This window comes from Streptomyces sp. NPDC006551, assembly GCF_040611675.1.
Taxonomy (GTDB): Bacteria; Actinomycetota; Actinomycetes; order Streptomycetales; family Streptomycetaceae; genus Streptomyces.
This window is the reverse complement of record NZ_JBEXOT010000006.1, coordinates 215,716-258,368: the sequence shown is the minus strand read 5'-3', so window position 1 is coordinate 258,368 and position 42,653 is coordinate 215,716. Positions and strand designations below refer to the sequence as shown.

Sequence of the window (42,653 nt, the reverse complement as noted above, 5' to 3'; positions counted from 1 at the left end):
CCTTTCCCTATCCCTGTTCTTTTACCCCGGTCCGGTGTTTGGGCCCCGCGGGGGGTGGGTGGCCTCCCGGGGTAACTTGGGGGGGGCGCGCGGGGGGCCCCCCCCCCCACGGGTCGGATCGATCGGTTGTCGGTGTCAGGCGGCCAGGTCGGCGGCCATGCGCTCCTGCGTCCACTGCTGAACGGCGACGGGGTCGTACCGCACGTGCTTGCCGACCCGGAAGCCGGGCGGACCGGTGCGCTTCCGGCGCCACTGGTAGACGGTTTCGAGCGGCACGCTGAACATCGCGGCGATGTCTTCGGGGGTGAGGTAGCGGTCCGGGAGTCCGGCCCGGAGCGTGGCCCAGGGGTCGGCGTGGGGCTTCATCGAGTGCCCTCCGAAAAGTTGGAGTGACATTGCTCTGAGTCGCGACTCACTGCGACTCAGAGCCGGGTTTTGGGGTCTTGAGTCGCAGTGAGTCGCGACTCTCAGAGATGTGGATCCACGTTGAGCGTGATGCCGGTGTAGGTGGCGACCTGTCGGCCGTAGGCGTCCCGGGGGCGGGTGCGGCGGAGCTGGGGGACGACGGAGAGCAGGTTGCGGCCGAAGACCTGCTTGGTGCCGATGGACTTCATGCCGTTGTCCTCGGCCCACTCCCGCCACGCGGCCCACAGGACGTCCACGGGGACCTCGCGCATGGGCCCCGTGATGCAGCGCTCCCGGACGAACGCGCTGGTGGGGCTCGCGGTGTCCTGCATGATCGTGACCGCGTCCCGGGAGGATGCCGGCGCGGTGATCCGGCCTGTGCGTTCCAGGCGGGCGAGACCGTCGAGGGCCCAGTTGATGATGCCGGGCATCTCGGCGATCAGCCGGTCGAGCAGGGTGGGGTCTTCCTTGCCGAGCCACGAGCGGGTCGTGTTGAGCACGATGAACCGGTTGGCGATGACCCCGGAGGAGTCGCCGAAGTTCGGCAGCTCGTTGGTCAGGATCATCAGCCGGGTGGGCAGCTTGCCGGTCCAGGGCTCGCGGTACTTCCGGTCGATGTCGATGGTGTCCTCGCCAGAGATGGTCAGCAGCCGCTCGACCACGGCCACGTTGTTCTCGTTGGCGAGCCGGGCGTCGGAGATGATCGCGAGCGGCTTGCCGATGAGGGTCGAGAGCCCGAAGTTCGTGCCGAGACCGGCGAGGGTGGGCCCGGCCAGGTTCTCCTTGCTGACCAGCTCCTTCAGCACCCGAGCGATCGTGCCCTTCCCGGAGCGGGATGGGCCCTTCATGAGCAGGATCTTCTGCTGGTCGGTCCGGCCGGACAGCACGTAGCCGAACCACTCCTGCAGGGCGGCGACCGACTCCGGGTCGTCCGGCCAGATGTCCCGCAGGAACGCCTCCCACTCCGGTGCGGCGGCGGTCGGGTCGTAGTCGAACGGGACGGCGGCGAGGTTGAAGAAGCTGGGGTTGTGCGGCAGCAGCTCACGGTCCCGGATCCGCAGCAGCCCGTTGCGGCACGCGACGATCGGACTGGCGTCGTGCCGGCCACGCTCGCCGTCGATCCAGGCCGGGGCGTCGATGTCGCTGGACAGCAGAGTGATGCCGTAGAGCGCGTCCAGCAGATTGCTGATCTTCGTCTTCGTCGGGGCCCACTCCCGCACCTCGGGAAAGCCGTTCTTGTCCTCCCCCGCGACGAAGGTGGCGTGTTCCAGGCGCCGGTACAGCCCGGCGCGCAGCTCGGCTTCGTCGTACTCGCGCCAGCAGGTCCCGGTCCACCGCATCCACATCCCGTGCCAGCGGCGCAGCCGCAGACGGCCGTCCTGCGTACGCCAGTCGGGCACCAGTCGCCGGGCCACCGCCATCGGGTTCGACGGGGAAGGAAGCTCCTCCGAGCCGGGCATCTGGTGTTCCTCCTTCCGGCCCAAGGCAGCGTTCTGTCCGGTGAGCGAGTGCGGGTCGGAGCTAGAAGGGACGCCTTCGGCGACGACCTTCGGGTCGCCCACCACCGGCGCCACGGCAGTCTGTTCGGCGTCCTCGGCCCGCTCCTCGGTCGGGGTGGGGCTTTTCAGGAGGGGGGATTCGGGGCGGCTCATGCGGCGGCCTGCCGCGGTCGGGCGGTGCGGATGGACCAGTCGAGCGCGCTGCGGATCGTGGCGCGGCACTCGGCCGTCGGCAGTCCTGCCGTCTCCCCCGCCGCCTGAAAAGCCTCCTCGGCCGCGTGCCGGGGGATGTCTCCCCACGCGACGAACCGTCCCACGGCCCGTACGGAGGTGAGCAACTGGGCGTTGCGGCCGCCCTTCTGGGTGTTCCGGACGGCGGCGGTCTCGCGCTCCAGGGCGACATCGGCGACGCGACGGCCACCGGCGAGCGCGGGCGCCGGGGCGGCGGCTCGTACGGGCTTGGGCTGCTCGGTGAGCGCGTCGGAGAGCCAGTCGGGCAGCGGGGCGGGGGCGATGCTGTCCAGGACGGTGTAGGCGCCGTCCGGTGTGTGGCTGCCGGGGGCGACGACGTACCCGCCCCAGCCCCGGGTGTCGACGTGCTTCCCAAGCCGCCCGGCCGTGTTGCCGAGCCGGGCCCCGGGCGGCTGGGTGAAGTACAGGTGCATCCCGCCGCGCGCGGTCCGCACCCGGTAGGTGGCGGGGACGGCCTGCCCGGCGCGCTCGCAGAGCGCCTCGAAGGAAGTCACGCCGTCAGGCGTTCCTTCTGGCTCTCCCTCTTTGACCGTGTCGAGGTCGACGACGAGCAGCCCGGACGGGCCGGTCGCGATCCCGATGTTGTACGGGGCGTGCGTCCACGCTGCGGCGAGCAGATCCGGGTCGGTGGTGGCGCGCTGCTCGGGGGTGCGGTGCCCGGCGGAGCAGCGGCCGGTGCCGGGGCAGGTGCGCTCCGGGTGGCCGGAGGGCCGCTTGTCGCGGGGGCGGAGCGGGAAGACGTGCCAACCGCGCTCGGCCGCCGCGACGGCGTGCGCGAGCAGGTCGAGGCCGGGCAGGTCGATACTCGGCAACCCGTCCGGGTCTCGCCGGAAGGGGTCGGGTTGGGTCATGCTGGGTGTCTCCAGTTCTGTGAGAAGCACTGGCAGGTGAGGGCGGTCCCGGTCATTGGCGTGAGGGGGCCGCCCTTGGCGTTGCTAGGCGTTAGTGAAGGTGACGGTCATGGCGCAACCGCTCATGCGCTTGCCGGCGATGGCGTGGGCGTCCTCGTGGGCGGTGTCCTTGACCTGGTCGCAGACCAGGACGCCGTCGAGGGTGAGGGTCCAGCCGCTGCGGTCGTCGAAACCGCTGTCGACGGCGTACGCAACGGCCTCGTCGGGGGTGTCGAGGTGCGGGGTGAAGCCCTCGTCGTGGGCGCTGTTGCCGCACAGGTCACAGACGGCGATGTAGCAGGTGACGGTTCGGGTGGCCATGTACGTGCTCCTCAGTGGTGGTTGATGGTGCCGTTGGCGCGGCCGAAGAGGCCGGTGGCGGTGATGTTCTGGGTGATGTGCGTGGTCGACCTGCCCGACCCGCTCCCGCTGCTGCCGACGGCACGGCGGGCGGTGCGGATGAGGACGGGGACGGCGATGACGGCGGCGACGACGAGGGCGGCGGCGGACCACAGGGCGTGGCTCATGGCGATGAGTCCCGGGGCGGCGTAGGAGAGTCCGATACCGGCGGCGCCGATGCCGATGCCGACGGTGGGGGCGAGCAGGGCGGTGGTCTTGGCCCACGCAGGGATGGGCTGCGCGGTCTGAACCGGCGCGGGCGGCGGGGCCGGGGCCTGGGTGTAGGCGAGGGTCCGCACGCCGTTGGGGAGGGTGACCCAGTCGACCCCGGGCGGGATCTCCGCTGGGAGGATCACGGGCTGCTCGGCAAGGGGCCTCGGCCCGGCGTACGGGGCGGAGTAGCGGGCGGGGGTGGTGCTCTCGTACGGGGGCTCGTAGTGCACAACGGGGTCCCTTCAACGACGGCGGCCGACGCCCCGTGGTGGGGTGCCGGCCGGTGCTCTGCTTGTCGTGTCGCTTGTCGTCTGGCTTGTCGTGCGGCTTGTCGCTTGTCTTGTCTTGTCGCTTGTCGCCTTGCAGGTCAAAGCCCGTTACTACCCTTCACAGTGGCGCCAATGGGCCTTCTCGCGGCCAGGACGACAAGCGACAGACGACTAGGCCGTTTCCTTCGGATTGAAGGGTCTTCCTTCGCTGACGGGCCGCAACACCGACGCAGTAGACTCCGCTCTCTTGGTTCAGCGCGCTGGGGGGCGACATGGCACGTGGCGGTAACAGCTCGGCGAGAATGCGGCGTATCGACTTCGGCGTAACGACGCTGTTTGGCGCGGTGTATGCCAGCGCGTTGTTCCTCATCGTGACGGGCTTCACCGTGGAACCGAGTGGTTGCGGAGGTCGCTTTCAGGCTGCGTGCTCGGCCGAGATCTACTGGCGCCTTGGCGTCGGCTTCGGTCTCATCGCGGTGGTGGGGCCTGCGCTGTACAAGGTTGTACCGAATATCCCGTTCGATCAGGGTGTCGGCCAAAAGGCGGCTATCACCGCTCTGTTGTTGGGTGCGACGGCCGGTATCGCCCTGACCTTGGCGGTTGTTCGAGTGGTGGCCTAGTCCCCGCCGCTACTGCCCGGGGCATGCCGGTGGTGGATATAGCGAGTCTTGGTTCCCTCGCCGATCCGCACTGCGACGCCTTCGTTGCTCCATGTCTTGAGCCAGCCGACGACGGTCTGCCGGTTGGTGCCGTGCTCGTCGGCGAGCGCGCGGGCGATCGCGGACGCCCCTGTGCCCTCCGGTCCGGCGGCTAGCAGTACCGCGAGCGCGGCTTCCTTGGCGGCGTTGTCCTCGTTGCGCAGCGCAGACAGGTTCAGCCCCGCCGTGGGCGGCTGCTCGGCCACCGGCTCTGTGCCGGTGGGTTCGGGGGTGGTGGCGAACTGGGCGTCGATCTGCTCGCGGAACTGCCGTGCCAGCCGGTCCGCTTCGGACTCGGCCGCGGGCGGCTGTTCGGCGCGGAGCGCGGACAGGTTCAGCCCACCCGAGGTGCCGGCCGACTCAGCCGGGACACTCATGCTCGGTGTGTGGTCGTGGATCCAGGCGATGCGTGCGTGGTCCCAGCGGCGGGCGTAGTCCGGTCCGGCCGCCTTCGCGGAGATGGCGTCCAGGGCCGGGTGGCGGTCGGAGGTGGCGGCGACGATGTCGCGGATCTGGTTGGGCAGGATCCGCCAGGACCTGAACAGGGCGGCCGGGGATTCGGGGGTGCCCATGAACCCGGAGCCCTTGTAGGGGGCCTGGTCCACGCGCAGGCCACGGGAGCCGGGGAACTGCTTGCTCAGGTCCATGCCCTCTGTCTCACCGCCCGTGAGGGCAACGCGGACCTTGGCCTCACGGCGGATCATCAGGTTGCCGAGCACGGAGCCGGTGGCGCCGAGCGCGGTCAGGACCGTGCGGATGCCCATGGCGCGGGCGATCCGGATGACTTCCAGGATCTTGTCCGCGAGGAACCGCAGCTTCCGGTCGGTGCTGACCAGGATCTCCGCGCCCTCGTCGATGACGATCTCGATCTGCGGGATCTGCGCGGAGACCGGGAGCAGGTCGGTGTTCGCCTTGGACATGAGGTCCTGGTAGGCCATCTTGCGGTGCTTGGCGATCCGCACGGCCGCATCGAGCATGAGGGTGGCTTCCTCGTGGGTGGAGGCGAGCCAGTCCACCCCCGGCCGCATCCCGGCGCCGTCTCCGGTGAGGCCGGGGCGGACCCAGGGCAGGCCGGCGGATCCTGCGTTGAGGTCGATGACCCAGGTCAGGACGTCGGTGGCGCGGGCGAATCCGGCGAGGATTGTGTGGACCATGTTCGTCTTGCCCGACCCGGTCGGCCCGACCACCAGCGCGCACTGCTCGCGCAGGTAGACGCGGATCTCGTCCGCGTTCGTGCGCAGCCCCCACGGGATCCCGGTGAGCAGGGAGAGGGGGCCGTAGTCGGTGGGGTAGGTGACCTCCTCGGCGAGGACGTTCACGGTGGTGACGTCGATCAGGACGCGGCCCTGGTCGATGCCCTGCGAAGCGCTCGCGGTGCAGCCGTGCGGCAACCGGGCATCCGCAGACAGGCGGGCCGACTCCCGTGCGATGCGGTCGTAAGTGGTCCCGCCGGCCGGGAGTTCGGCGTCGATCGTGAAGCCGGTGCCGGTCGGCCACTGCTCGACCGCGAGGACGCGGACCGTGATGCCGCAGACGCGCTGGATCCGGTCGACCCACTCGGCGGCGATCGCCCGCCGCTCGGCGGACAGTTCGCGGGCGACCTGCCGTTCCGCGGCGGCGAGGGCTTCCAGCTCGCGGGCTTCCTCGTGGAGGAGGGTGGCGCGGGCGGCGGCTCCGAGGCCGACGCCGAGGGTGGCCAGGGAGCCGAGGGCGGCCCAGGTCAGCGGGCCGGTGGCCATGGCCCAGGTGGTCCATCCGGCCCCGACCAGCCAGGAAGCGGCGCGCATGGAGACGGTGCGGGCGAACAGGCGGTCGCGCAGGCTGGTGATGGTGTGGCCGATGGCTCCGGCGGTGCCGACGGTGAGGGCCCAGCCGGGGGGCATGCCGGTTGCGGCGCCGGTGGTGGCGATGGCGAGGGCTCCGGTGGTGGCGGACAGGGCGCCGGTCACGGGTCCGTGACCGGCAGCCCAGTCCCACACCGGCCCCGTGGTGGTGGCGGTGTTGGGTGCCATGGTCAGACGTTCCATCCCTTCTCGGCCTGGGTCCCGTTGCGGGGGTCCTCGTGGCGGGCGATGTCCTGCTCGTGTGCGGTGCGGAACAGCGGGCCCATGTCCTCCGCGACCGCGACCGCGGCCATGAGGGCGCCGAAGATGTCGTTGAAGCCGTCCGCGACTTCCTTCTCCAGCGGGAACTCCGAGTCGGACCGTTCGGCGAGGATCTTCATCACGTTCGCCACGCTCGTGAGCGCGGCCGGAAGCCCTTCGACCATGGACAGGATCTCCATGGCGTTTTCGGGGTCGTAGCTGTTGGCGGCGGATTCCATCTCCGCCGCGTACTCCTCGAACCGGAAACCCGACACGATCTCTCCTTCGGTGGTGTCGCTGCTGGTGGGTGCTGCGGGAATCAGGCCGGCGGGCCGCTCGGCGGTGTCGCCGACCTGCTCGGCGGTGTCGTCGGCCGCCTGGGCGTCCATGGCGGCTTCGTCGTCCTTGAGGGCGGCCCGGATCTCCTCGTCCTGGCCCTCGCGCTGCTCGGTGGCGGTGCGCATGAGGCGGGCGTAGAGGCGCCGGCCGGGGTGGATCAGCCACGGCAGACGGAGCTTCCGCCCGATCGGTGACGTCACGAATCCGACGATGCCGAGTGCTCCGGCGAGCAGGGCGGCGAGCAGCCGCCGCCGCTGGAACCGGGCGGCCGACCGACGCAGAGCCTTGCGGGCTGCCTTGCGGGCCGGAGCCTTACGGGCCTGGTCACGCCGCTGGTCGACCTGCCCGGCGGTGCGCTGATCCCGCGCCGTGCGGGCCCGCTCTACCGCCGCCCCGCGGGTCTTGCCGATGCGCCCGGCGGCCTTGCCCACAGCCCTGCTGACCGGGCCCTTCTTCGCCAGGGACGCGGACCGCTGATCGGCCTTGGCCTGCCGGCGGGCGTCCGCCACGTGGCGCCGGGCGCCGGTGGTGTCGTGGCGGCGAGCCGCGCGGGACGGTGAGCCCTGCCGGGCCGCCTCCCGCAGAGCCTTGACCTGCCCGACCCGGCCCGCCGCCTTGCCCATTCCGCCGGACGGGCCAGCGGCGGCCGACTTACGCATGCTGCGGAGCTTCCCGCCGCCCTTGGCTCCAGCAGAGGACGGGGCCGTGGTGGCGTTCTTGCCGCGTCCGCGACCAGCGGCCTTAACGGTGCCGGCGCTCCCGTTTCGGGCTTGGGTCGGCACCCGACCCGCACCGCGGCGGCCGGACGCTGCCGAACTGGCCGTGCCGCCCGGGCGGGCCGTCCGGCCGTGCGCGGCCTTGCTGTTGGGCTTGCCGTCCCGCTTGCGGTGGCGGGTGGCCGCGGCGGCGGTGCCGAGCACGACCGCGCCGGTCGCAGCGACCGCGAGCGCCACGGGGCCGCCCACGAGCGCAGCCCCGGCCAGCAGGGTCGCGGTGGTGTTCGTGCCGGTCAGGGCGAGGGGCACGACCGGCCAGCCACCGGGCGTGTGGTCCACGGCGGTGGTGGGCGTGGGGTTGGTTTCGGGGGTGGGGGGCGGTGTGGTGTCCGGAGGGGCTTCGGTGCCTGCTACCGGAGCGAGGGTGGTGTCCGTCATGCTGGTGTGCACTCCTTCGCGGAGAACAGCAGGGCCCACACGACGTGCCGTCCAAGCTTGCGTGTGGGCCCTTGCTGGGCGAGGTGTTGCAGGTCAGGCGGCGAGTTGAGTGGGGGCGTCCGCGCACGGGACGCACATGCCGAGCGAGACTGGGATGCGGTAGCCCACGTCCCGGCCGCACTGCGGGCACACCCGTCGGGCGGCGTTCGCCCGCTCCAGCGCGGCCTGCTTGGCCGGGGTCATCGGCCGGACCGGCACGGCCAGGTCGACCCGGTAGAGGTAGGCGACCAGCGGCCCGCGCCGCCGGCGCCGCGGTCGCTCCAGCTGGGCGGCGACGTCCTGACCACCCGGGCGCAGACCCTGCGCCCGCAGCTGCCGGAACGTCGCCAGCCCGTCCGGGGCGCACCGCCACGGGTAGGTGGGGATCACCGGGCGGCCCCTTCAAGAGCAGGTGCCGGGGTGTTGTCGCGGAGTTCCTGGTAGCGGGTGGCGACCCAGCCGGTCGACCAGCCGCACAGCTCGGCAGCCTGCCGCACCGACAGGCCCGCGTGGAACGCAGCGGCTACGGTCTGGCGCGCGCGGTCCTCGGGGTGCTTCTCGGTCGCGGGGCCGGCGGCGAGGAGAGCGGCGCGTTCACGCTCGGCCCGTGCCTCACGCTCGCGCTGTTCACGCAGGGCGGCTGCCGCGCTCTCACGGCGCTGCCGCTCCCGCTCCTGCGCGGCCTGCTGTTCACGGGCCAGCCGCTGCCGTTCACGCTCCTGCTCGGCCGCGCGCTGCTGTTCACGCTGCCGTTCAAGGCGTTCACGCTCGGCCTGCCGCTCACGCTCGGCGGCGGCTTCACACTCGCGCTCCTCACGCCGTGCCCGCTCCTCGCGTTCAGCCTGTTCACGAAGCAGAGCGGCTTCGTGCTCACGCTGTTCACGAGCCATCCGAGCGTCGAACTCACGCTGCTCCCGCACGCGCTTCTCGGCGGCCTCGGCCCGCTCGGCGGCGACCCGCTCCCTCTCCTGCCGCTCGGCTCGTTCACGGGCCTTCAGCATGTCCAGGGCGCCGGAGATGGCCCGGCGGTAGGCGAGACCGGTCTCGGCCGTGACGATGAGCAGAAGGGGCGCCACCGCGTGCACAGCCACGCCGACCAGGTCTTTCCGCAGCGCGGAGTCCGCCACGTTCAACGCCAGGGTCATGCCGCCGGTCATCCACCGCAGGGCGACGGGCCACCGGCCGCCGTGACCGCCGAGCCGGGCCAGGACCGAGTCCAGGCGGACCACGATCACGACCGCCGCGTCCACCACCAGGGGCAGGATCGGCGCGGTCCAGTCCCACTCGTCCGCCGTGTGCGCCGCCATGAGCGGCGTCACGGTGAGGATCGAGTAGAGCATCGCTCCGCCCACGATCAGCCACGTGCCGACCGACAGGGCCCGCTCCGCTGAACGGATCTGTTCGTCGTTCACGCGGGCACCTCCACCCGTGAACGCGCCCCCTCGACAAGCGGGACGGTGCCGAACCCGATCAGGTGCAACTCGGCGCCGGCGTAGTCGACGTGAACACCCAGGACGCACGTGCGGCCGTCGCGGTGAACGCGGTGGACGACGTTCAGCGGGTCGATGCCCAGAGCCTCCCGCCACGCCTCGAACGCGCCGAAGTCGTCGTGGAACGACAGCTCCAGCCGCTCCGGATACACCGTCGAGAGGGAGATGCAGGGCGCCGGCAGCAGCGGGTAGTCGACGCTCAGTACCCGCAGTGCGATCAGTGGGGCGCCGAGGTCGGCGAGGATCGTGGCGTTCACGCGGCACCGCCCAGCGTGGCGGCGCGGTTGGTCAGCTTCCGGCGCTCGACCAGGACCCGGTTGCGGGCCCGGCGCAGGCTCCGGCCGTCCAGCTCCGTGGCCGGCCGGTCGAGCATCGCGATCCGCACGTCGAGCAGGTCGACCTCCGCGAGGATCAGCGGCATCTCCCGCTCGACCGCGTCCAGCTCCGCCGCCGACGGCTCATCGTCGAACGCCAGCGCCTCAGACGTGACCGGGAGTGTGATGATGGACTTCATGGGTCAGCTCCTTCCAGACAGGAACGGCCCGAACGAGGTCCCGGAGTAGCCCCTCCGGGACCTCTCGCCGTTTGGAACCATCCGGCTCCCCTCGACCCCGCCCGTACGACCCCGCGAAGGGACCGGACGGGCGGAGGAGGCAACCGGCCGCAACCAGAGGGCTGCGGAGTTGGGTAGATCAGTGATCTCTTTCGGGGCCGCGCCTGCCGGTTCAAGGAACAGCCGCTAGGGCCCCGCTTCAGGCAGAGATCTGCCGTCCGGACTGACAAGGGACCGCCTAACTGCTGCGGCTGTCCGGCACCCTCCCCCCGACCAACGCGGGGCTCCTGTGTCGTGCAGTTGCACCCCTGACCTGCGCCTTAAGGGCGCAGCTCACCCGTCCAGCCTGACTCACTTGGCTAGCCTGGTGGGCACGGGAAGAACATAGCCAGCTTGGCTAGTCACGTCAATATGTGACTAGCCAAGCTGCTCAAATAGTCAGGTTGGCCGTAGCATCAAGCCATGACCTTTGAGCTTGAGCCGCTGGATCCCGACGACGACCGACCGCCGTACGAGCAGGTGGCCCGCAGCCTGGGCGCCGCCATCCGCACCCGGCGGCTCGGCCCTGGAGAGAAGCTGCCGTCGCACGCGAAGCTGACGGAGCACTACGGCTTCGCGCGCGCCACGATCCAGCGGGCACTCCGAGACCTTGAAGATGAAGGGCTCGTCGTCTCCCGTAAGGGCAGCGGTGTGTTCGTCCGACACCGCACCGAGCGGCCGGCGGGCCTTCGGCCGTACGTCGAGCAGGCATTCGCCGGCAGAAACGTGACGATCGACTTCGCCGGGTTCTCGAGCGAGACGCTCCACGGGGCTCTACAGGAGCCGCTCGACAAGATCCGTACCGGACGACTGACGCCCGCCAGTATTCGAATCCGGATCCTGGTCCCGGACATGGCCGTACCCCAGGCGGCACCAGTACGCCGCGAGGACTGCGCCGACGACCCCCGACTGCGGGCGCGCATGCACGACATCATGGTCGGCTACACCCGGAGCATCACGGACTCGATCAGCGAGTTGGAGCACCTGGGGCTCGTCCAGGAGGGCAGGGTGAGCGTGCGCGTCCACAGCGGCACGCAGTTCTTCAAGCTCTACATCGTCAACAAGGAAGACGCGTTCTTCGGCTACTACCCGATCCGCCCAAACAAGGTGGTAGCACAGGGGGAAGCCATCGAGATCTACGACCTGGTAGGCAAGGACACCATCCTGTTCCACCACTCCCTCAACGACGGCGACTCGTCCAGCGGCGCTCAGCAGGTGGAGCAGGCGCAAATGTGGTTCGACAGCGTGTGGGAGACGATCGGACGGGAGACGACCGCAGATGTTCTCTGACGAACTGGCCAGCACGCTCGCCGACTACGACGCGATCCTCTTCGACTTCGACGGCCCGATCTGCGACGTCTTCCAGGGGGTGCCTGCCCCAGGGGTCGCCAAGGATCTTTCAACATTGCTCGCCACGCTCGCCCCGGAACTCGCCGACGTGGCCCGCTCGACGGACGATCCGATGGTGGTTCACCAGCTCGCACGCAAGGGCGGGCAGGATATCCTGGCTGCCGTCGAGGCGGCGCTCACGGACGCGGAGGTTCGGGCTGTCGGTGTCGCTGGGGCCCCGACGGATGGCGCTGCCGAGGCCATGACTGCCGCACGCGCTTCGGGGCGGCGCGTCGCCGTCGTCAGCAACAACTCCGCCGACTGCGTGCGCGCCTACCTTTCCGCGCAGGGACTTTCTGGAACTGTCGAGGCTGTGGTCGGCCGACCGGTCCTGCGACCGGATCTCATGAAGCCGTCACCGCATCCTCTGCTCGAAGCGGCGGCGACCCTCGGTGTACCCCCGGAACGTTCGGCGCTGGTGGGCGACTCCGTCACCGACATCGAGGCGGCGCGAGCGGCAGGCGCGGGCAGTATCGGCTTCGCCAACAAGCTTGGTAAGGAGGAGGCTCTCGCCGCCGCCGGCGCGGGTGCAGTGGTCACCGACATGCGGTCCATCGCCCGCGCCTTCACGGCACCCTAGCTGCCTGTGTGAAGCGAGTCAGGGCGGTAAGAACTTCCCTACCTCATCAAGGCACCTGCCGCGCGAGAGTCGACGCGCACGGCCCGTTGCCTGGTCTCATTCCTTAAAGCGATGCCATGAAGGCTTGAACCTCGGCTATGTCAACCTTGTCCAAGTTCTCGGGGTGTATCACGATAGTTAGCTCACTCGCGATTACAGAGCGCCGAGATCGCGCCACAAAGGAAAGGATGATCAACTTTATCAGCGTCTCATGGTCGACATTGTCTATTCGTGCAAGGTCCCCTCCTATTACTGGCATGGCCAGACCCTGTCGGCGCCCATTCACGGCAACAGATTCCCATAGGCTATTCAAGCTTCGCCAGAGCAGATCTACGCTGGACTGCGCGACCAAGGAATTACTCATCCTAGAGTAGGCCAGACCGTAAACATTCTGACCACCTTCTCGCATGAAGGCTACCGTGCCAAGCGGGTATCTGATGCGCTTCCCCTTGGGTTTATCTTGAATGCCTTCTTCTGAATTTGGAGCTACTGCAGCGAGACTTTCCGATAGTTTCACATCCAGGATTGAGGGATCGCCGTCAAATAGCTTGTATGCGAGCTGAGCCTGAACACTGTGCGAAGAGATGACGTCCCCGATATGCGTGGACGTATCGAAAACATCAGTAAATCCGACCACCCAACCGCCCGACTCCGAGAAGAGATCTCCCCTCTTAATCGTCACGACGAAGTCGGGATTAGCGAAGTCTCGACTCGCTTTCGCCCGCGAGAGCGACGACAGCACCCCCCAAGTGAAGGAAAGGAGCAAAAGGCCTGCCAGTACGCGGAAACCAGGAATCGCGAGATCAGGGAAAACGGCAGTCGCCAGCTGGACGATTCCCGAGAGCGCCGCAAAGGCGATCGATGCGTTTCGCAGAATTCGCTCGATTCCTCTGCGGGAACGCATAACGCCCCGGCTCCTACGAATCCGCGTCACGACATGCTCTCTTCAGGCGTCCAGCGAAATCGAGTGCTGTCTTTCGTCGACTCGACAGTGATTATTACACTGTATCGATTGGCGAGAGCGCCGATACCACCCGAATTAGCGCGCGCCTGCGCTACCCCTTCCACCGTGCAGAGAACTTCCACCTCGGGCGACTTTCTATGGAGAGCATGCCATCTGACAATATTGTCAGATCCAATTAGCTCACTAAGCTCACTTTTCGTAAATTCGATGCGATCGCTCAAGCGCGGACGGGTGGATGATTCGGCCTCGATCACCACTTCACGGGGCTCATTTATGGTGTAATTAGAGGTGAAATTGCCAGCCTTCTTTTCAATGGCACCTTCCAGTCTCTGAATTCTCCCACTCTGCTCCCTGATCAATGCCACGAGTTCGTTCAGAATGTCAGGAGTTTCTCGAGACGGGGTCTCGCTTTCAGGCGCAGCCTCCCTGATCGCGGAGAGTTTTTCGTCGAGGTCTCCCCAGAATCGGTCAAAGGTTACGAGCAGCCTCGCGGCGTCAACGCTGGTATCGCTTTTTTCGTTAATGCTTTTTACGAGTTGCCAAACCTCGTCCCTATGGCGGCTATCGGTTGCCTGAAATTGAGTGAGAGGCCCCTCTAGGTCCTTTACGTCGAGATCCAGCAAGAAGGGCGCGAGCATCGATTCCCCCAGCTCTCGCGACAATGCCCCAGATTCAAAGTTGATCCATGGAGCCGCTTGATTGTCACGAGTCACGCAAACTATCCCGAAGGCGCAGTCCCTGAGCTCACTGGCGATCTTCGGCAATCCCCTCTCGCCTTTCGAAATATCTCGGGAGGAGACGAAAGGCGAGAGTGTCGGATTTATGTATGGGAGCCAATCGCGAAGCTCCTCAGCGCACTTCGCTCCTGCAGCTCCAGACCAGCTGATGAAGATTTTCATTGTCTCGCACCCCGCCCCGAACACCTGATGACGACAACATTCTGCCGATCAAGTGGACTGCTGTCTGGCGATCCCGCAAAGAGTGGCCTGGTGAGGAGGGCTGGATGGGGGCTCGAGGAGGGCACGGATGGCATAGGGAGGGCGGGTCATCACGCGCCTCCACGAGAAGCGCGGGCCACCCGCAGATACCTCGGCATGCCGATGAGCTGCGGCACGGTGGCCGTGCGAGACACCTGGAGGCATCGGGACATGCGGTGCAAGCTTCGCAGCACACTGGGGCCTCGGAGTCGAAGGCGGCTGCTGGCAGCCTAGGTTGGGGGATCCCGTGGGGTTCTGGCACTGCAGCGCAGCACTGCACACTGCACACTGCCCAGGCTTGGGCAGTCTGCGCGCGGCCGGCGCTGGCAGGTCACTCTTGGCCATCGGCGGAGCCTGAACGTCGGTTAGGTCCCGGGGCTTGCCCCGGGCCACCCCCGGACAGAGTCAGGGATGCAGCTGCACAACAGAGCTGGACACTTCGGAAGCCGACCGCACGCAAGCGGACTCTAACCAGCAGCACTGACAACGACTCCCGGGCGCCCGGGCCCGGTTCGGCTGGGCCGTCTGTGGGCCGTGCGAGGAAGCTCAGCAACGGCCGACAACGACCAACCATGACAGCCCGATCGCAGGCCAGCCGAGCCTCGAAGTCGGTGTGGGACAAGCCATCCTGACTGTGCGTCAGTTCTAGTTATAGTGGGCAATGGTCGAGCAGGCGCCGTGCCGTCGGAGAGATGAGGGCCCATGACCCAGGTGACCGAGCACGGCGGAGGGGTCTGGTCCCTCCGCGTCCCCATCCCGGACAACCCGCTCGGCCACACCCTGGTCCACGTCCTGGACACCGACCGCGGGCCCGTCCTGATCGACACCGGCTGGGACGATCCCGACTCCTGGACCGAACTGACCGACGGGCTCGCCGCGCTGGGCATCTCCGTACGGGACGTCCACGGCGTCGTCATCACCCACCACCACCCCGACCACCACGGCCTCTCCGGCCGGGTCCGGGAGGAGTCCGGCGCGTGGATCGCGATGCACGCCGCCGACACCGCCGTCGTACGCCGCACGCGGGAGTCGGAGCCGGAGGCGTGGCTCGACTACCTCGCCCGCAAACTGGCCGCCGTCGGCGCCCCCGAGGAGCACACCGCCCCGCTCCTGGCCGCCCGCGCGAGCGGCCGGGCGCGGACCCTGCCGGGGCTGCGCTCGGCCCTTCCGGACCGCGAGATCCTCCCCGGGGAGCTGCTCGACCTCGCGGGCCGGCGGCTGCGCGCGGTGTGGACGCCGGGCCACACGCCTGGCCATGTCTGCCTGCACCTGGAGGAGGACCACCCGGCGAACCTGCCGGGGCACGGCCGGCTGTTCTCCGGCGACCATCTGCTGCCCGGGATCTCCCCGCACATCGGCCTCTACGAGGACCCGGACGACGACACCGTCACCGACCCCCTCGGCGACTACCTGGACTCACTGGAACGGATCGGCCGCCTCGGCGTCGCCGAGGTGCTCCCCGCCCACCAGTACGCCTTCCCCGACGCGGCCGGCCGGGTCCGGGAACTCCTCGACCACCACGAGGAAAGGCTGACGGGTCTCCTCGGCCTGCTGGTCACTCCCCTCACCCCGTGGCAGCTCGCCGAGCGGATGGAGTGGAACCGCCCGTGGGAGCGGATCCCGTACGGTTCGCGGAACATCGCGGTCAGCGAGGCCGAGGCGCATGTGCGCCGACTGGTGAAGCTGGGCCGCGCGGAGGCCGTGCCGGGCACGGACCCGGTGACGTACACGGCGGTCCGTTGAACGACCCCAAGGGGTCGAAGCCCCTCGCCGGGCACGGAGCCGGTGGCGTACGCGGCGGTCCGTCGACCGTCCCCAAGGGGCCGAAGCCCCTCGCCGAGCGCGGTGTGAGGCGCCTCGCACCCACCGGCCGTCCGGGGTACGGCCCGGTAGAGTGTGCGAGTCGTCATCATGCCCGTACGGGGGGAAGCCGGTGCGAATCCGGCACTGTCCCGCAACCGTGAGCCGCCTCCGCGCGGTGAGTCGGAATGCCCCGCCCGGGACGTGACCGCCGGCACCGTCGAGGAATACGGAGCCGAGCCTGGTGCCCCGAGCGTGCCTGTGCCCGGCCCGCAGGAGAGGCCCAGCACGCATGACCACCGTCCGCCGCGGCGCCGCCGCGTTCGCAGCCGCCGCGCTGCTCTGCACCGGAACGGCTTCCGTCGCATCCGCCGCGCCCTCCCCGTCGCCCACCCCCGCACCCGTGATCCCCTCAGGGCTCTACGGCACGAAGGACCCGACGTACGACGGTGTCTGGCGCCAGTCGCTCGCCTTCATCGCCCAGCGGACCAACGGCGTCCAGCCCGCCGAGAAGTCCGTGACCTGGCTGCTGCGGCAGCAGTGCGACAGCGGCGCCTTCCCCTCGTACCGCCCGGATCCCGCCAAGCCCTGTGACCCGGCCACGATGCTGGACACCAACGCCACCGCCGTCGCCGTGCAGGCCCTCACCGGCGTCAAGCGCGAGAGCGCCGACCCCGAGCGTCTTGCCAAGGCGGCCGAGGCGGGCGCCGGCTGGCTGAAGGGCGTCCAGAACAAGGACGGCGGCTGGGGATACAACCCCGGCAGCCCCAGCGACGCCAACTCCACCTCCATCGTGATCGGCGCGCTGGCCGCCCTCGGCGAGAAGCCGGGCGAGGTGAAGTCCGCCGACGGCAAGACTCCGTACGACGCGCTGCTCGGCTTCGCCGCTCCCTGTACGGCGAAGGACGGCGCGGGCGCGTTCGCCTACCAGCCGGACAAGTCGGGCAAGCTGCTCGCGAACGCCGACGCCACCGCGGCCGCCACGCTCGCCGGGCTCGGCAAGGGCCTCACCGCGCGCGGTGTGAAGCCCGCGCAGACCCCCACCTGCACCGACCTGCCCGAGCCCACGATCGCGCGGGCCGCCCTCAACGGCGCCTCGTACCTGGCCGGGGCGCTCGCCAAGACCGGTCACCTGAACACGCCGCCGATGCCCGGCGCCACCGACCCGTCCGAACTGCCCGACTTCGGCAACACGGCCGACGCCGTCGTCGCGCTCGCCGCGAGCGGCGCGACCAAGGAGGCCGCCGGGGCGCTGGCCTGGCTGCAGAAGAACTCCGCCGCCTGGGCGAAGGAGAACGGCCCGGCCGCCTACGCCCAGCTGATCTTCGCCTCCAACGCGATGGGCGTCGACCCCCGCGCCTTCGGCTCGGCCGACCTCCTCAAGCAGCTGGGCGCCACCGGCCCCGCGCCGCAGTCCACGCCCTCCGCCGCCGCGGTGGCGAGCGACAAGGACGAGGAGAGCGCGGACTCCGGCTCCTTCGACCTCTGGTGGATCATCGGCATCGGCATGGTCGTCGGTGTCGGCATCGGCTTCCTGTTGAGCGGCCGCAAGAAGTGAGGACGCGGCTGCACTCGGCCGCGGCTTCCGTCACGACCGCGGTCGCGGCCGCCGTCGCGGCCGTCGTCCTGACGCCGGCCGTCGCCGCCCCCGCCCAGGCCGCCGGATACCGTTACTGGTCGTTCTGGGAGAGCCAGGGCGGCGGCCGGTGGGCGTACGCCACGCAGGGCCCGGCGACCGCGGTCCCCGCCGACGGCGACGCGATCGGCTTCCGCTTCGCGGTCAGCGAGGACGCGAACGACGCCGCCCGGCCGTCCGGCGCCCCCGACTTCGCGGGGATCTGCGCCGGTACGGAGAGGAGGGCCGGCACCAAGCGGGTGGCGGTCGTCGTGGACTTCGGCGGTCCGCGGGACGCCCCACCGGGCGAGACGCCGCCGGACCCACCGGTCGAGACCGGCTGCGCGCAGGTGCGGAAGGACGCGACGAGCGCGGAGGCGCTGGCGGCGGTGGCGAAGCCGCTGCGCTACGACAGCGCGGCGCTGCTCTGCGGGATCGCGGGCTACCCGGCGAAGGGCTGCGGCGAGCAGGTGGCGGGCACACAGCCGTCCGCCGGGCAGGCGCGGCCGTCCGGCTCCACCTCCGCGACCGCCCCCACCGCCGCGAGTGACGGCGAGGGCGGCGGCCCGTCCGTCGGGATCGTCGCGGGCGGAGCGGCCGTGCTCGTGCTCGGTGGCGCGGCGATCTGGAAGGCCCGCCGCCGCACATGATCCGTGCCCCCGAGGCGAACCGTTCCAACGCCCTGCACGCGGGCGCCTGGTGGCTCTGGGCGCTCGGTCTGGCCGTGGCCGCCTCCCGTACCGCCAACCCGCTGCTCCTCGGTCTGATCGTCGGCGTCGCGGGCTATGTCGTCGCGGCGCGCCGCACCGACGCCCCCTGGGCACGCTCGTACGCGGCGTTCGTGAAGCTGGGCCTGTTCGTGGTGTTCCTGCGGGTGGTCTTCTCCGTCGTGCTCGGCTCTCCGATCCCCGGTACGCACGAGCTGTTCACGCTGCCCCGGCTGCCGCTGCCGGAATGGGCCCAAGGGGTACGGATCGGGGGCCGGGTCACCGCCGAGCAGCTGGTCCACGCGGTGTACGACGGGGCGAAGCTGGCGACCCTGCTGATCTGTGTGGGCGCGGCGAACGCGCTCGCCAACCCGGCCCGTCTCCTCAAGTCGCTGCCCGGCGCGCTGTACGAGGCCGGGGTCGCCGTCGTGGTGGCGATGACGTTCGCGCCGAACATGGTCGCGGACGTGGCCCGGCTGCGCACGGCGCGGCGGCTGCGGGGCCGCCCGACGGGCGGGGTGAAGGCGGTGCTCCAGATCGGACTCCCGGTTCTGGAGGGGGCGTTGGAGCGGTCGGTCGCGGTGGCGGCGTCGATGGACGCGCGCGGGTACGGGCGTACGGCGCGGGTCCCGGCGGCCGTGCGGCGGACGACGAACGTGCTGACGCTGGGCGGGCTGCTGGGGGTGTGCGCCGGTTCGTACGGGCTGCTGGCGGCGGAGGGCGCGGGGTACGGGCTGCCGCTCGTCGGCGCCGGTCTCGTCGCCGCCGTGGCCGGGCTGTGGCTCGGCGGGCGGCGGACGGTCCGGACCCGGTACCGGCCCGACCGATGGGGGGTCCGGGCCTGGTTGGTCGCCGGCTCGGGTGTGGCGGTGGCGGCCCTCATGATCGCGGCGAACGCGTACGCGCCCGAGGCGCTGCACCCCGGGGTCGTCCCGCTGGTGGCCCCGCAGCTGCCGGTGTGGCCCGCCGTGTCTCTCCTGCTGGGCCTCGTGCCCGCGTTCGTAGCCCCTGCGCCCAAGGAGTCCTGAGATCCCGTGATCCGCTTCGAGAACGTCTCGGTGACGTACGCGGACGCCGACGCGCCCACCCTTCGGGACATGAACCTGACCGTCCCGGAGGGCGAACTGGTCCTCCTCGTCGGCCCCTCCGGGGTCGGCAAGTCGACGCTGCTCGGCGCGGTGTCCGGGCTGGTCCCGCACTTCACGGGCGGGACGCTGACGGGCCGGGTCACGGTCGCGGGCCGCGACACACGGACGCACAAGCCGCGTGAACTGGCCGACGTCGTGGGCACGGTGGGCCAGGATCCGCTCGCGCACTTCGTCACGGACACGGTCGAGGACGAGCTGGCGTACGGGATGGAGTCCCTGGGTCTGGCGCCCGGGGTGATGCGGCGCCGGGTGGAGGAGACGCTGGACCTGCTGGGCCTGGCGGAGCTGCGCGACCGTCCCATCGCCACGCTCTCGGGCGGCCAGCGGCAGCGGGTGGCCATCGGCTCGGTGCTGACCCCGCACCCGAAGGTCCTGGTCCTGGACGAGCCGACGTCCGCCCTGGACCCGGCGGCGGCGGAGGACGTCCTGGCGGTGCTGCAGCGTCTGGTCCACGACCTGGGTACGACGGTCCTGATGGCCGAGCACCGCCTGGAGCGGGTGGTGCAGTACGCGGACCAGGTGCTTCTGCTGCCGGAGGGGTCCATGGGCCCGCCGACGGACATCATGGCCGTCTCGCCGGTCTGCCCACCGGTGGTGCAGCTGGGCCGCCTGGCGGGGTGGTCTCCGCTGCCGCTGACGGTACGCGACGCGCGGCGCCGTGCGAGTGGTTTGCGGGAGGCTCTGGCGGAGACCCCACCAGGGCTCCTCCCCGGGCCCCGCGCCTTCCCCGCTCATCCGGCCCGTCCGGCGATCGAGGACCGGCGGCCCGGGAGCGGAGCCCCCAGTCCCGGGAAGGGGCGGGGTGGGGGAATGTCCCTGTTCCGGCGGCGGCCCCCGCGCACCGCGACCGCCCCCGCCGTCCACCTCGTCGCCGTCGACGCGCTCGGCGTCCGACGCGGCCGCGTCGAAGCACTGCGGCACGTCGACCTCCAGGTCGACCCCGGAGAGACCGTCGCCCTCATGGGCCGCAACGGCGCCGGGAAGTCCACCCTGCTCGCCTCCCTCGTCGGCATGGTCACACCGACCTCCGGGGCCGTACTCGTCGGCGGGCGCGTCCCGCACCGGACCGACCCGCGCGACCTGGTCCGCCAGGTCGGTCTCGTACCGCAGGAGCCGCGTGACCTGCTGTACGCCGACACGGTCGCCGCCGAGTGCGCCGCGGCCGACACGGACGCGGGCGCCCGGCCGGGGACCTGCCGGGACCTGGTGTCCGAGCTCCTTCCGGGGGTCGCGGACGACACGCACCCGCGTGACCTGTCCGAAGGGCAGCGTCTCGCGCTCGCGCTCGCCGTCGTCCTCACCGGGCGCCCCCCGCTCCTCCTTCTCGACGAACCGACCCGGGGGCTCGACTACGCCGCCAAGGCCCGTCTCGTCACCCACCTGCGGACACTCGCCGCCGAGGGGCACGCCATCGTCCTCGCCACGCACGACGTGGAGCTGGCCGCCGAGCTGGCGCACCGGGTGGTGATCCTGGCGGGCGGCGAGGTCGTCGCGGACGGTCCGACCGCCGAGGTCGTCGTCTCCTCTCCCGCCTTCTCCCCGCAGGTCGCGAAGATCCTCGCCCCGCAGCCCTGGCTCACGGTCGAGCAGGTCGCCCCGCACCTGACGGAGGGCCTGTGAGCACGTCCGCGCGCCCGATCCGCCTCGGTCCCCGCTCGATCGCCGCCCTCGTCCTGATCTCCGTCGTCGGCGTCATCGCCTTCGGCTGGCCGCTGCTGGCCGACTCCGGTTCGGCCGTCGGCTCCCACTCCGCCGACGCGCCCTGGCTCTTCGCCGCCCTGCTCCCGCTTCTCGTCGCCGTGGTCGTGGCGACCATCGCCGACGGCGGCATGGACGCGAAGGCGGTCGCGATGCTGGGGGTGCTGGCCGCCGTCGGGGCGGCCCTGCGCCCCCTGGGCGCCGGTACGGCCGGTCTGGAGCCGATGTTCTTCCTGATGGTGCTCAGCGGCCGGGTCCTCGGCCCGGGCTTCGGCTTCGTCCTCGGCTCGGTGACGATGTTCGCGTCCGCCCTGCTCACGGGCGGTGTGGGCCCCTGGATGCCGTTCCAGATGCTGTCGATGGGGTGGTTCACGATGGGCGCCGGGCTGCTGCCGGGCGCGGACCGCCTCCGCGGCCGCGGCGAGCTGCTGTTGCTGTCCCTGTACGGGTTCCTGGCGGCGTTCGCGTACGGCACGGTCATGAATCTGTACGGCTGGGTGCTCGTGCCCGGCCTGGCCTCGGGCATCTCGTACCAGGCGGGCGATCCGGTGGGGGAGAACCTGCTGCGGTTCGCCGCGTACGTCCTGGCGACCTCGCTCGGCTGGGACCTGGGCCGGGCGGCGCTGACCGTCGTCCTCACGCTGACCGTCGGCGGGGCTCTCCTCAAGGCGCTGCGGCGGGCAACACGAAGGGCGAACTTCGAGGCCCAGGTCACATTCGAGGCCGCTCGGAGGCCCCCGGACGGTGAGGCGCCCCACAGGACCTACGTCACGTACGGCCCGGAATAGCAGACGGGCACATAGCCCCAAATCACCCCACACAGTCCCAGTGCCTGCCAAAAAACCCGCCCCCGGTCCTGGGCCGTTCGCCGGGAGTGCGATCGGGGGTAGTACACGGCGTCGTTGCCACGGCCTGCCCAGCCTGCTTGTCTGGTGGACGTCGCCAGGCAGCCGGCGCTCAGCGCAGCTCCTCGGACAGGCCGATTCCCCACGGTTCCCGGATCCCCGGGCTCTGGTTCCGGCTTGCCTGAAACGCCCGGCGAAGATCATGTCCCCGACGTTAGGTGTCCACGTTGTTCCGCTCCATCGCCACTCGTGTCTCGGCCCGCAAGAAGACCGTCGCCGCCTCCGCAGCCGTGCTGCTGAGCGCCTCGGGTGCGGTGCTGGGCACGACGGCCTCGGCCTCGGCCGCGACCCCGCAGGAGATTGCCAAGCAGATCGTCCCTGCTTCGCAGTACCAGGCGTTCAGCAAGATCGTGTCGCACGAGTCCGGTTGGAACCACACCGCGACCAACTCCTCCAGCGGCGCCTACGGCCTGGTCCAGGCCCTGCCGGCCTCGAAGATGTCCTCGGCCGGCTCCGACTGGAAGACCAACCCGGCCACGCAGATCAAGTGGGGCCTGAACTACATGAACGAGCGCTACGGCAGCCCGAACGCCGCCTGGGCGTTCTGGCAGGCCAACGGCTGGTACTGAGAGACCGCCGACAGCCGCTTCCGCACGGCCCCGCCCTCCTTCCGGAGGTGCGGGGCCGGCCGCGTTCTCCGGCGTCCCCGATCGGGGCCTGCCGCGCTCTCCGGCGTCCCCGACCGAGGGCCTACAGCCGCTGGATGATGGTGCCGGTGGCCAGCGCCCCGCCCGCGCACATGGTGATCAGCGCGAACTCCTTGTCCCTGCGCTCCAGTTCGTGCAGGGCGGTGGTGATGAGCCGGGCCCCGGTGGCGCCGACGGGGTGGCCCAGGGCGATCGCGCCGCCGTTGACATTGACCTTCGTCAGCCCGTCCAGGTCCCGCTCGAAGACCTGCGCCCAGCTGAGCACGACCGACGCGAAGGCTTCGTTGATCTCGACGAGGTCGATGTCCTTGAGCGACATCCCGGCCTTCCCGAGGACGGCGCGGGTGGCGTCGATGGGCCCGTCGAGGTGGAAGTGCGGGTCGGAGCCGACGAGGGCCTGGGCGACGATCCGGGCGCGGGGCCGCAGTTTGAGCGCGCGAGCCATGCGCTTGGATGCCCACATCAGGGCGCAGGCGCCGTCGGAGATCTGGGAGGAGTTCCCCGCGGTGTGGACGGCGGTCGGCATGACCGGCTTGAGCCGGCCCAGGGCCTCCATGCTGGTGTCCCGCAGCCCCTCGTCGCGGTCGACGAGCCGCCACATGCCCTGACCGGCGGCCTGCTCCTCCTCGGTGGTGGGGACCTGGACGGCGAAGGTCTCGCGCTTGAAGCGCTCCTCGGACCAGGCGACGGCGGCGCGTTCCTGGGAGAGCAGGCCGAGCGAGTCGACCCGCTCACGGGTGAGCCCGCGACGCCGGGCGATGCGCTCGGCGGCCTCGAACTGGTTGGGCAGGTCGACGTTCCACTCGTCGGGCCAGGGCTTTCCCGGGCCGTGCTTGGAACCGGAGCCGAGGGGGACGCGGGACATCGCCTCCACACCGCAGCTGATGCCGATGTCGATGACCCCGGAGGCGATCATGTTGGCGACCATGTGGCTCGCCTGCTGCGAGGAGCCGCACTGGCAGTCGACGGTGGTGGCGGCGGTCTCGTAGGGCAGCCCCATGGTGAGCCAGGCGTTGCGGGCGGGGTTCATGGACTGTTCGCCGGCGTGGGTGACCGTACCGCCGACGATCTGCTCGACACAGTCGGCGTGGATGCCGGTGCGTCCGAGGAGTTCGCGGTAGGTCTCCCCCAGGAGGTAGGCGGGGTGCAGATTGGCGAGCGCGCCTCCGCGCTTGCCGATGGGAGTGCGTACGGCTTCGACGATGACGGGTTCCGCGGCCATGAGCTCGTCCTCTCCTCGCCCTGGCGGGGTGTCCCGGCACTCCGCCACAGGGAACTAGTACGCGTTCTAGTTCTCTGTGCAGTCTTATGACTGCTACCGCCGGTACGCAAGGGTCGTGCACTCACCCTCACGCGCCTCTCCCCGGCAACAGATCCCGCCGGGGCCCTTGTCACTTGTAGAACTCGTTACTACCTTTCCGGCACCTTCCACCCTTCTGATGGACCGTCAGACATGCGCGTCTCAGACATGGAGTGTGCTGCCGATGACCTGCCCTCACCTCCCCGAAGGTTTCGACGCAACCGACCCCGATCTGCTCCAGAGCCGCATCCCCCACCCGGAGTTCGCGCGGCTGCGGCAGACCGCCCCGGTCTGGTGGTGCCCCCAGCCGCGCGGTGTCACGGGCTTCGACGACGAGGGCTACTGGGCCGTCACCCGGCACGCGGACGTCAAGTACGTCTCCACCCGTCCCGAGTTGTTCTCCTCCACCGAGAACACGGCCGTCATCCGCTTCAACGAGCACATCACCCGGGACCAGATCGAGGTCCAGAAGCTGATCATGCTCAACATGGACCCGCCCGAGCACACCCGCGTCCGCCAGATCGTCCAGCGCGGCTTCACCCCCCGCGCGATACGGAACCTGGAGGCGGCGCTGCGCGAGCGCGCCCGGAAGATCGTCGAGGAGGCGAAGCGGAACGCCGGGGCGGACGGCACCTTCGACTTCGTCACCCGGGTCGCCGTCGAACTCCCGCTCCAGGCGATCGCCGAACTCATCGGCGTACCCCAGGAGGACCGCTCCCGGATCTTCGACTGGTCGAACAAGATGGTCGCGTACGACGATCCCGAGTACGCCATCACCGAGGAGATCGGCGCCGAGGCCGCCATGGAGCTCATCGGGTACTCGATGAACCTGGCCGCCGCCCGCAAGGAGTGCCCGGCCAAGGACATCGTGACCCAGCTGGTCGCCGCCGAGGGTCAGGGCAACCTCTCCTCCGACGAGTTCGGCTTCTTCGTCCTGCTGCTGGCGGTGGCCGGCAACGAGACCACCCGTAACGCCATCAGCCATGGCATGCACGCCTTCCTCACCCACCCCGACCAGTGGGAACTCTTCAAGCGCGAGCGGCCCGCCACCGCCGCCGAGGAGATCGTGCGATGGGCGACCCCGGTGGTCTCCTTCCAGCGGACGGCGACCCAGGACACCGAGCTCGGCGGGCAGAAGATCCGCAAGGGCGACCGGCTGGGGCTCTTCTACTCCTCCGCCAACAACGATCCCGAGGTCTTCGAACGCCCGGAGACCTTCGACATCACCCGCGACCCCAACCCCCACCTCGGCTTCGGCGGCGGAGGCCCGCACTTCTGCCTCGGCAAGTCCCTGGCCGTCAACGAGATCGAGCTGATCTTCAACGCCCTCGCGGACGAGCTGCCCGATCTGGCCCTGGCGGGCGAACCCCGCCGCCTGCGGGCGGCCTGGCTCAACGGCATCAAGGAGCTCCAGGTCCGGGTGACCACCTGACGACGAAGGCGGAGGCCTCCCCTACGCCGGGCCCCCGCCTCTCCCACCGGAACCACCCCGGCCCCCGAAGCCCCAGGAACCGGATCTCCGCGCCCCGCGTCTGACCCCGCATGCGGGGGAAACACAGAATTCTGGCCATGATCGTCGCGCTGCTCGCGCTCCAGCTCGGCTCGCTCGTGGCCCCGGCGTACGCCTGCGGCTGCGGAGCCATGGTCGCCGACCGCGCCCAGCGGATCGGCGTGGACCGGGAGACCTCGGCCGTGCGCTGGGACGGCCGTACCGAAGAGATCGTCATGCGCTTCACCGTGCGCGGGAACGCCGAGCGGGCCGCCTGGATCATGCCCGTACCGAGTCGGGCCGACGTCGCACTCGGCGACGGCGCGCTCTTCGACGAGCTCGACCGGCTCACCCGGCCCGAGCACAGGGACCGGCACTACTTCTGGCCACGCGGGGACGACTGGCCGTTCGCCGACCGCGACATGGACGGCGCGGGCGCCGCCCCGCCCGGCGCGAGCGCCGCGGACGTCGGCGTCGTCGGACGCGAGCGGCTCGGCCCCTTCGACGTGGCCCGGCTGACCGCGACGGACCCGAAGGCGCTCAGCGGCTGGCTGGAACAGAACGGCTTCGAGCTGTCCGGCCGGCTGGCGACCGAGCTGAAGCCGTACGTCGAGCAGGAGTGGGAGTACGTCGCCGTGCGCCTCGCGCCCGACGACGAGGGCACGGTGCTGCGGGGCGAGCTCGACCCGTTGAAGATCCGTTTCGCCAGCGACCGGCTGGTCTACCCGATGCGGCTCTCGCGGCTGGCGCAGACCCCTCAGTCGCTCGGTCTCTACGTGCTCGCGGACCATCGCATGGAGCCGCGCGACACCATCGGCGGGGCGCGGCCCGAGGTGCGGTTCGCGGGCCCGATCCAACCGGAGGGCGCGGTCGCCGGACTGACCGGCGGCCGAGGCCGGGTCTATCTCACCGCCCTCGACCAGGAGTTCCCCGAGCCCTCGCGGATCGACGGCGACCACGAGCTGCGGGCGGTCTCCGACACCCCCTACCGGGAGATCGTCTACACGGACCGGCTGCTCACGGTCGGCGGCGGCATCCCGGTCTGGCTCCTGACGGTGTCCGGCGTCCTGATGGTGGGCGTCGCGACAGCCGTGGCGGTACGGGTAAGGCGGCAGCGCGCCGGGGTACGTTCGGCCGTATGACCAACGATCAATGGACCAGCGTCGACCGCTACTTCACCGATCTGCTCGCCCCGGCCGACGAGGCGCTCGCCGCCGCCCTCGCGGACTCCAAGGCCGCGGGGCTGCCCGAGATCGCCGTCGCCCCCAACCAGGGCAAGCTGCTGAACCTGCTCGCCACGATGCTGGGCGCGCGCACGATCCTGGAGATCGGCACGCTCGGCGGCTACAGCACGATCTGGCTGGCCCGCGCCCTGCCCGCCGACGGCCGGCTGATCACCCTGGAGTACAACCCGGCCCACGCCGACGTGGCCCGCGCCAACATCGCCCGCGCCGGCCTCGACAAGATCGTCGAGGTCCGCACGGGCGCGGCCCTGGACACCCTCCCGCAACTGGAGGCGGAGGGCGCGGGCCCGTTCGACCTCGTCTTCATCGACGCCGACAAGGCGAACAACGCCCACTACGTCTCCTGGGCGCTGAAGCTCTCCCGTCCGGGCACGCTGATCATCGTCGACAACGTGGTGCGGGGCGGGAAGGTCGCCGTCGCGCACCCGGACGACCCGGCGATCACCGGCACCCGCGAGATGATCGAACTCGTCTCGCGCGAGCCCCGTCTGGACGCGACCGCCGTCCAGACGGTGGGCACCAAGGGCTACGACGGCCTGCTCGTCGCCCGCGTGGTGGGGTAGGTCGTCCCCCGTCGTTCAGCCGGCACCCGGCGCGACTTCACGGCCTCGTCGCGGCGGGCGCGCTCGATCGCCAGCCGGCGAAGAGCGGCACCTCGCCCGAGGCGTCCAGCACCACGACGCCGAAGGGCCGGTCGAAGGCGATCACCTCGATCACCTCCCGCCGGGGCGAGGCGGCGCCGCGGGTCATGGCGACGACCGTGGCCGCGGCGGCCTCCACGCCCTGCTCGGCGACCTCGACGAGGGCCTCCTGGACGACCTTGGCGACACACAGCCCGTGCGACGACGGGCACAGGCCGGAGAAGTCGGCGTCCGGGCGGACGGCCCGGGTGATGCCGAGCGCGGGCAGCTGCTCGTACACATCGGTCCTCGTACGCAACGAGAAGCGGGGCAGGGCGAGTTCGACGCCGTCGGCCCTCAGCCGCTCGCGCGTCCCGTGCCCCGCCCAGGCGGCCGCCAGCGCCTCGGCGGGGCCGTCGCCGTCCGCGCCGAGGACGAACCGCACGCGCGCGGCGCTGCCTTCCTCCCCCGCGCACGGCAGCTCGACGACGGTCGCCCCGCCGACCCGCCACGCCCACGACGCCGGGATCCGCCGGTGCATGGTCGGTACGGAGGTGGTGGCGCCGCGCCCGTCCGTGAACGGCTCGTCCCGCGTCCCCGCGACCGGGAAGGCCGTGAGCCAGGACGCTTGGAGCGCGAGGGCGTTGACCAGCACCAGGTCCTCGGAACCGTCCAGGTCGATCGGCAGCCGGTCGATCCGGCCGCCGGTGGCCCGCGCCACCCAGGAGTCGAGTTCGCTCTGCGCGGTCCCGTCGGCCAGCGTGCCGAAGCCGATGCTGGGCAGGCCCCGCCGAAAGGCGGGCAGCACCGGCACCCTGCTCCACACACCGGTCGCCACCGCGAGCCCATCGGTCCGCCCGAGCCGCCGCCCCGCGGCGGTCACCGCCTCGGCGGCCGCCCCGCCCTCGACGCCGAGCAGCTCCCGCAGCTCCTCTGCCGTCCGCGTACGGGCTCCGGAGGCGACGGCCGCGAGGCCCAGCCACAGCCCGGCCGGCGAGCAGACGAAGTCGTCGTCACCGAGCCGGGGCAGCCACCGCGCGGCGAGCGCCCGAATGGCACCCGTATGCGTCGCCAGGTCCGTACCGGTCATATCCTGCCCCCCATGAGCATCGTGAAGATCAACGTCCTGACCGTGCCGGCCGAGCAGCGTGAGGTGCTCGAGCAGCGCTTCGCCTCGCGGGCCGGGGCCGTGGAGGGCTCCGACGGCTTCGAGTGGTTCGAGCTGCTGCGCCCGGTGGAGGGTACCGACCAGTACCTGGTGTACACCCGCTGGCGCAGCGAAGAGGACTTCCAGAACTGGATGAACGGTTCCATGAAGGCCGCCCACCAGGGCACCTCCGGCGCCGGCGAGGGCGGCGGCCCGGGCGGGGCCGCCGGGGAGCGTCCGAAGCCCGCGGCGACCGGCTCCACGCTGTGGTCGTTCGAGGTCGTCCAGCAGGCGTCTCCGAAGTAGCCCGCGCAGGCGGTCGGCGGCGGCCGTAAAGGGGAGGCGCGGACGGCCGCGCACCACCCACAATGACGCCATGACCTGGACCTTCTCCCCCGAGCGCGTCGACACCCCGGCCGCCACCGCCCTTCGCCGCGACTACTACGACGAGGTCGCGAGCCGCTATTGGAAGCGGCCCGCGACCGCGGCGGAGATCGACGAGGGCCTGACCAACGACGGTGTGGAGCTGCTGACTCCGCCGACCGGCCGGTTCCTCGTCGGCACCTTCGCGGACGCGCCGGCGGCCTGCGGCGGGGTCCTGATGCTGGACGCGGGGCGCGCCGAGCTGACGCGCGTGTACATCCGGCCCCCGTTCCGCGGCAAGGGCGGTGCGGGGCTTCTCCTCGACAGTCTGGAGGCGGCCGCCCGCGAGCTGGGGGCGCGCCGTATGGTTCTCAACACCCGTCTCGATCTCATCGAGGCGCGCACGCTGTACACCCGCCATGGGTACGCGGAGATACCCGCGTACTGCGAGGGCCCGTACATGGAGATCTGGTACGGCAAGGAGCTGTAGAGACGACGGCAGGCCCGGCGGCCCGGGGCCCGGCCGTCGGGCGTGGCGGCTCGGGCGCGGCGGCCCGGCGCGGCCGTCAGGCGTGGCGGCTCAGGCACGGCGTGGCCGCCGGCGCGGCCGTCAGGCGTGGCGGCTCGGGCGCGGCGGCCCGGCGCGGCCGTCAGGCGTGGCGGCTCGGGCGCGGCGGCCCGGCGCGACCGTCAGGCGTGGCGGCTCAGGCACGGCGGGGCCCGGCGCGACCGTCAGGCGTGGCTGCGGCGTCAGGCGTGGTGGTCGCGGGGCGGCTCGGGCGAGCGCGGCCGTTCCGCGTCCGAGCCGCTCAGTTCGGCCGTCAGCTCCTCCACCAGTTTCACCAGATCCGTGGGCCGCTCCGGCCCCCACCAGTCCCCGAGCAGCTCCGCCAGCGACTCCTCGCGCGCCTTGGCCAGCCTTGCCGCCGTCTCGACCCCCTCGTCCGTGAGCATCAGCTGCAGTCCCTCCCGGCGGGCCAGCCGTCGCCCCTCCACCTCACGGGCCGCCTCGGTGATGGCCCGCAGCGGTACGGGCGTCGTCTCGGCGAGCCGGGCGGGCTCGACGGTGCCGTGGCGGCGGATCCGCAGCAGCAGCCAGCTCGACGCGGGCAGCAGGTCGAGCCCCGCCCTCGCGGTGATCTTCTCGTAGACCGCCTTGCGTCCCTCACGTGAACCGAGCACCGACAGGGCGCGGGCGCACTCGTCGTACGAGGAGCGCTCCACCGGATTGGAGGCCAGCGTCTGGCTGGGGTCGGGGGCGGTCACCGAACCGCGCAGCTTGTCCTCCTTCAGGAACCAGGCGACCACGAAGGCGATGAGGACGACCGGCGCCGCGTACAGGAACACGTCGGTGATCGAGGTGGCGTACGCGTGCAGGACCGAGGGGCGCAGCCCGGGTGGCAGGGCGGCGATGGCGCGCGGGTCGGCGGCCAGTTGGTCGGGGCCGGTTCCGGGCGGCAGGTTCTGTCCGGCGAGGGCGTCGTCGAGCTTGTGGGTGAGCCGGTTGGCGAAGATCGTGCCGAAGACGGCGACGCCGAAGGAGGCTCCGATGGAGCGGAAGAACGTGGCGCCGGAGGTGGCGACGCCGAGATCCTGGTAGGAGACGGCGTTCTGCACGACGAGGACGAGGACCTGCATGACCAGGCCGAGGCCGGCGCCGAAGACGAAGAAGTAGACGCTCATCGCCCAGGTGGAGCTGGTCTCGGTCAGCTCGTTGAGGAGGAGCAGTCCGAGGCCGGTGACGGCCGTTCCGGCGATGGGGAAGACCTTCCAGCGGCCGGTGCGGGAGACGATCTGGCCGGACGCCGTCGAGGTGATGAGCATGCCGAGGACCATCGGCAGCATGTGGACACCGGACATCGTCGGGGTGACGCCCTGGACGACCTGGAGGAAGGTCGGCAGATAGGTCATGGCGCCGAACATCGCGAAGCCGATGACGAAGCTGATGACCGAGACGAGCGTGAAGGTCCTGATCCGGAACAGCTTCAGGGGCAGGACGGGCTCGACGGCGCGCTTCTCGACGTACACGAACCAGACCAGGAGTACGGCTCCGAGGACGGCGAGCCCGATGATCTGCGCGGAGCCCCACGCCCAGGTGGTGCCGCCGAGGGAGGCCACCAGGACCAGGCAGGTGGCCACGGAGGCGATGAGGAAGGTGCCGAGGTAGTCGATGGTGTGGCGGGTTCCACGGGCCGGGATGTGCAGCACGGCGGCGATCACGAAGAGGGCCACCACGCCGATGGGCAGGTTGATGTAGAAGACCCAGCGCCAGGAGAGGTGCTCGGTGAACAGCCCTCCGAGGAGGGGGCCGAGGACGCTCGTGGCACCGAAGACGGCGCCGAAGAGACCTTGGTACTTTCCGCGTTCCCGTGGGGAGACGAGGTCGCCGACGATCGCCATCGAGAGAACCATGAGACCGCCGCCGCCGAGGCCCTGGACGCCGCGGAAGGCGATGAGCTGCGGCATGTTCTGGGCGATCCCGCAGAGGGCGGAGCCGAGGAGGAAGATGCCGATGGCGGCCTGGAAGAGCTTCTTGCGGCCGTACTGGTCGCCGAGCTTGCCCCACAGCGGGGTGGCGGCGGTCGCCGCCAGCATGTAGGCGGTGACGACCCACGACAGGTGCTCCATGCCGCCGAGTTCGCTGACGATGGTCGGCAGGGCGGTGGAGACGATGGTCTGGTCGAGCGCGGCGAGCAGCATGCCGAGCAGCAGCGCACCGATGGCGACGACGACGGCGCGGTGACTCTGCCCCTCCCCCGGCACGGGGCCGCCGCCGACGTCCGGCGTGCGTACTTCCTGGGCCATGGGCACTTACCTCCGAGGGTCCTCAGTACCCCCCATCCTGATCGCTATGTCCGGTTATGGCCTGCCGAAGAGAACGGCTGTTCAGGTGGAGGCGGGGGTGGCCTGCATAATCGCTCGCAATTGAACTGGGGAGGGACCCACGGTGCTCGGACACGTCTGTCCTGAATGCGGTGCACGGAGACCGGGCTGCGCCTGCGCCCATGCGGAGATCGCGGCGGCGGAGGACTTCGACCCGTTGCGGATTCGCCCGTACGTGACGCTGGATACGCCACCGGTGCGACCGGCGGAGGGATACGGGGCCGCCCCCGTTCCGCCGCAGGGGGTACGGGAGGCGGCGGCGGGGGCCGACCGGGCGAACGCGGGGGCGGCGGGCGCGGGCAGTGACGCGGCGGGCGGGGCGGGCGCGGCGGCCGGGCTTGAGCCGGTCGGGCCGATGCCGATACCGCTCCCGCCGGAGCCGACCGGGCTGGGACCGGGTGGGCCGATGCCGGGCGGGCCGATGCCGGGCGGCCGGATTCCACTCCCGGCGGAGCAGGCCGGAACCGGACCGGTCGGACCGGAGCAGACCGGGCCGGGTCAGTTCGGGCCGACGCCGGTCGGCGCAGGACCGCTCCCGCCGCAGCAGACCGTGACTGGCCCAGGCGGCCCGCCCCCGGGCGGACCCGGGCCGGCCGGGCCGATGCCGGTCGGCGCGGGGACACTCCCGCCGCAGCACACCGGACCGATGCCACTCCCGCCACAGCGGAACGGGCCCGGGCCGGCCGGCCCCATACCGGGCGCCGCTGGGCCCCTGGGGGCCGCGCCGGTGCCGCCGGAGTCGCCTTCGGAGGTGACCACGCCGCTTCCGGTGATCGCTCCGACACCGCCGACCGCCGCGGTTGCCTCGCCCGCCGCCGTTGCCTCGCCCGGCCCCGCGCCCGCCCCGGCACCCGCTCCCGGCCCCGAGCCGCAGGAGTCGTACCCCGCCGGGGACCCGTCCGAGACGATGACGCTGCTGCTGCGCGGGGTCGTCGGCGATCCGACCGCCCATGGGGGAATCGCGGGGGACTTCGGGGACGACGCACGGCCGGAGCTGCCCGCCACCCGTCGGCGCGGCGCGCTCGTCGCGCTGGCGGCGGCCGTCGCCGTCGCGGTGATCGGTACGGCGGCCCTCGCGGCCGGCCTGCTCGACGCCGACGGCGAGACCGAGGACCGGGCGGCCGTGCCCACCGTCACCACGAGCGCGTCCGAGAACGTCGCCGTCTCCGAGGCCCCGTCCCCCTCGCCCTCGGCGTCGACCTCCACCTCGCCCACCACGTCCCCCTCCCCCACCACCTCACCGTCCGCGCGGACGACGGCCTCTTCGGCCCCGTCCTCGGCGTCGGGGACCGCGACGGCCGCCTCCACCGGGGCGGCCGGGCAGCCGTCGCCGTCGGCGAGTCGGAGCCGCTCCGCCCCCGTCGTCGCTCCGACGCAGAGCGCCGACGGGCCCACCCTGCGCCGCGGGGACAGAGGGGCGGAGGTCAAGGAACTCCAGAAGCGCCTGCGCCAGGTGGGGGCGTACGACGGCCGGACGGACGGCGTGTACGACAGGGACGTCGAGGCCGCGGTCGCGCTCTACCAGTCGTACAAGTACATCCCGGAGGACCCGGAGGGCGTGTACGGGCCGCACACGCGCCGCGCCCTGGAGGCCGAGACGCGCGGGTGAGATCCGTCATGCGGGACGGGGTGGCGCCCAGGCACCTCGTTTTGTATCGTGGAGGAACAAAGTGGCCCCGCTCGCACTCCCTGACCGGTGAGCGGGTCCACTTCGTTTTCTCCCACCCCTTCGGAGACCCTCGATGGATGCCACCACCCCGGCAACGCTCACCGCTCGTGCCCTGCTCCTCGACATGGACGGCACGCTCGTCAACTCCGACGCCGTCGTGGAGCGCTGCTGGCGCCGGTGGGCCGTGCGCCACGGACTCGACCCCGAGCAGGCGCTCAAGGTCGTCCACGGCCGCCAGGGGTACGCGACGATGGCCGTCCTCCTCCCCGACCGGCCGATGGAGGAGAACTACGCGGACAACCGCGTGATGCTGGCCGAGGAGACCGCCGACCTGGACGGTGTCGTGCCGGTCCCGGGCGCCCCGGCCTTCATGGACGCGATAGCCGCCCTGCCGCACGCCCTGGTGACCTCGGCCGACGCGCCCCTCGCCCGCGCCCGGATGGGCGCGGCGGCGCTGCGGATGCCGGAGATCCGGGTCACGGCGGAGTGCGTCGGCGCGAGCAAGCCGGACCCGGAGGGCTTCCTCAAGGGCGCGGCGGAGCTGGGCTTCGACCCGGCGGACTGCGTGGTCTTCGAGGACTCCGAGGCCGGAATCCAGGCGGGCCGCGCGGCGGGCATGCGGGTGGTGGGCGTGGGCCCGCGAGCGGCCGCCTTCGCCCCGGACGTCCACGTCGAGGACCTGACCTCCCTGCGGGTGACCGCCGACGCGGCCGGCACGATCCGGCTGACGGTCCTGGCGTAAGCGCCCGCCGCCGGGGCCCCCGGCGGCTACGGCGAGGACCACCACCGCCCCGGCGGACACGACGGCGAGGACGCCCCCGCCTCGACGGCTACGGCAAGGACCACCACCGGCCGGCGACTACGGCGAGGACTGCCACCGCCGCGGCGGACACGACGGCGAGGACCGTCACCGCCCCAGCGGACACGACGGCAAGGACCACCACCACCCCAGCGGACACGACGGCGAGGACCGCCACCGCCCCGACGGCCACGGCAAGAACCACCACCGGCCGGCGACTACGGCGAGGACCGCCACCGCCCCGACGGCCACGGCAAGAACCACCACCGGCCCCGCCGCCCCGGCGGTCACAACGGCATGCACCGCCCCGCCCCAGCGGCCACAACGGCAGGCACCGCGCCCCCGCACCAGTCACCGCGCGCCGGCCACCCCGCACCCACTGCCCCCGCCAGTCCCCACCCGCCGGTCTCGCCCGTCATTCCCCCCGCGCCAGTCGCCCCCGCGCCACCAGCTCAAGGACCACCGCGACCGCCACCGCCTGGACCACCATCAGGGCCACCAGGACGAACAGCTGCACCGCCCCCGCCTCCCACGGGGACGCGCCGCCCAGCAGCATCCCCACGAACGCGCCCGGCAGCGTCACCAGACCCACCGTCCTCGTCTGGTCGAGCCCCGGGAGCAGCGCGTCCGAGGCCGCCTCCCTGGCCACCTCCAGTCGGGCCTCCCGCGCCTGGAGCCCCAGCGCGAGCCCCGCCTCCACCTCGCCGCGCCGCGTCTCCAGCTCGTCGAGCGCGCGCCGCCCGCCGAGCACCGTGGCCGTCAGCGCACCGCCGATGAGGATGCCGGTCACCGGGATGAGCGCCACGCCCCGCACCGGTACGAGCCCGGTGAGCACGAGCGCCCCCACGACCGGCACCACGCCCGCCGCGAGCGGCACCCCGGCCCACCACCAGCCACGCCCCGGAGAGGGGACGATCCGCCGCCCGGCCGTCCACACCGCGACGCCGTACATCAGCAGCAGGAACCCCAGCAGCAGCGGCAGGTGGCGCATCACCCAGCCGATCACCAAGGAGACGGCCACCAGCTGAACGGCCGCCCGCCCGCCGGCGACCAGACTGTCGCGGGCCCGCCCGAGCCGGGCGACGGCGACCACCCCCGCGGCCAGGGCGAGCAGAACGGCGAGAACCACCCCGAAGGTGACATTGACGTCCAGAAGCACGCGCCAACCCTAGGCGCGACGCGGGAATCTGTCGTTCCGTCACCCTCTCCACCCCTTGATGTGACGTGCTCATGTCGTCACTCTGTTACCTGGCGCACCCCCCACCGAAACCTGGCGCCGCCACGATGACCGGGCCGCCCGGCACCCGCCCGCGGACGGCACGGCCAAGGTCCCCCACCTCAAGGGAGTTCGCATGCTCGCCGCCACTGTCTACGCGCGTCGAATAGCTCGCCGCGCGGGCGTCCTCACCGCCACCGCCGCCCTCGGCGTCACCGGCCTCCTGGCCACCGCCCCCGCCGCGCAGGCCGCCCCGCCCACCCCGGTCAGCGCCGCCACGGCCCGTACGTACCTCGCCTCCCTCACCGTGAAGGCGGAAGGTTCCTCCAGCGGCTACAGCCGGGATCTCTTCCCCCACTGGAGCACCCAGTCGGGCGCGTGCAACACCCGCGAGGTCGTCCTCAAGCGGGACGGCGTGAACGTCGTGCAGGACTCCAGCTGCGCGGCCGTCAGCGGCAGTTGGTACTCCGAGTACGACGGCGCCACCTGGACCGCCGCGTCCGACCTCGACATCGACCACGTCGTGGCGCTCGCCGAGGCCTGGCGCTCGGGCGCCAACTCCTGGACGACCTCCCAGCGGCAGGCGTTCGCCAACGACCTGACCCGTCCGCAGCTCATCGCCGTCACCGACAACGTCAACCAGGCCAAGAGCGACCTCGACCCGGCGGAGTGGATGCCGTCGCGCACCGCGTACCGCTGCACGTACGCCCGCATGTGGGTGCACGTGAAGTACCACTGGAAGCTGAGCATCGACTCTGCCGAGAAGAGCGCCCTCCAGTCGGTCCTCAACGGCTGCTGAGAACGACCGCTGAGACGGCCACTGAGAACGGCCACTGAGAACGACCGCTGACAACGGACGGGGAACGCTTCCCGGTCCCCTCCGTCGTTCCGTACCGTACGGCGGAACGACGGAGGGGGATCAACGATGGCGGCCGGACTCAGACTCGGACCACTGCTGCGGTACGTCGACGGGGTGACGGGCGACAGCGCGACGGTATGGGTCGAGGCCGACCGCCCGTGCGGGGCGGAGGTCCGGTGCGAGGACGGCGCCGGCGGCCTGACGCGTACGTTCCAGATCGCCGGCCACCACTACGCCCTGATCCCGGTGACCGGTCTGACGCCGGGCAAGGCGACGCCGTACGAGGTACTGCTCGACGGCCGCCGCGTCTGGCCCCTGCCGGGCTCGCCGTTCCCGCCGAGCACCATCCGCACCCCCGCTCATGGCCCGGACGCCGATCTCCGGGTCGTCTTCGGCTCCTGCCGCTGGGCGGCGAAACCCGCGACCGGCCGTGACCCCGTCGGCCCGGACGCGCTCGACACCCTGGCGACGGTCCTCGCCACGACCCCGGCCACGGGTACCTCGTACCGCGAACGCCCCGACGTGCTGCTGCTCCTGGGCGACCAGGTGTACGCGGACGAGACCTCCGCCCCCACCCGCCGCCGGCTCGCCGCTCGCCGCGATCCCCGCGACCCTCCGGGGGCGGAGGTCGGGGAGTACGAGGAGTACACCTGGCTCTACGACGAGTCCTGGCGCGACCCCGAGGTCCGCTGGCTGCTCTCCACCGTCCCCAGCTGCATGATCTTCGACGACCACGACATCATCGACGACTGGAACACCAGCGCCGTCTGGCTGGCGCGGACGCGGCGCACGCCCTGGTGGCGCGAGCGCGCGCTGAGCGGGCTGATGTCGTACTGGGTGTACCAGCACCTCGGCAATCTCTCTCCGGCCGAACTGGCGGCGGACCCTCTGTACGCGGAGGTGTGCGCCGTGCCCGACGGCACCGAGCGGCTACGGCGGTTCGCGTCGGAGGCGGACGCCGATCCGGCCGGCGTGCGGTGGAGTTACCGCAGGGACTTCGGCCGGACCCGGCTGCTGATGATCGACACGCGGGCCGCCCGTGTCCTGCGGGAGGACGCGCGCGCGATGCTCGACCCGGCCGAGGCCGACTGGGTGCGCGATCAGGCGCTCGCCGGTCCGGGCACGTACGACCATCTCCTCGTCGGCACCTCGCTGCCCTGGCTGCTGCCGCCGCTCGTCCACGACGCGGAGGCGTGGAACGCGGCGCTGTGCCGGGGCGAGCGGGGCGGACCCGACGGCCGCTGGGCGCGGTTCGCCGAGGCTCTGCGACAGCGCGCGGACCTGGAGCACTGGGCGGCGTTCCCGTCGTCCTTCGAGGCGCTGACGGCGCTGCTGGCGGAGGCGGGGAGCGGGCCTCAGGCACCGGCGACGGTGTGCGTGCTGTCGGGGGACGTCCACCACGCGTACGTGGCGGAACCGGAGTGGCCGGACGCGGATGCCGCCGAGACGGCCCGGGAGCGGTCGGCCCAGGCGGACGCGCGGGCGCCCGCGACGCCGGCGCCCCGGGTGCCCCAGGCGCCTCCCGCGGCTCCCCTGTCTCCGCCGCCTCCGGTCGCGCGCGTGGTGCAGCTGACCTGCTCCCCGCTGCACAACGCGGTCCCGGCCTCGATACGCATCGGCTTCCGCTTCGGCTGGAGCGGCGCGGGGCGTCGCCTGGGCCGGGTCCTGGCCCGGCACGGCCGAGTGGGACGGCCGGTGATCGGCTGGCGCAAAACGGGTGGACCGTGGTTCGGGAATCAGCTCATGACGCTGGTACTGCGGGGGCGCCAGGCGCATCTGAGGCTGGATCAGGCCCGCCGCGGCGGGCGGCTGGTGACGGTCGACGAGCGGGCGCTCGGCTCCGAGTGACGCTCGCCACAGAGGGGCCGCGCAGTGAATGTTGAACTTGCAAGTACTAATGAGGGGTGCCTAACCTGACGGCCTCATCGGTTCCGTCCCCCGCGCTCCGTTCCCTGTGAACGGGCCAGACCGAAGGAGTCCCGCCCCCCATGAACAATCTGGTCAACCGCTTGCATCAGGCCCAGCCGTACGCGCTCGGGCTGTTCCGCATCGTCGTCGGCCTGCTCTTCGCCTGCCACGGCGCCGCCTCGCTCTTCGGCGTCCTCGGGGGCGCGATGGGCGGTGGCACCATCGCGGCCGGCACCTGGCCGGGCTGGTACGCCGCCGCGATCCAGCTCGTCGCCGGTGTCCTGGTCCTGGCCGGCCTGGGCACCCGTACCGCCGCGTTCATCGCGTCCGGCTCGATGGCGTACGCGTACTTCACGGTCCACCAGCCCGAGGCGCTCTTCCCGCTGCAGAACAGCGGCGAGAGCGCGGCGCTCTTCTGCTGGGCATTCCTGCTGCTGGTCTTCACCGGCCCGGGCGCGCTGGCGCTCGACCGGCTCTTCGGCGCCCGCGGCGCCGAAGAGCCCCGGAGCGAGGAGAAGCGCGCGCCGGTCGCGGCGTAACCTTTCCGCACCACCACAGGGGCCGGAGACCGCAAGAGCGGTTTCGGGCCCCTGTGGCGTACGCGGGGGGGCCGGGTCGGGCGGGACGGGGGCCGGCTCTCGATGCCCGTGCCGTACGGGCGGGACGGGGGCTCCGATGCCTGTGCCGTACGCGTGGAGGGGGCGCCTCACGTCCCCGTGCCGCGCGGGGCGGGCGGCTCCCGGTGCCCATGCCGGTTACGCCGTAAGCGCTGCACCCCCCTTACCCGCCGTATGAGAACGGCTCCCGACGCCTGTGCCGTACGCGCGGCGCTGCGCCCACCCCGTCCCCCACCGCCCGCACGGCCCCGCGTACGCTCTGGCTCTGTGAACGTGCTCGACAGCATGGGGTCACTGAGGTCACTGACCGCGGGCCCGTGGATCTACGCGGCGGTGGCGACGTCGGTGCTTCTCGACGTCTTCCTGCCCGTGCTGCCGAGCGGGGTCCTGGTGATCACGGCCGCGACGGCGGCGGCGACCGCCTCGGCGGCGTCCCCGGACGTGCCCTCCGTACTCCCGCTGCTGCTCTGCGCGGCCACGGCCTCGGTCCTCGGGGACTTCGTGGCGTACCGGCTGGCCTGGCGGGGAGGGGCACGGCTCGACCGGGCCATCGCGCGGTCCCGTCGGCTGACCGTCGCGCAGGAACGTCTCGGCGCGACGCTGGCGCGGGGCGGCGGCCTGCTCGTGGTGATCGCGCGGTTCGCCCCGGCGGGCCGGTCGGTGGTCTCCTTCGGCGCGGGCGCGACCAAGCGCCGGATCGAGGAGTTCCTTCCCTGGTCGGCGCTGGCGGGCGTGGCCTGGGCCGGCTACAGCGTGGGCCTGGGCTGGCTGGGCGGGCACTGGCTGGGCGCGACCTGGTTCAGCGCGGGGGTCTCCGTCCTCGCGCTGTTCCTGGCCGGAGCGCTGGCGGCCTATGTCATACAGCGTCCGGCTGCGGCTCCCGCTCCGGCCTCCTGAGCCCGGCCGCGTCGGCGGCGCGGTGGGCCCGATGGGCGCTGTGCGCGCCACGTACTTCGAGGCCGTCGAGGAGTCGTGCGGTGGCGCGGGCGATCTCGTCCACGGCCCGGTCGAAGACCTCGCGGTTGTGCGCGGCGGGCGCGCGGAAGCCGGAGACCTTGCGGACGTACTGCAGGGCGGCGGCGTGGATGTCGTCCTCGGTGGCCTCTTCGGGCAGGACGGGCGGTCGAAGGGTCTTGATGCTGCGGCACATGCCTCCAGTGTGACGCGCCCCACTGACAATGGTCGGCCGCACTGACAACGGTCGGCCGCACTGACAACGGTCGGCCGCACTGACAACGGTCGGCCGCCGGCCGGAGCCGCTCAGCTGCCGAGAGCGCGCCTGCTGCGGGCGTTGATCTCCGCGGCGCGGGCCCGCAGCTCCCTGAGGGGCGTGGCGAGCTGCACGTCCGAAGGCTCGGCCTCCCACTCGCGGCCGCCGCTGACGGGCCTGATGAGAAAACGGCCGGCGACGCTGTCCACGTAGAACCCGACCCGCTCGGTGGCGGTGTCGCGGACGAGGTCACCGACCTCGGGCAGTGGCTGCACGAAACCCCTCCGTCCCGGACCCCCAGTCTCTAGAGATACACCCAGAGAAACCTGGTGACCCCTCACTGTCAACGTATCTCTAGAGATGTCCCCCGATGGGCGGATCGGCCGCTCAGGTCGGCGCACACGTGTGCTCCACCGCGAAGAAGCGCGCCGTAGGGTGTCCGCAGACGAAGGGAGTGGTCCACCCATGACTGACCAGGACAGCGGCCGTCGGCCCAAGTACCAGCGCATCGCCGACGAGTTGAGAACCGCCATCCAGTCAGGCGCCTTCGCCCCCGGCGACCGGCTCCCCGGCGAGAACGATCTCATGACGCGGTACGAGGTGGCCCGGATGACGGCCCGCCAGGCGTTGTCCGTCCTGCGGAACGAGGGCCTGGCCGAGGCCCGCAGGGGCGCGGGGGTCTTCGTCCGCGCCTTCCGTCCGCTGCGCCGCCGGGGCATCCCGCGGCTGGCGCGGGAGCACTGGGGCACGGGCCGGTCGGTCTGGTCGACGGACATCGAGGACCGCGCGCTCGCGGTGGACCAGATCGAGGTGGGCGAGGCCGCGGCGAGCGCCGGGATCGCCGAGGCGCTGGCCCTGCCCCCGGAGTCACCCGTCTGCGTCCGCAGCCGCCGCTTCGTCCTGGACGACAAGCCGGTGCTGCTCTCGGTGTCGTACCTCCCGGCCGCACTCGCGCAGGGCACGCCGATCACGGCGCCGGACACGGGGCCCGGCGGTACCTACGCGCGGCTCGCCGAACTCGGCCACCAGCCGGTCCGCTTCCGCGAGGAGATCCGCTGCCGGATGCCGACGGCCGACGAATCGGCCCGGCTCGCGCTGGAGTTCGGAACGCCGGTGATCCTCATCCGGCGCACGGCCTTCACCGAGGCGGGTGTCGCGGTGGAACTCAACGAGATGACGCTGGACTCGGCGTCGTACGTCCTGGAGTACGACTTCGACGCGTGACGGCGAAGACGCCGCCGGGGGCGGCGTACTCCACGCTCCCGGAGAACCACTCGGCCGCCTCCCGCACCGCCTGTTCCGGCTCCGTCCCGGGCCCCACATGGGTCACCACGAGACGCCCGGCACCTGCGTCGCGGGCGGACCGCCCGGCCTGCGCGGCGGAGTGGTGCCCGGGCCCCTCACCGTCGGCCTCGCAGACGAACAGCTCGCAGTCCCGGACGAGTTCGACGAGCCCGGGCACGGCTCACAATCTCCGGAGTACGCGATCCGCCGCCCCTCCTCGTCCTCGACGCGCAACCCGAAGGCGGGCAACCCGTGCTCGACGGCCCTGCTCCGCAGCACCAGACCGCCGACGCGCACCTCGTGTCCGTCGTACAACTCCTCGACGGCGAAGGCGTCGTCGACCGGACTCCGGCGCGGCCCATTGGTCAGGAACCCGGCCAGCCGGTCGGCGATACCCGGCGGCCCGTAGAGGGGTACGGGCGCGTCGAGGCGGATGTCGGCGTAGAGGAGTCCGTAGTACGCGGTGAGCAGGTCGGCGCAGTGGTCGGCATGCAGATGCGAGATCCACACGGCATCGATCTCCGCGAGCCCGGTGTACCGCTGCAACTCCCCGAGGGTCCCACTCCCGGCATCCACCCACACCCGGACGCCGCCCCCTTCGACGAGGTACCCGGAGCAGGGGTTCCCGACCCGGGGGAAGGGCGTGGCGGACCCGAGCACGGTGATCCGCAGAGCGTCGTCGACCATCCGCGGAGTCTACGGCGGGTGCTCGGGTGGGCCACCGGTCGCACTGTGTCCGCGAGGGCTGCACGGGGGCGCGGCGGGGACCCGGCCAGACCGCCGATCGAACCCTCCTGCGAGAGTTGCCCGGTGCTTCTGAATCCTGAGCAGACCCTGTTCGTCCGGGGCGAGACCCCCGCGCTTCTCCTGGCCGACGCGCCGATCCACGACGCCCTGCCCGTCCTCCTGACCGCGCCTGACGGAACGGTCCCCGGGTGCGACGGCTGGAGCCTCGTCCCCCAACTGACCCTGTGCGTCGTGGACGGCCCCGCCGAGCACGGAATCATCATCCCGGCCCTCGCGGCCCCCGTCTTCGACGGGACCCCCGAGCCGGGCGACATGACCGCCTGGTGCGAGGACACCCACCAGGCCGGCGGCGCACTCGTCCTGTCCCTCGACCACCTCCCCGACGTCCTCGACTGGCCCCACCTCCTGACCTCGGGCACGACCCGCGGCGGCTTCATCCCGACCCTGACCTGACCCGGCCCGGGCACCCGCCTCGCCGCGCCCGAGCGTCCCCGGCCGACAGCGGC

General features: G+C 71.7%; 43 protein-coding genes, 1 pseudogene and 1 riboswitch. Of the genes and pseudogenes, 23 read left to right on the top strand and 21 right to left on the bottom strand.

What is annotated here, in order from left to right; all coding sequences use genetic code 11:
- Positions 1 to 135: 135 nt before the first annotated feature.
- From ABZY12_RS10120 to ABZY12_RS10100, 5 genes are all read right to left on the bottom strand, one after another.
- Positions 136 to 366 (bottom strand): helix-turn-helix domain-containing protein, encoded by a 231-nt coding sequence (locus tag ABZY12_RS10120; RefSeq protein ID WP_356888819.1) that lies wholly within the window; start codon positions 364 to 366, stop codon positions 136 to 138.
- A gap of 101 nt (positions 367 to 467) precedes the next feature.
- Positions 468 to 2,057: a phage/plasmid primase, P4 family gene (locus ABZY12_RS10115; protein WP_356888818.1), complete on the bottom strand. Its 1,590-nt coding sequence runs from the start codon at positions 2,055 to 2,057 to the stop codon at positions 468 to 470.
- Positions 2,054 to 3,007: a bifunctional DNA primase/polymerase gene (locus ABZY12_RS10110; protein WP_356888817.1), complete on the bottom strand. Its 954-nt coding sequence runs from the start codon at positions 3,005 to 3,007 to the stop codon at positions 2,054 to 2,056. The genes ABZY12_RS10115 and ABZY12_RS10110 overlap by 4 nt, the downstream gene beginning before the upstream one ends.
- Before the next feature lie 84 nt (positions 3,008 to 3,091).
- Positions 3,092 to 3,367 carry a hypothetical protein gene (locus ABZY12_RS10105; RefSeq protein WP_356888816.1) on the bottom strand — a complete coding sequence of 92 codons (276 nt, stop codon included), beginning with the start codon at positions 3,365 to 3,367 and terminating at the stop codon, positions 3,092 to 3,094.
- An 11-nt stretch (positions 3,368 to 3,378) separates the two neighbouring features.
- The gene (locus ABZY12_RS10100) at positions 3,379 to 3,801 is read right to left on the bottom strand and encodes a hypothetical protein (RefSeq protein ID WP_356888830.1); all 423 of its coding nucleotides are present in this window, start codon (positions 3,799 to 3,801) and stop codon (positions 3,379 to 3,381) included.
- Between the two features lie 428 nt (positions 3,802 to 4,229).
- On the opposite strand from ABZY12_RS10100, the gene ABZY12_RS10095 reads away from it, so the two are divergent.
- Positions 4,230 to 4,547: a hypothetical protein gene (locus ABZY12_RS10095; protein ID WP_356888815.1), complete on the top strand. Its 318-nt coding sequence runs from the start codon at positions 4,230 to 4,232 to the stop codon at positions 4,545 to 4,547.
- Here the strand turns inward: ABZY12_RS10095 and ABZY12_RS10090 are convergent.
- The 6 genes from ABZY12_RS10090 to ABZY12_RS10065 all read right to left on the bottom strand — a co-directional run bounded on the left by ABZY12_RS10090 (position 4,544) and on the right by ABZY12_RS10065 (position 10,245).
- Entirely contained in the window at positions 4,544 to 6,637 is a 2,094-nt protein-coding gene (locus tag ABZY12_RS10090; RefSeq protein ID WP_356888814.1) for a hypothetical protein, read from the bottom strand. The two genes, ABZY12_RS10095 and ABZY12_RS10090, sit on opposite strands and share 4 nt — an antisense overlap.
- A 2-nt stretch (positions 6,638 to 6,639) precedes the next feature.
- The gene (locus tag ABZY12_RS10085; RefSeq protein ID WP_356888813.1) at positions 6,640 to 8,202 is read right to left on the bottom strand and encodes a hypothetical protein; all 1,563 of its coding nucleotides are present in this window, start codon (positions 8,200 to 8,202) and stop codon (positions 6,640 to 6,642) included.
- A gap of 93 nt (positions 8,203 to 8,295) precedes the next feature.
- Entirely contained in the window at positions 8,296 to 8,631 is a 336-nt protein-coding gene (locus tag ABZY12_RS10080) for an RRQRL motif-containing zinc-binding protein (protein ID WP_356888812.1), read from the bottom strand.
- The gene (locus tag ABZY12_RS10075; RefSeq protein ID WP_356888811.1) at positions 8,628 to 9,653 is read right to left on the bottom strand and encodes a DUF2637 domain-containing protein; all 1,026 of its coding nucleotides are present in this window, start codon (positions 9,651 to 9,653) and stop codon (positions 8,628 to 8,630) included. The genes ABZY12_RS10080 and ABZY12_RS10075 overlap by 4 nt, the downstream gene beginning before the upstream one ends.
- The gene (locus ABZY12_RS10070; protein ID WP_356888810.1) at positions 9,650 to 9,988 is read right to left on the bottom strand and encodes a hypothetical protein; all 339 of its coding nucleotides are present in this window, start codon (positions 9,986 to 9,988) and stop codon (positions 9,650 to 9,652) included. Before ABZY12_RS10070 ends, ABZY12_RS10075 begins: the two co-directional genes overlap by 4 nt.
- Positions 9,985 to 10,245 (bottom strand): DUF6284 family protein, encoded by a 261-nt coding sequence (locus tag ABZY12_RS10065; protein ID WP_356888809.1) that lies wholly within the window; start codon positions 10,243 to 10,245, stop codon positions 9,985 to 9,987. Before ABZY12_RS10065 ends, ABZY12_RS10070 begins: the two co-directional genes overlap by 4 nt.
- 501 nt (positions 10,246 to 10,746) lie before the next feature.
- Between ABZY12_RS10065 and ABZY12_RS10060 the strand changes: the two genes are divergently transcribed.
- Positions 10,747 to 11,613 (top strand): winged helix-turn-helix domain-containing protein, encoded by an 867-nt coding sequence (locus tag ABZY12_RS10060; RefSeq protein WP_356888808.1) that lies wholly within the window; start codon positions 10,747 to 10,749, stop codon positions 11,611 to 11,613.
- Positions 11,603 to 12,292, top strand: coding sequence for an HAD family hydrolase (locus tag ABZY12_RS10055; RefSeq protein ID WP_356888807.1), 690 nt, complete (start codon positions 11,603 to 11,605; stop codon positions 12,290 to 12,292). Before ABZY12_RS10060 ends, ABZY12_RS10055 begins: the two co-directional genes overlap by 11 nt.
- Before the next feature lie 103 nt (positions 12,293 to 12,395).
- On the opposite strand, the gene ABZY12_RS10050 is transcribed toward ABZY12_RS10055, so the two are convergent.
- Both ABZY12_RS10050 and ABZY12_RS10045 read right to left on the bottom strand, forming a co-directional pair.
- Positions 12,396 to 13,235 carry a macro domain-containing protein gene (locus tag ABZY12_RS10050; RefSeq protein WP_356888806.1) on the bottom strand — a complete coding sequence of 280 codons (840 nt, stop codon included), beginning with the start codon at positions 13,233 to 13,235 and terminating at the stop codon, positions 12,396 to 12,398.
- A 26-nt stretch (positions 13,236 to 13,261) separates the two neighbouring features.
- Positions 13,262 to 14,194, bottom strand: coding sequence for a TIR domain-containing protein (locus ABZY12_RS10045; protein ID WP_356888805.1), 933 nt, complete (start codon positions 14,192 to 14,194; stop codon positions 13,262 to 13,264).
- 780 nt (positions 14,195 to 14,974) lie between these two features.
- Between ABZY12_RS10045 and ABZY12_RS10040 the strand changes: the two genes are divergently transcribed.
- The 7 genes from ABZY12_RS10040 to ABZY12_RS10010 all read left to right on the top strand — a co-directional run bounded on the left by ABZY12_RS10040 (position 14,975) and on the right by ABZY12_RS10010 (position 22,714).
- Complete coding sequence (locus ABZY12_RS10040) at positions 14,975 to 16,015, top strand: MBL fold metallo-hydrolase (RefSeq protein WP_356888804.1); 1,041 nt, start codon at positions 14,975 to 14,977, stop codon at positions 16,013 to 16,015.
- A gap of 180 nt (positions 16,016 to 16,195) precedes the next feature.
- A riboswitch (cobalamin riboswitch) is annotated at positions 16,196 to 16,266 on the top strand.
- 98 nt (positions 16,267 to 16,364) lie between these two features.
- The gene (locus ABZY12_RS10035; RefSeq protein WP_356888803.1) at positions 16,365 to 17,630 is read left to right on the top strand and encodes a prenyltransferase/squalene oxidase repeat-containing protein; all 1,266 of its coding nucleotides are present in this window, start codon (positions 16,365 to 16,367) and stop codon (positions 17,628 to 17,630) included.
- Positions 17,627 to 18,337, top strand: a complete 711-nt coding sequence (locus ABZY12_RS10030; RefSeq protein ID WP_356888802.1) for an SCO2322 family protein — start codon at positions 17,627 to 17,629, stop codon at positions 18,335 to 18,337. Before ABZY12_RS10035 ends, ABZY12_RS10030 begins: the two co-directional genes overlap by 4 nt.
- Positions 18,334 to 19,422, top strand: a complete 1,089-nt coding sequence (locus ABZY12_RS10025) for an energy-coupling factor transporter transmembrane protein EcfT (RefSeq protein WP_356888801.1) — start codon at positions 18,334 to 18,336, stop codon at positions 19,420 to 19,422. Before ABZY12_RS10030 ends, ABZY12_RS10025 begins: the two co-directional genes overlap by 4 nt.
- 6 nt (positions 19,423 to 19,428) lie before the next feature.
- Positions 19,429 to 21,162, top strand: coding sequence for an ATP-binding cassette domain-containing protein (locus ABZY12_RS10020; RefSeq protein WP_356888800.1), 1,734 nt, complete (start codon positions 19,429 to 19,431; stop codon positions 21,160 to 21,162).
- Complete coding sequence (locus tag ABZY12_RS10015; RefSeq protein WP_356888799.1) at positions 21,159 to 22,028, top strand: ECF transporter S component; 870 nt, start codon at positions 21,159 to 21,161, stop codon at positions 22,026 to 22,028. The genes ABZY12_RS10020 and ABZY12_RS10015 overlap by 4 nt, the downstream gene beginning before the upstream one ends.
- A 284-nt stretch (positions 22,029 to 22,312) precedes the next feature.
- Complete coding sequence (locus ABZY12_RS10010) at positions 22,313 to 22,714, top strand: transglycosylase SLT domain-containing protein (protein WP_356888798.1); 402 nt, start codon at positions 22,313 to 22,315, stop codon at positions 22,712 to 22,714.
- 121 nt (positions 22,715 to 22,835) lie between these two features.
- Here ABZY12_RS10010 and ABZY12_RS10005 read toward each other — a convergent pair whose 3' ends face one another.
- A complete protein-coding gene (locus ABZY12_RS10005; protein WP_356888797.1) occupies positions 22,836 to 24,014 on the bottom strand; it encodes a steroid 3-ketoacyl-CoA thiolase in 1,179 nt (392 codons plus the stop codon).
- Between the two features lie 262 nt (positions 24,015 to 24,276).
- Between ABZY12_RS10005 and ABZY12_RS10000 the strand changes: the two genes are divergently transcribed.
- From ABZY12_RS10000 to ABZY12_RS09990, 3 genes are all read left to right on the top strand, one after another.
- Positions 24,277 to 25,524, top strand: a complete 1,248-nt coding sequence (locus ABZY12_RS10000; protein WP_356888796.1) for a cytochrome P450 — start codon at positions 24,277 to 24,279, stop codon at positions 25,522 to 25,524.
- 137 nt (positions 25,525 to 25,661) lie between these two features.
- Positions 25,662 to 26,723 carry a DUF2330 domain-containing protein gene (locus tag ABZY12_RS09995; RefSeq protein ID WP_356888795.1) on the top strand — a complete coding sequence of 354 codons (1,062 nt, stop codon included), beginning with the start codon at positions 25,662 to 25,664 and terminating at the stop codon, positions 26,721 to 26,723.
- Positions 26,720 to 27,388 carry an O-methyltransferase gene (locus ABZY12_RS09990; protein ID WP_356888794.1) on the top strand — a complete coding sequence of 223 codons (669 nt, stop codon included), beginning with the start codon at positions 26,720 to 26,722 and terminating at the stop codon, positions 27,386 to 27,388. Before ABZY12_RS09995 ends, ABZY12_RS09990 begins: the two co-directional genes overlap by 4 nt.
- A gap of 37 nt (positions 27,389 to 27,425) precedes the next feature.
- On the opposite strand, the gene ABZY12_RS09985 is transcribed toward ABZY12_RS09990, so the two are convergent.
- Complete coding sequence (locus tag ABZY12_RS09985; protein WP_356888793.1) at positions 27,426 to 28,535, bottom strand: serpin family protein; 1,110 nt, start codon at positions 28,533 to 28,535, stop codon at positions 27,426 to 27,428.
- Between the two features lie 12 nt (positions 28,536 to 28,547).
- On the opposite strand from ABZY12_RS09985, the gene ABZY12_RS09980 reads away from it, so the two are divergent.
- Positions 28,548 to 28,898: an antibiotic biosynthesis monooxygenase gene (locus ABZY12_RS09980; RefSeq protein ID WP_356888792.1), complete on the top strand. Its 351-nt coding sequence runs from the start codon at positions 28,548 to 28,550 to the stop codon at positions 28,896 to 28,898.
- Positions 28,899 to 28,968: 70 nt separating this feature from the next.
- Positions 28,969 to 29,445 (top strand): GNAT family N-acetyltransferase, encoded by a 477-nt coding sequence (locus ABZY12_RS09975; RefSeq protein ID WP_356888791.1) that lies wholly within the window; start codon positions 28,969 to 28,971, stop codon positions 29,443 to 29,445.
- Positions 29,446 to 29,705: 260 nt separating this feature from the next.
- On the opposite strand, the gene ABZY12_RS09970 is transcribed toward ABZY12_RS09975, so the two are convergent.
- Entirely contained in the window at positions 29,706 to 31,760 is a 2,055-nt protein-coding gene (locus ABZY12_RS09970; RefSeq protein ID WP_356888790.1) for an MFS transporter, read from the bottom strand.
- Between the two features lie 829 nt (positions 31,761 to 32,589).
- Between ABZY12_RS09970 and ABZY12_RS09965 the strand changes: the two genes are divergently transcribed.
- Together ABZY12_RS09965 and ABZY12_RS09960 are read left to right on the top strand one after the other, a co-directional pair.
- Positions 32,590 to 33,447: a peptidoglycan-binding domain-containing protein gene (locus ABZY12_RS09965; RefSeq protein ID WP_356888789.1), complete on the top strand. Its 858-nt coding sequence runs from the start codon at positions 32,590 to 32,592 to the stop codon at positions 33,445 to 33,447.
- 133 nt (positions 33,448 to 33,580) lie between these two features.
- A complete protein-coding gene (locus ABZY12_RS09960; protein WP_356888788.1) occupies positions 33,581 to 34,249 on the top strand; it encodes an HAD-IA family hydrolase in 669 nt (222 codons plus the stop codon).
- Between the two features lie 88 nt (positions 34,250 to 34,337).
- On the opposite strand, the gene ABZY12_RS09955 is transcribed toward ABZY12_RS09960, so the two are convergent.
- Both ABZY12_RS09955 and ABZY12_RS09950 read right to left on the bottom strand, forming a co-directional pair.
- A complete protein-coding gene (locus tag ABZY12_RS09955; protein WP_356888787.1) occupies positions 34,338 to 34,514 on the bottom strand; it encodes a hypothetical protein in 177 nt (58 codons plus the stop codon).
- Between the two features lie 207 nt (positions 34,515 to 34,721).
- Positions 34,722 to 35,465, bottom strand: a complete 744-nt coding sequence (locus ABZY12_RS09950; RefSeq protein ID WP_356888786.1) for an ABC transporter permease — start codon at positions 35,463 to 35,465, stop codon at positions 34,722 to 34,724.
- A 193-nt stretch (positions 35,466 to 35,658) separates the two neighbouring features.
- On the opposite strand from ABZY12_RS09950, the gene ABZY12_RS09945 reads away from it, so the two are divergent.
- The 4 genes from ABZY12_RS09945 to ABZY12_RS09930 all read left to right on the top strand — a co-directional run bounded on the left by ABZY12_RS09945 (position 35,659) and on the right by ABZY12_RS09930 (position 39,803).
- Positions 35,659 to 36,321: an HNH endonuclease family protein gene (locus tag ABZY12_RS09945; RefSeq protein ID WP_356888785.1), complete on the top strand. Its 663-nt coding sequence runs from the start codon at positions 35,659 to 35,661 to the stop codon at positions 36,319 to 36,321.
- 126 nt (positions 36,322 to 36,447) lie between these two features.
- Positions 36,448 to 38,229 carry an alkaline phosphatase D family protein gene (locus tag ABZY12_RS09940; protein ID WP_356888784.1) on the top strand — a complete coding sequence of 594 codons (1,782 nt, stop codon included), beginning with the start codon at positions 36,448 to 36,450 and terminating at the stop codon, positions 38,227 to 38,229.
- Between the two features lie 149 nt (positions 38,230 to 38,378).
- Complete coding sequence (locus ABZY12_RS09935) at positions 38,379 to 38,828, top strand: DoxX family protein (protein WP_356888829.1); 450 nt, start codon at positions 38,379 to 38,381, stop codon at positions 38,826 to 38,828.
- Between the two features lie 351 nt (positions 38,829 to 39,179).
- Complete coding sequence (locus tag ABZY12_RS09930; RefSeq protein WP_356888828.1) at positions 39,180 to 39,803, top strand: VTT domain-containing protein; 624 nt, start codon at positions 39,180 to 39,182, stop codon at positions 39,801 to 39,803.
- Here ABZY12_RS09930 and ABZY12_RS09925 read toward each other — a convergent pair.
- Both ABZY12_RS09925 and ABZY12_RS09920 read right to left on the bottom strand, forming a co-directional pair.
- Positions 39,763 to 40,056, bottom strand: a complete 294-nt coding sequence (locus ABZY12_RS09925) for a DUF2277 domain-containing protein (RefSeq protein ID WP_356888783.1) — start codon at positions 40,054 to 40,056, stop codon at positions 39,763 to 39,765. The two genes, ABZY12_RS09930 and ABZY12_RS09925, sit on opposite strands and share 41 nt — an antisense overlap.
- Before the next feature lie 110 nt (positions 40,057 to 40,166).
- The gene (locus tag ABZY12_RS09920) at positions 40,167 to 40,391 is read right to left on the bottom strand and encodes a hypothetical protein (protein ID WP_356888782.1); all 225 of its coding nucleotides are present in this window, start codon (positions 40,389 to 40,391) and stop codon (positions 40,167 to 40,169) included.
- A gap of 190 nt (positions 40,392 to 40,581) precedes the next feature.
- Between ABZY12_RS09920 and ABZY12_RS09915 the strand changes: the two genes are divergently transcribed.
- Positions 40,582 to 41,340 carry a GntR family transcriptional regulator gene (locus tag ABZY12_RS09915; RefSeq protein WP_356888781.1) on the top strand — a complete coding sequence of 253 codons (759 nt, stop codon included), beginning with the start codon at positions 40,582 to 40,584 and terminating at the stop codon, positions 41,338 to 41,340.
- On the opposite strand, the pseudogene ABZY12_RS09910 reads toward ABZY12_RS09915, so the two are convergent.
- A pseudogene (locus ABZY12_RS09910) lies at positions 41,282 to 42,087 on the bottom strand (MBL fold metallo-hydrolase). The gene ABZY12_RS09915 and the pseudogene ABZY12_RS09910 sit on opposite strands and share 59 nt — an antisense overlap.
- 123 nt (positions 42,088 to 42,210) lie before the next feature.
- Here ABZY12_RS09910 and ABZY12_RS09905 point away from each other — a divergent pair.
- Entirely contained in the window at positions 42,211 to 42,600 is a 390-nt protein-coding gene (locus ABZY12_RS09905) for a hypothetical protein (protein WP_356888780.1), read from the top strand.
- Positions 42,601 to 42,653: the final 53 nt, after the last annotated feature.

Bases quoted from the DNA above. Each gene is read 5' to 3' on its own strand.
- ABZY12_RS10090 (WP_356888814.1), bottom strand. From the start codon at position 6,637: ATGGCACCCAACACCGCCACCACCACGGGGCCGGTGTGGGACTGGGCT.
- ABZY12_RS09985 (WP_356888793.1), bottom strand. From the start codon at position 28,535: ATGACCGGTACGGACCTGGCGACGCATACGGGTGCCATTCGGGCGCTC.
- ABZY12_RS09980 (WP_356888792.1), top strand. From the start codon at position 28,548: ATGAGCATCGTGAAGATCAACGTCCTGACCGTGCCGGCCGAGCAGCGT.
- ABZY12_RS10085 (WP_356888813.1), bottom strand. From the start codon at position 8,202: ATGACGGACACCACCCTCGCTCCGGTAGCAGGCACCGAAGCCCCTCCG.
- ABZY12_RS10055 (WP_356888807.1), top strand. From the start codon at position 11,603: ATGTTCTCTGACGAACTGGCCAGCACGCTCGCCGACTACGACGCGATC.
- ABZY12_RS09940 (WP_356888784.1), top strand. From the start codon at position 36,448: ATGGCGGCCGGACTCAGACTCGGACCACTGCTGCGGTACGTCGACGGG.
- ABZY12_RS10040 (WP_356888804.1), top strand. From the start codon at position 14,975: ATGACCCAGGTGACCGAGCACGGCGGAGGGGTCTGGTCCCTCCGCGTC.
- ABZY12_RS10115 (WP_356888818.1), bottom strand. From the start codon at position 2,057: ATGAGCCGCCCCGAATCCCCCCTCCTGAAAAGCCCCACCCCGACCGAG.
- ABZY12_RS10050 (WP_356888806.1), bottom strand. From the start codon at position 13,235: ATGCGTTCCCGCAGAGGAATCGAGCGAATTCTGCGAAACGCATCGATC.
- ABZY12_RS10005 (WP_356888797.1), bottom strand. From the start codon at position 24,014: ATGGCCGCGGAACCCGTCATCGTCGAAGCCGTACGCACTCCCATCGGC.
- ABZY12_RS10110 (WP_356888817.1), bottom strand. From the start codon at position 3,007: ATGACCCAACCCGACCCCTTCCGGCGAGACCCGGACGGGTTGCCGAGT.
- ABZY12_RS10025 (WP_356888801.1), top strand. From the start codon at position 18,334: ATGATCCGTGCCCCCGAGGCGAACCGTTCCAACGCCCTGCACGCGGGC.
- ABZY12_RS10105 (WP_356888816.1), bottom strand. From the start codon at position 3,367: ATGGCCACCCGAACCGTCACCTGCTACATCGCCGTCTGTGACCTGTGC.
- ABZY12_RS09925 (WP_356888783.1), bottom strand. From the start codon at position 40,056: ATGTGCCGCAGCATCAAGACCCTTCGACCGCCCGTCCTGCCCGAAGAG.
- ABZY12_RS10060 (WP_356888808.1), top strand. From the start codon at position 10,747: ATGACCTTTGAGCTTGAGCCGCTGGATCCCGACGACGACCGACCGCCG.
- ABZY12_RS10000 (WP_356888796.1), top strand. From the start codon at position 24,277: ATGACCTGCCCTCACCTCCCCGAAGGTTTCGACGCAACCGACCCCGAT.
- ABZY12_RS10045 (WP_356888805.1), bottom strand. From the start codon at position 14,194: ATGAAAATCTTCATCAGCTGGTCTGGAGCTGCAGGAGCGAAGTGCGCT.
- ABZY12_RS09995 (WP_356888795.1), top strand. From the start codon at position 25,662: ATGATCGTCGCGCTGCTCGCGCTCCAGCTCGGCTCGCTCGTGGCCCCG.
- ABZY12_RS10035 (WP_356888803.1), top strand. From the start codon at position 16,365: ATGACCACCGTCCGCCGCGGCGCCGCCGCGTTCGCAGCCGCCGCGCTG.
- ABZY12_RS09990 (WP_356888794.1), top strand. From the start codon at position 26,720: ATGACCAACGATCAATGGACCAGCGTCGACCGCTACTTCACCGATCTG.
- ABZY12_RS09970 (WP_356888790.1), bottom strand. From the start codon at position 31,760: ATGGCCCAGGAAGTACGCACGCCGGACGTCGGCGGCGGCCCCGTGCCG.
- ABZY12_RS10095 (WP_356888815.1), top strand. From the start codon at position 4,230: ATGCGGCGTATCGACTTCGGCGTAACGACGCTGTTTGGCGCGGTGTAT.
- ABZY12_RS10120 (WP_356888819.1), bottom strand. From the start codon at position 366: ATGAAGCCCCACGCCGACCCCTGGGCCACGCTCCGGGCCGGACTCCCG.
- ABZY12_RS10065 (WP_356888809.1), bottom strand. From the start codon at position 10,245: ATGAAGTCCATCATCACACTCCCGGTCACGTCTGAGGCGCTGGCGTTC.
- ABZY12_RS09945 (WP_356888785.1), top strand. From the start codon at position 35,659: ATGCTCGCCGCCACTGTCTACGCGCGTCGAATAGCTCGCCGCGCGGGC.
- ABZY12_RS09960 (WP_356888788.1), top strand. From the start codon at position 33,581: ATGGATGCCACCACCCCGGCAACGCTCACCGCTCGTGCCCTGCTCCTC.
- ABZY12_RS09915 (WP_356888781.1), top strand. From the start codon at position 40,582: ATGACTGACCAGGACAGCGGCCGTCGGCCCAAGTACCAGCGCATCGCC.
- ABZY12_RS09975 (WP_356888791.1), top strand. From the start codon at position 28,969: ATGACCTGGACCTTCTCCCCCGAGCGCGTCGACACCCCGGCCGCCACC.